A 57,671-nucleotide genomic window follows, 5' to 3' on the forward strand; every position below is an offset into this window, starting at 1 on the left:
GGCCTGATCTCCGCGCCGCTGCTCGGCACCACCTCGATCAACACGCGTGTTTTCCTGCTCTGGGATGCCCTGGGCGCGACGCTGTGGGCGGCCGCCTGGCTTCTGGGCGGCGCGGCGCTCAATGCCCAGATCGCGCATTTCGTGACGTTCGTGCGCTCCAACGGCGGCACGATTTTCGACGTGCTGGCCGTGGCGTTCGTGCTGTTTCTCGCCTGGCGCTGGCTGCGCCGCTGGCAGTTCCGCCGCTGGCTGGCCACGCATCGCATCACGCCGGACCAGCTCGACGACATGCTGAAGTCGCACACGCCGCCGCTCGTGCTGGATGCGCGCCCGCAGAGCGTGCGCGAGAAGGAGGCGTACCGGATTCCCGGGGCGCGGCCGCTGAACCTGGACTCGAACGAGGCGATCGCGCCCGAACTGCTCGAACGCCCGATTGTCGTGTACTGCGTGTGTCCGAACGAGGCGACGGCCAAGCGCATCGTCAACCAGTTGCGCAGCAAGCACATCTATCACGCGCACGCGCTCAAGGGCGGGCTCGACGCGTGGGAGCGCCACGGTTATCCGGTCGAGCCGCTTTCGGCGGAATTCCATGGCGCGCACGTGCACGTGCGTGACAGCGAGCCGCCCGGGCCGGCCGCCGAGGAAGCGTTCACGGTGCGCGCGAGCCTGTCGAAGTAGTGCGCCGCGCATCTCGCGTGCGCACTATTTGCGCGCGCAACGATCGGCAAGCTCAGGCGCGCTGGCGCCGCGAACCGCCGCCTACGTTCCGCCCCGCATCGCGCGCGAGCTGCGCGTACCCCCAGATCGAGGCCAGTGTCAGCAGGCCCGCCGCCAGAAAGGCGAGGCGGAAGTCGTCGAGCGTGAATGCATGGCCGCTCGTCTCGCCGTGGCAGGCGGCCGCCGCGCGCAGCGCGACCGCGCCGAAGGCAATCCCCAGGCCGTTCGTCATTTGCGACGCCGCGCTCCAGAGCGTGCTGGCGGCGCTCATCTGCGGCTGCGCGACGTCCGCGTAGGCGAGCGTGGCCAGCGTCGAGAACTGCATCGAACGCGTGACGCCGTAGATGAACACGACGATCAGCACCACAGCGAGCGGAATTTCGGGTGTGAGCAGCCCGCATGCGATCGTCGCGAAGCCGGCGATGGCAACGTCGACGATTGCAACGCGCCGGAAGCCCCAGTGTTCGAGGATGCGGGTGGTCAGCGCTTTCATGCCGAGGTTGCCGACCGCGCTTGCGAGCAGCAGCAGGCCGGACTTGAAAGCCGAGAGGCCGAAGCCGATCTGGAACAGGAGCGGCATCAGGTAGGGCACGGCGCCAATGCCGATGCGCGTGAACGAACCGGTGACGACCGTCACCGAGAACGTCGGGATTCTCAAAGTGGAAACATCGATCAACGGATGCGGATGGCGCTTCGCATGCGCCACGGCGATCACGCCGAATGCGAGGCCCGCCGCGACGATCGCGGCCGCTATCCAGGGGTCTTTGCCGGGCTGGCTGGCCAGTTCGGCGCCGTAGAGAATCGCCGTGAGCGTGGCGCCGCTCAACGCGAGGCCGACGAGATCGAGCGGCCGCTTTTTCTCGCCGCGCAGATTGGGCACGAGCGCGACGACGGCGGCGAGCACGGCGAGGCCGAACGGCACGTTCAGCAGGAAGATCCAGCGCCACGACGCATAGGTGGTGATGAAGCCGCCCACGGGCGGCCCGACCACGGGCGCGGCGATCGCGGGCCACGTAATGGTGGAGATGGCCTGCATGAGGCGGCTCTTCTCGGTGCTGCGCACGACGATCATGCGCCCGACCGGCACCATCATCGCGCCGCCCATGCCTTGCAGCACCCGCGCGGCGACGAACTCGCCGACGCTCTGCGACAGCCCGCACAGCACCGAAGCCACGGTGAACGTCACGACGGCGCCGAAGAACACCGTGCGCGACCCGCAGCGGTCGGCTACCCACCCGCTCGCGGGGATGAAGATGGCGAGCGCGAGCATGTAGGCGGTGACGCCGAGGCTCAGGCTATTCGGGCCAATGCCGAAGGAATGGGCCATCTGCGGCAGCGCCGTGGCAATGACGGTGGTGTCGAGATACTCCATGAAGAAGGTTGCGGCCACAACGTAGGGCAGCCAGCCGACGGCTGGAGCGCGTGCGGACGTGCGGGTCATGGGATCTCCGTATGCGACGCCCCGGGCATTTCGCATGCGCGCCGGGGCTGAAAGGCGAAAGTTTTCCGAGAGTTTCCAAGAGTTTCCAATACGCACGCGCATCTGTACAGCGCTCGTGCGCCGGCTCGTTTCCGGCAGGCGGAATGCGACGCGCGTACACTGAATCGCTCTCTTCTCAATCCCTCTTTTCGTGGAGGCTACGCAATGGAATACCGCTTTCTGGGCGCATCGGGCTTCAAGGTGCCGGTGCTGAGCTTCGGCACCGGCACGTTCGGCGGCAAGGGCGAGTTCTTCGAGGCCTGGGGCGCGACCGACGTCGCCGAGGCGCGGCGTCTCATCGACATTTGCCTCGACGCGGGTGTTTCGATGTTCGACAGCGCCGACATTTATTCGAACGGCGCGTCGGAATCGGTGCTGGGCGAAGCGCTCAAGGGGCGCCGCGACAAGGCCATCATTTCGACCAAGGCCACCTTTCGTTTCGATGACGGGCCCAACAGCGTGGGCTCGTCGCGCGCGCATCTGAAGCGCGCGGTCGACGCCGCGCTCAAGCGCCTGCAGACCGACTACATCGACCTGTTCCAGCTACACGGCTTCGACGCGAAAACGCCGGCCGAAGAGGTGCTCTCGACGCTCGACGAGCTCGTGCGCGCCGGCAAGATCCTCTATACGGGCGTGTCGAATTTTTCGGGCTGGCATCTGATGAAGTCGCTCGACGTGGCGGATCGCTATGGCTATCCGCGCTACGTCGCGAACCAGACCTATTACTCGCTGATCGGCCGCGACTACGAATGGGAGCTGATGCCGCTCGGACTCGACCAGGGCGTGGGCGCGGTGGTGTGGAGTCCGCTCGGCTGGGGGCGTCTGACCGGCAAGATCCGGCGCGGTCAGCCGCTGCCCGAGAAGAGCCGTCTGCACAAGACGGCGGACATGGGGCCGCCGGTGCCCGACGAATACCTGTACCGCGTGATCGACGCCATCGACGAGGTTGCGCAGGAAACGAGCAAGACGATTCCGCAGATTGCGCTCAACTGGCTGCTGCAACGTCCGACGGTTTCCACCGTGCTGATCGGTGCGCGAGACGAGGCTCAGTTGCGGCAGAATCTCGGCGCCGTGGGCTGGAATCTCACGCCTGAGCAGGTGGCGAAGCTGGACGCGGCCAGTGCGGTCCGACCCGCGTATCCGTACTGGCATCAGGAAGGGTTTGCCGAGCGCAATCCTTCGCCGGTCTGACGCCGTACTACGAAGGACATGCAGGGAAGGGCGCGCGGCTGGCCGCGCGCCGCAGTGCTTAACGCGTGTCCGCGGAGCTCAGGATCTGCGCGGCGCCCAGGTGGATCGCGAGGGCAAAGAAGTCGCGCACGGGCAGATTGGCGGCCTTTGCGATGGCCAGTGCGCGGCGATGATCGTTCGGATGGAGCTGCAGCTTCACTTCGACTTTGGCGGGCGGTTTCGGCAGGTATTGCATCGTCGTTTTCCTCGGTCAACGGGTTCGGTGCCCTCGTGGGGCGAAGAGCCCATTACCGGCCTCCCGCGCAAGATGGCGCGTGCCGCCCGCCGCGCGATGAAGCGCGGTCCGGATCGGCCAGGGACGTGAAGTGGGCCTGATTGGCCCGCCGGCGCCAGAACGTCGACGACGACGGGCTTTACATGCCGCGAGACGGTGTCGCGCGGTCGAACTGGGCACTGCAAAAGAGGTATGGCAAGGTCTTGCGGGTGCTGACACAGCTACGGCAGGACTGCGAACGGCTGAAGCGTTTTCCGTTGCGGCGGGGAGCCGCATCTAGTACGGGGCGCAGTATAGTCGTGTTAGAGCCCAGGGTAAATACCTATTTTGCCAATTCTGCGCGAATTCATTGTTGCAAAAAAGAACGGCCTGCCGGATTTATGCGCGGCGGATATTGCGCCGCGCGCATCAATTAGCGGGCAGTGCGCTTGCGCAACCGGGCGCGTGCTTCGCCCAGGGTCTGGAAGTGCCCAACGCCTTCGTCGAAGACCGTGACCTTGCCGTGGCCGATGTCGTAGACCCAGCCTTGCAGCGCCAGCCGGCCCTGAGCCACGCGCGCCGCGACGGCGGGGTGGGTGCGCAGGTGCGTGAGCTGCAGGCGCACGTTCTCCTCCACGAGCGCCTGCACGATCTCGTCTTCGTTCAGGCCGCGCGTCTGCACCACGCTGCGCGCCGCCTCGGCGTTGCGCAGCCAGGCCTGGACGGTCGGCATCTCCGCCGTGGCGGCGCCGCCGGCGGCGAGGCCCTTCATCGCTCCGCAGTCGGTATGGCCGCACAGGACGATCTGGCGCACGTTGAGCGCAAGCACCGCGAATTCCACCACGGCCGAAACGCCGCCGAGCATTTCGCCGTAGGCCGGCACGATATTGCCGATATTGCGGCAGACGAACAGTTCGCCGGGGCGCGTCTGGGTCACCATCTCGGGCGAGACGCGCGAATCCGCGCACGTGATGAAGAGCGTATGCGGCGCCTGGCTATGGGCGAGGCTGTGAAACAACTCCTTGTTGCCAGGGAATACGTGATGAGTGAACTCGTCCACGCCATTGAGCAGATGAAGCAGGTCGCCGCAGCCGCACGAATCGGAGTGATCGTCGTGCGAGTGGTTATGTTCTGGCATGGAAGTTTCTCTCTTTGTCGTGGATCGGCACAGACGCATTGAACCGGCGCGAGGTTACGCTGGCTTGACAGCGTGAGGTCGGGAAAGCACCGGATTGAGCCCGGGTTTTCCCGTTTTCCGAGCGTCGCTTTTGTTGTGCTTGCGCGCCTGTGTGCATTCGCGGAGCGCATTTTCTCACGCCATTAACGCTTTGCCATAGATGCGCTCAGGCGGGTTTTTGTGCGGCTTGTCGACCAACCGGTCGGACGGCTGACGGCTTCAGCGCGCATCCACAGCCGGAGACGCTGCGCGGCGTGCCGGCATGAAATACCAGATACCGCCGGCAAGCTGCAGCACGATGAGGCCGGCCCACGCGGTCTGATGCGCGACGACGGGGTAATGGCCGTCGACCGCCGTCCAGTGCCCGAGCACCGCGCCAATCGCGATCTGCGTGACGAAGATGCCGACGAAGATGACGAGCGTGAAGGTCGTGTTCACGCGTCCGATCATGCGCGGCGGGAAGTATTCGGCGAGCACCGCGTAAGTGAGGATGCCGGTGCCCCCGAGCGCGCCATAGGCGGCCCACAGCAGCGGCGCGGGCAACGGCACGCGCGCGGCGAGCAGGGCCTGCACGACGACGAAGAGCAGCATCGTCACGCCCGAAAACAATTGCACGCTCACGCCGCGCCGCTCGAACGCACGCGCGAGCGCGCCAAAGCCGATATTGCCCGCGATGAACGCGCCGCCCAGCACCGAGACGAGCGATGCCGCGCGCGCCGCGACGTCGACGGTGCCGGCCGGCACGACATCGCGCAGGAATGCGCCGACCCACAACGACTGCATGGCGTAGAACACGGTCTGGGTGAGCGCGGAGAACGTCGCCGTTTTCCAGAAGGCATGGCTGCGCAGGATATGCGCGGTGCCCTTGAACTGTTCGAAGACGGTTGCCTGATGGTGCGTATCGCGCGTGCGCGGGCCGCCGATCCAGATGATCGCGGCCACGATCGCGGTGAGCGCGGCAAGCCCGAGGCTCACGCCGCGCCACGGCGCCACGGAGAGCAGCCACGACAACGGGGCGCCCACCGCCACGCCGCCGAGCCCGCCGACCGCCATCACGAGGCCGTTCACGAGCGTGAGCTGTTCCACGGGGAAGTGCTGCGCCGTGGCCTTGAAGGCGCCGCCGAGACAGACCGAAACGCCGACGCCGATCAGAAGCCGCCCGACCATCATCATGCCGATGCTGTGCGAGAGGCCGAAGACGAGCGCGCCGGCGGCGGCGACCAGCATGACGCTGGCGGTGACGCGGCGCGGCCCGAAATGGTCGAGCAGGACGCCGCCGGGAATCTGCGCGCCGGCGAAGCCGAGGAAGTAGAGGCTCGTGAGCGTGCCGAGATCGGTGGCCGTCATGCCCAGTTCGCGGGTCAGGAAAGGCGCGAAGCCGAGATTGACGCCCCGGAACAGGTAGGAGACGAAATAACCGAGCGCAAAGATGGCGAAAACGCGCAATCTGAGTGAAGTCATGATGCGGGAGCGACGCGAAAGGGGATTGAATGCCGGGGTGACGATTATTGGCGATTCGCAAGCGGCAGACCAGCGAGAGATTTCGAACGGGATTGTGAGTAAAATTTGACGCCATGTCCCGACCGCTTCCACCCCTCCAGGCCCTGCGTGCGCTAGAAGCCGCGGCGCGGCGGCGCAGCTTCAGCCGTGCGGCCGAAGAACTGCATTTGACGCACAGCGCCGTGAGCCATCATTTGCGGGCGCTCGAAAGCGAACTGGGCGTCGAGCTGTTTCGCCGCGCGGGCAGCCGGATGATTCCCACCGCCGCCGGCGCGCAGCTCGCCGAACGCGTGCGGCGCAGCCTCGGCGAACTGCGCGAGGCGCTCGACGCGACACGCCCCGGCGTGAGCGGCGTCACGCGGCTGGAGCTGAGCGTGATGTCAGATTTTGCATCGGTGTGGCTGATTCCGCGCCTTGGCGACTTCTACGACCGCCATCCGGACGTCGATCTTTCGTTGCGCATGCATGCGGACGTGACGCCGCCCGATCCTTATCCGTTCGATATCGGCATCTGGCATCGCCGCGTGGACGAGCCGGGCTTCCAGATCCGCAAGCTGCTGGACGACTAGGTCGTGGCCGTCTGCAGCCCGGCGCTGCTCGCACGCTATCCGGACTTTCGCGTGGAAGATCTCGCGAAAATGCCGTTGCTGCGTTTTTCGCGCCGCTCGTGGCGCGACTTCTTCGAGGCAGCCGGCGTGGCGGGCGACGAGCCCGAACGCGGCCCGGTGTTCGACGACGCGGGCCTGCTGTTGCAGGCCACCGTCGCCGGGCAGGGGGCCGCGACCGCGCGGCTTCAGTTGGCGCGCGGCTATATCGAGCGAGGCGAGCTGGTGCTGCTGAGCCAGGTGCGTATTCCCGCCTCGCTCGACTATTACTTCACCTGGCGCGAGGGCCATCCGCGCGAGGCCGCGATTCAGCAGTTCTATCGCTGGGTCAAATCCCAGCTCGCGAGCTGACCGCCACGCGCTTTCTTCAGGGTTCGACGTAATGCATCTGCGGCGAGTCGCCCAGCAGCAGCGGCTGGTTCGCCTCGGCGGCGGCCCGCAGGTAGTCCCATAACGACGTGATGCGCCGCAGCTTGCGCAGGTCTTCGCGGCTGCAGAGCCAGAAGCGCCGCGTCACCACGATCTCGTCGGGCAGGATCGCGACGAGACGCGGGTCCGGTTCCGCCATGAAGCACGGCAGGATGGCGAGCGCGCTGCCTTGCAGCGCGGCGTGGTATTGCGCAATCACGCTCGTGCTGCAGAGATTCGCCTTGACGTTCGGCGCCGTGCGCTCGAGATAGAGCAGTTCGTGGCTGAATGCGAGATCGGCGACATAGCTGATGAACGCGTGGTGCCGCAGGTCCGCCGGCGTGCGGATGCGCGGATGCCGCTCCAGATAGTCCGGTGTGCCGTACAGCCTGAGCCGGTAGTCGGTGAGCTTCGTGTAGACATACTGGCCGCGCTCGGGCCGCTCCAGCATGATCGCGAGATCGGCCTCGCGCTTCGAGAGGCTCACGAAGTGCGGCACCGGCAGCAGGTCGATCGACATGTCCGGGTGCTGGCCCGAGAAACGCGCGAGCTGCGGCGCCAGAAAGAAGCACCCGAAGCCTTCCGTCGAACCCACCCGCACGTGTCCCGAGAGCGACTGCGCGCCCAGGGCGAACTGCTCGCTCACGGACTGCACGGTGGTTTCCACCGCGTCGGCATGGGTGAGCAGCCGCTGTCCCTCCGCGGTCAGCACGAAGCCGCCCGAGCGAGACTTGTCGAACAGCACCGTGCCGAGCGCGGTCTCCAGCTCCCGCACGCGGCGCGCGACCGTCGTGTGATCTACGCCCAGCTTCTTCGCCGCGGCGCTCGCCCGCTGCGTGCGGGCCACCGCGAGGAAATAGCGCAGGTCGTCCCAGTTCAGTGTCTCCAGCTTGCTCGTTGTGCTTTTTTGCATATCGGATGGGCTTTTTCGTCTCTATACCGTGGATATTCGAATAAATATACTCGTTTGCAGACCCTTGGACAGAGGCTCCGAAGCGCTCCGAATGCGGTCTGCAAACAACAACGATGGAGACAGACGATGCACATGCAGTCGACCCCGGAAAGGGCCGCCGTGGCCGTTCCGGTTCCGAAGCGCGCGCGCGATTATTTGCTTGCAGGCTGGGCCAGCATGGCCGGCACGACGATCGAGTGGTACGACTTCTTCCTTTACGGCACGGCTGCCGCACTGGTGTTCAACAAGGTTTTCTTCCCGACGCTGGATCCGATCCTCGGCACGCTCGCCGCCTTCGCGACCTATGGCGTCGGGTTCATCGGCCGGCCGATGGGCGGCATTGTGTTCGGCCATTTCGGCGACCGCATCGGCCGCAAGTCCATGCTGCTCGCCACGCTGCTGCTGATGGGCATTCCCAGCATGGCGATCGGGCTGATCCCTTCGTATCAGAGCATCGGCTACGGGGCGGCGGCGCTGCTCGTCGCGATGCGGTTCCTGCAAGGCATGGCCGTGGGCGGCGAGTGGGGCGGCGCGGTGCTGATGGCCGTCGAGCACGCGCCGCGCGGCCGCAAGGGCTTGTTCGGCAGCTTGCCGCAGACGGGCGTGGGCTTCGGGCTGATTCTTTCGTCGCTCGCGATGGCCGCTGTGACGGCGCTGCCGGAAGCCGACCTGCTGGCGTGGGGCTGGCGCATTCCGTTTCTCGCGAGCATTCTGCTCGTGCTGGTGGGTTGGGTGATCCGCGTGCGGGTGCCCGAATCGCCCGACTTCGAACGGGTGAAAAAGACCGGCCGCCCCGTGGAGGCGCCCGTGCTCGAAGTGCTGCGCCGCCAGCCGCGCGAACTCTTGATCATCATCGGCGCGCGCACGGCGGAGAACACCTGGTTTTACCTGGTAGTGGCGTTCGCGCTCGCCTATGCTGCCAATCAGTTGAAGATTCCGAAGGCGCAGATTCTGCACGCCATCACCGCCGGCGCCGTGCTGTCGCTCGTGACGATGCCGTTCTGCGGCTGGCTGAGCGACCGGATCGGCCAGAAGCGCCTGTTTCTCGCCGGCCTCGTGATCATGGGCCTGTTTGTTGCACCGTTTTTCTCGATGCTCGAAACGCTGCAGCCCGCGGCGGTGTGGTGGGCGATGGTGCTGGGGGTCGGCGTGGTGTTCCCGATTCTCTATGCGCCCGAATCGCAACTGTTCGCCGCACAGTTTCCCGCGGAGATCCGCTACAGCGGCATTTCGGTATCCGTACAGCTGGCGGGCGTGCTGGGCGGCGGCGTCGCGCCGATGATCGCGACCGCGCTGCTCGCCTGCGGCGGCGGCAGGCCGCACTACGTGGTCGCCTATATGGTGGCGCTCGGCGTGATCGCGTTGATCTGCACGCTGCTGATGCGCTCGCAGCACGACTGATGTTTTTATCGTATTCCTGACTACCCGGTCCGAACCGGTTTCCTTCAACCCAGGCAAGAGAGTCCAAGATGAACGCAGTCACCCAGGCATCGAATGCCCATGTCCCCACCGTCAAGCTGTTGATCGACGGCGAATTCGTCGAGTCGAAGACGAACGAATGGCGCGACATCGTCAATCCGGCCACGCAGGAAGTGCTCGCGCGCGTGCCGTTCGCCACCGTGGCCGAAGTCGACGCGGCCGTGAAGAGCGCGCAGGCAGCGTTTGCGAAGTGGAAAGACACGCCCCTCGGCGCGCGCCTGCGCATCATGCTGAAATTCCAGGCGCTGATCCGCGAGAACATGGCGCGCATTGCGAAAACGCTCACCGCCGAGCAGGGCAAGACCCTGCCCGACGCCGAAGGCGACATCTTCCGCGGCCTCGAAGTGGTCGAGCACGCGTGCTCGATCGGCACGCTGCAGCAGGGCGGATTCGCCGAGAACGTGGCCGGCGGCGTCGACACCTACACGCTGCAGCAGCCGCTTGGCGTGTGCGCGGGCATCACGCCGTTCAATTTCCCCGCGATGATCCCGCTGTGGATGTTCCCGATGGCCATCGTCTGCGGCAACACCTTCGTGCTGAAGCCTTCGGAGCAGGATCCGCTCTCGACGATGCAGCTCGTCGAACTGGCGCTCGAAGCCGGCATTCCGAAAGGCGTGCTCAACGTCGTGCACGGCGGCAAGGAAGTGGTCGACGCGATCTGCTCGCATCCGCTCATCAAGGCGATCTCGTTCGTCGGCTCGACGGCGGTGGGCACGCATGTCTATCGCCTTGGCAGCGAGCACGGCAAGCGCGTGCAGTCGATGATGGGCGCGAAGAATCACGCGGTCGTTCTGCCCGATGCGAACCGCGAGCAGGCCATCAACGCGCTCGTCGGCGCGTCGTTCGGCGCGGCGGGGCAGCGCTGCATGGCGACTTCGGTGGTCGTGCTGGTGGGGGCGGCGCAGCAGTGGCTGCCCGATCTCGTCGAAAAGGCGAAGACGCTGAAGGTCAACGCGGGCCACGAGCCGGGCACCGACGTCGGTCCGGTGGTCTCGCGCACGGCGAAGGCGCGCATTCTGGGCCTGATCGAATCGGGCGTGAAGCAGGGGGCGACGCTGGCGCTCGACGGCCGCGACGTGACGGTGAAGGGCTATGAGGCGGGCAACTTCGTCGGACCGACGGTGTTCACGAATGTGAAAACCGACATGGACATCTACACGCACGAAATCTTCGGCCCCGTGCTCGTGGTGCTGACCGCGTCGAGCCTCGACGAAGCGATCGCGATCGTCAATGCCAATCCGTTCGGCAACGGCGTGGGCCTCTTCACGCAGAGCGGCGCGGCGGCCCGCAAGTTCCAGAGCGAGATCGACATCGGCCAGGTGGGCATCAACATTCCGATTCCGGTGCCGGTGCCGTACTTCAGCTTCACGGGCTCGCGCGGCTCGAAGCTCGGCGATCTCGGTCCGTACGGCAAGCAGGTCGTGCAGTTCTATACGCAGACAAAGACCGTGACCGCGCGCTGGTTCGACGACGCCACCGTCAACGACGGCGTGAACACCACGATCAGCCTGCGCTGAACCACCGACCGGAGACACGCGAATGAAAATCGGCTTCATCGGACTGGGTCACATGGGCGCGCCGATGGCGCTCAATCTGCTCAAGGCGGGGCACACGCTCAAGGTGTTCGATCTCAGCGAAGCGGCCTTGCAGACGCTTGCCGAGGCGGGTGCGGAACGTGCCGCCTCGCCCAGGGACGCGGCAAGCGGCGCCGAATGGGTCGTGACGATGCTGCCCGCGGCCGCGCATGTGCGCACGGTGCTCACCGCCGCGGACGGCGTGCTGGCAGGCATCGCGAAAGGCGTGACGATCATCGACTCGAGCACGATCGATCCCGCCAGCGCCCGCGAGTTCGCGGCGCTGGCGGCGGCGCGGGGCAACACCTTTGTCGACGCGCCGGTATCGGGCGGCACGGGCGGCGCGGTGGCGGGCACGCTGACCTTCATGGTGGGCGGCACGGCGGCCGTGTACGAGAGCGTGAAACCGGTGCTCTCGGGCATGGGGAAGAACATTGTCCACTGCGGCGATACCGGCACGGGGCAGGTCGCGAAGATCTGCAACAACCTCGTGCTCGGCGTCACGATGGCGGGCGTCGCGGAAGCGATGGCGCTGGGCGAGTCGCTCGGCATCGACCCGAAGGTCCTGGGCGGCATCATGAACACCTCGACGGGCCGCTGCTGGAGCTCGGACACGTACAACCCGTACCCCGGCGTGATCGAGACGGCGCCTTCTTCGCGCGGCTATACGGGCGGCTTCGGCACCGATCTGATGCTCAAGGACCTCGGCCTCGCAACCGATGCCGCAAAGGGCGTGCGCCAGCCGGCGTTCATGGGCGCGCTCGCGCAGCAGCTCTACCAGGCCATGAGCAGCCGCGGCGACGGCAAGCTCGACTTTTCCGCCGTGATCAAGCTGTATCGCGGCGAGAAGGGATAGAGGGGATAGCGGCAGGCACGGCTCGCGGCGCGCTGCGAGCCGCTTACACTTTGATGCGCGCTTCCACGCGCGCGAAGAGTCTCCTGAACCACCGTTCGAGCAGGGCATCGGAGGGCGCGAGCAGCGTCGAACCGGCGAGGATGCGGTAGACGTCGTTGCGCGTCACCTTGGACGTCTTCGCCGGATCGAGCCATTGTTCGTTCGCGACGAGCCGTTCGAGCGTTTCGAGTCCGATGAGGATCGGCCAGAGGCAGGCGAGGCGCAGCCGCAGCGCGCGGCGCGGCAGCGCGAACGTATAGTCGATCGCGGCGCGGAAGTGATCGAGCGCAATACGCACGAGTTCGTGCAAGAGGCCGCGCGCCTGCGCGGACGACTCGGGCCGCAGCAGGTCCTCCGCGGCCAGTCCCGCCTGCGCGAGCATCGAAGCCGGCAGATAGCAGCGGCCGATGCGCAGGTCGCGGCCGCAGTCGCGCAGCACGTTCACCATCTGCAGCGCCTTGCCGAAGCGCACGCCGCGCCGGTACATCGTTTCGCGCAACGCGGGATCGAGCGCGCCGGGAATATGCCGGTAGGTCATCTTCGTCCAGAATTCGCCCACGCAGCCGGCTACCAGACAGGTGTAGCGGTCGAGTTCGTCCCAACTGACCAGCGCGGCGATCTGGCCCGAGCGTTCGTCGGGGAAGGTGCGCAGGTCGAATTCCATGCCTTGCGTGAGCGTCGTCACGATTTCGCGCACGTCTGCGCGATCGGCTTCGTCCAGTTGCGCGAGGACTTCCAGTGCGCCGCCCAGCGATTCGAGCAGCTGCTTTTCGTCCGATTGGGTCTGCTGGCCCGCGACCTCGTCGGCGATGCGGCGCAAGCCTGCGTCGTCGTTCGTGGCGCCGTTGATGCGCTCGCGCAGCGAGAGCAGCAGCGCGAGGCGCTGCTCAGGCGGGATCAGCGACGTGTCGGCGATCGTGTCCGCCGCACGCGCCAGCAGATAGGCCACGCCCACCGGATCGCGCATGCCCGCGGGCAGCACGCGCAGCGTGAGATAGAACGAGCGGGAAACGCCCTTGAGCAACGGGCCCAGCAGGAAGGCCCGGTTGGAGTTCTGCATGTCGGGGAGGCGGCGGCAAGGGACGGATCGAACGAGAGCCGCATTGTAGCGTGGATGGAGAGGGGCGATGCCGACCCCCATGCAAGAGCTGCGAGGGGGACGGCGTGCTCCCGGGCTTGCGGATGGATTGATCCAGCGCTATATCTGAGCGAAAACAATTGGGGATCTATCAAAAAATGCCCAGGAAGCCCCTTTGAATATTTTTGAAAGGGCGAGCTGCGCTAGAATCTACGCTGCTTGTCGAAGGCAGGCTTTGTCGCAGCCGGAATCGTTCTGTTAGAATGTTTGCGAAGGTAATGGTCGCGTTACAGGATAATCTGCGCGGCTTCGTGCGCAGACAGCGCACAGGACCGAAGTGCTCTCGCTCGCGACGGGGCTCGCGGCGATTCATTGTCCGGGCAGTATGAGCATGCAGTAAAATCCGGGCGGCGTGAACATGCAGTAAGACGCAGTGGACGCGCGACGCGCCGCGTCGTTCCGGCCGCGAACGGGTTCGCGGTTTTCTTGTTGGCCTTAAATACAAATTCCCGCATGACGGCTTCAACTACCACGGCGCGCTATACCCGCGCGCTGACCTTCGCCGGCCTCGGCCTCGTTGCCACCGCCGCGAACGCCACCGAGCCTTTCGTGGTCCAGGACATCCGTATCGACGGGCTTTCGCGCATCGAGCCCGGTACGGTGTTCGCCTATCTGCCTATCAAGCAGGGCGATACCTTCACGGACGACAAGGCATCGGACGCCATCCGCGCACTCTATGCGACGGGCTTCTTCAGCGATGTGCGGATCTCCACCGAAGGCGGCGTGGTCGTCGTGCAGGTGCAGGAGCGGCCGGCCATCGGCACGATCGACTTCGCCGGCATCCACGAATTCGACAAGGACGCGCTCACCAAGGCGCTCAAGTCGGTGGGCCTTTCGCCGGGCCGCAGCTACGACAAGGCGCTCGTGGACCGCGCGGAGCAGGAGCTCAAGCGCCAGTACCTCACGCGCGGCTACTACGCAGCCGAGGTCACGACCACCGTCACGCCGATCGACCGCAACCGCGTCGGCCTGCTGTTTTCGGTGATCGAAGGGCCGAGCGCGAAGATCCGCCAGGTCAACTTCATCGGCAATCACGCGTTCAGCGAAGGCACGCTGCGCGACGAGATGCAGCTTTCCACGCCGAACTGGTTCTCGTGGTACACGAAGAACGACCTGTACTCGAAGGACAAGCTCACGGGCGACCTCGAGAACATCCGCACGTACTACCTGGATCGCGGCTACCTCGAGTTCAACATCGACTCGACCCAGGTGTCGCTCTCGCCCGACAAGAAGGACATGTATCTCACGATCGGGATCCATGAGGGCGAGCCGTACACGATTTCGGGCGTCTCGCTCGCGGGCAACCTGCTCAACCGCGAGGCGGAGCTCAAGAAGCTCATCACGATCAAGCCGGGCCAGCGTTTTTCGGCGGCCAAGCTCAAGGACACGACCAAGGCGCTCGTCGACAAGCTCGGCGAATACGGCTACGCCTTCGCGACCGTCAACGCCGAGCCGCAGATCGATCAGGCGAACCACAAGGTCGCGCTCACGCTGCAGGTCGATCCGGGTCGCCGCGTCTATGTGCGCCATGTGAACATTGCCGGCAATACGCGCACGCGCGACGAAGTGATCCGCCGCGAAATGCGCCAGCTCGAAAGCTCGTGGTTCGACTCGAGCCGGCTTGCGCTTTCGAAGGACCGGATCAACCGTCTTGGCTACTTTACCGACGTGGACGTGACCACGGTGCCGGTGGAAGGCACGCCGGACCAGGTGGACGTCGACGTGAAAGTGACCGAGAAGCCCACGGGCACGCTGTCTCTCGGCGTGGGCTACGGCTCGGGCGAAGGCCCGATCCTTTCGGCGGGCATTTCGCAGGACAACGTGTTCGGCTCGGGCAACAGCCTTTCGCTGAACGTGAACACGGCGACGACGTTCCGCACGCTGTCGGTGACCGAAGTCGATCCGTACTTCACGATCGACGGCATCAAGCGCATCACGGACGCTTACTACCGCACCACCGAACCGCTGTACTACTCGAGCACGACGGACACGAGCTTCCGCATCATTTCGTACGGCGCGGACACGAAGTTCGGCATTCCGTTCTCCGAAACCGACATGGTGTACTTCGGTCTCGGCATCGAGCAGGACCGTCTCGACATCGACTCCACCACGCCGCAGAGCTACATCGACTATGTGAACGATTTCGGCCGCGTGTCGAACATCGTGCCGCTGACGGTTGGCTGGTCGCGCGACAACCGCGACAGCGCGCTCGTGCCGAGCAAGGGTTACTTCCTGCAGGCCAACGCCGAGTACGGCACGCCGATCACGGGCGTTTCGTACTACAAGGCCGACATGCAGTCGCAGTACTACTACTCGTTCGCGCGCGGCTTCGTGCTGGGCCTGAACTTCCAGGGCGGCTACGGCAACGGCCTCGAAGGCAAGCCGTACCCGATCTTCAAGAACTACTATGCGGGCGGTATCGGCTCGGTGCGTGGCTATGAACCGGGCTCCCTCGGTCCGCGCGACGTGAGCACGGGCGACCCGATCGGCGGTTCGAAGATGCTGGTGGGCAGCATTGAACTCACGTTCCCGCTGCCGGGCACGGGCTACGACCGCACGCTGCGCGTCTTCACCTTCGTGGACGGCGGCAACGTCTGGGGTGACGAAGGCACGAGTATCGGCGCCAACGGCCTGCGTTACAGCTATGGTATGGGTCTCGAGTGGATTTCGCCGATCGGCCCGCTCAAGCTCGACCTCGGCTTCCCGATCGTCAAGCACACGGGCGACCAGTACCAGAAGTTCCAGTTCCAGATCGGTACGTCGTTCTAAACGCCATAGCTCCGGGGCCTGTTACTCGTGTGAGCAGGTCCCGGTTCTGCATTCCCTCCTGTTTTGCGGCGTTCGCTGCCGCGCCGCCGGTTTCTCTTCCGGGCGGTTTTCCTCGTCAATTCCTGGATCAAAAGCTCGAGCGAGTGATAGAGCCGTCGGCGCTCGGGATCGCGCGACGCCTCGCCCGAACGGATCACCTCTTTCAGGCAGTCGAGGAAGCATTCCGCGGCAGCCGGAAGCGGCACGCCGCGCCGGGCCACCACGCTGACCACGGTGCGGTCCACTTCCTCGCGCAGCACGAGCGCCCGCAGGTTCTCGCGCGCGAAGCGCGTTTCCACGAGCGGCCAGGGAAAGATGCTCACCATGTCGGTGTTCATGATGAGCCCCATCGCGACGATGAACGAGTGCGCCAGATGGACCGTTTGCGGCAACGGCAGACCGTGGCGACGGAAGACGTCGTCGGTGATCATGTCCTTGCTGCCCGGGTCCCAGTTGAGTAGCCATTCGCAGTCCTGCAGTTCGGCCAGAGAATGCGCGTGTGCGAGCGGATGATCCTTGCGGACCACCACGGCGGATTCGGTCGCAAAAATCGGCGTCTGCACGAACTCCGCGTGCAGCGATGCCGGTCCTGGCTTGCCTGGCGAGAAGTCCAGCGATCCGTCGCGCAGGCGCGGCATCACAATATTCAGGAAACCTTCGTAAAACTCGAGCTGCATTCCGGGCATGCGCTTGCGAAAGAGCGTGACGGCGTCGGGCACGAAGGAGAGCGCAAGCCACGGTGTCACGCCGATCGACAGCTTGCCGCCGGCGCGCCCGCGCCGCGCATCGAGCTCGTCCTGGGCACGCGCCATCGTGCCGCGCTTGTGGCCGGCATCGTCAAGGCGCCGTCTCGCTGCTCTCGTTGCTGCTTATTCGCGAGCCGGCGAGACGTCCGCTCGATTGAGCGCCGCGCGCTACGCGATTTTGGCGCCCGCACGGCGAGTCTTTATGGGTTCTTTGCACGCGGCTTCGTAGAATCGGCAACATGTTCAACAGCACGCGCGCCGCCCGCACGGCAGCGCGCACGCAGACGATGCAAACCCTGCCCATACGTCAGGCCGTCAAGGCCGTTTCGAAGTCCGCCCTTCCATCTGTTGCTTCTTCCCTCGCGAAAGCGCCCGCACGTGCGAGCCGGCATGCCGCAGCCGCTCGCGCCAGCGTGCAGATGGTCGTGCGTGTGGCGCCGCGCGATGCCGAGACGGCGCGCCGCGCGTTGCACCGTATGCTGGGTAGCGCGTTAGGTGTCCATACCATCGACATCGACCGCCGCCGCGATCTGGCCTGCCTGCACGTCGAGCTCGAACGCACGCGTGTGGGCGAAGCGATGGCCGTTCTGATCCGCACTGTGACCCGCGCCGAGTTCGGCACCATTCGTCTGCTGGAAAGAAGCTAGCAGGCCGCCCGGCAGCCTTGCCGCGCATCCGCTGTTCTCCACGCCGCCGCTAATCGGCCGTTTCGCAAATTAAAACGATGCAGCCCATTGTTTTGATGGGCTGTAAATAGTTGCCCGAAACGCGCGCACAGGTTGGCAAACACGCTCTGCGTCGCCCGGAAAAACAGTAGTATCTGAGCGAGCGCCAAGGAGGCGGTTTACCTTCGGGTCATCCCGGAGGCTGCCTTGGTTCGTCGGTCCAGCGTAGATCGTCGGCTACGGAGAACAGCATGACATGCGGAATTCGGGTTGTCCGGTTGTGCCTGTCGTTGGGGTTGCTGGCTGCAGTCGTTGCTTGCCATGACAATAAGCCTGTCGCGTCGGCGCCGCCGCCCGCGAACGTGGACGTAATCGACGTTGCCTTGCGCGACGTGCCTGTGGTTTTCGATTACGTCGGCCAGACCGAGAGTTCGCAGCAGGTCGAGATCCGGGCCCGTGTGAACGGCTTCCTCGAGAAGCGCGTCTATCAGGAAGGTTCGCTCGTCCATGAAGGCGACGTCATGTTCGTCATGGACAAGAAGCCGTTCCAGGCCGCGCTCGACGCCGCGCAGGCCGAATACGCGCAACAGAAGGCGCGGCTCGACACGGCGCAGGCGAATCTGAACCGTGTACGCCCGCTCGCGGCGAAGAGCGCGCTGAGCCAGAAAGACCTCGACGATTCGATCGGCCAGCAACAGGCCGCAGCCGCCGGGGTCGATCAGGCGCGCGCGAACGTGCTGGCCGCGAGCCTGAACCTCGGCTATACCACCATCACCGCACCCGTAACGGGGCTTTCGAGCTTCGCGAAGAAGCAGGACGGCACGTATATCGACGCCGCCAACAGCCTGCTGACTTACGTGGCGAAGCTCGACCCCATGTGGATCAACTTCTCGCTCTCCGAGAACGAGTTGCTCGATCTGCGCACGCAGACCGGCAACGGCACACTCAGGATGCCGGAGCGCGGCAAGCTCGAAGCGGTCATCGTGCTTGCCGACGGCAGCATCTACCCGCAGCGCGGCCATATCGCGTTCACCGACGCCGCGCTCAGCACGGAAACCGGCACCTACCTGATCCGCGCGGCCGTGTCGAACCCGGACGGCTCGTTGCGCCCCGGCCAGTTCGTGCGGATCAAGCTCGTGGGCGCGGTCCGTCCGAACGCGATTGCCGTGCCGCAGGACGCAGTGCAGCAGGGCGCGCGCGGCGAATTCGTCTGGACCGTGGATGCGCAGGGCAAGGCCCAGCAGCGCGCGGTCGAAACCGGCGAGTGGAACGGCAACGACTGGATCATCAAAGCGGGTCTGCATCCGGGCGACAAGGTCATTCTCGACAACACGCTGCGCCTCATGCCGGGTGCGCCTCTCAATGTGCATCTCGTACCGGCGCCCGCGCCGAGCGTCAACGTGGCGGCGCAGGGTACGGCGCCGGATAGCACCGCAGGCGGGAATGCCGCGGCGGCGCCAGGGGCCGCAAGCGGGACTGCGAGCGGGACTGCGAGCGGGGCGGGCGCGCAAGGCGCGGCGGCCGGCGCCGATGCCGGCTCCAGCGGCAACGGCAGTGCTAACGCCAATGCGGCAAGTAGTACTAACGCTGCGGATAGCACAAACGGCACGAGCGCTTCGAACAGCGCAAATCCCTCCGCCGCGCCGGCTGCCGGCGAGCTCACCTCGCTCTACTTCGCGCTCGGCAGTGCCAGTCTCGACGCGCGGTCGGCCGAGGCGCTCGCGGCGGTGGCAAAGCGGCTCGCCGCCTCGCCCGGTGCGCGTGTCGCGGTCTCCGGCTACACCGACCCGAGCGGCTCGCTCGCCGAAAACGAGCGCCTCGCCAAGGCACGCGCGGCGACGGTGCGCGCCGCGCTGATCGTCGCGGGCGTGGAGAATGCCCGCATCGAGATGCGCAAACCCGCGCAGATCGTGGCCAACGATGCCCCCGACAAATCTCGCCGCGTCGACGTGACGCTCACTCAAGCGGCGGGAGGCTGATCGATGAAGTTCTCCCACTTCTTTATTGACCGGCCGATTTTCGCGTCGGTCATATCGATCATCCTCATCGTCGCGGGTCTCGTGTCGATGTTCAATCTGCCGATCGCGCAGTTTCCGGACATCGCGCCGCCGCAGATCACCGTGAGCGCAACGTATCCGGGCGCGAGCGCCGAGGTCGTCGCGCAGAACGTGGCCGCGCCGATCGAGCAGCAGGTGAACGGTGCCGACAACATGATGTACATGAACTCGTCGAGCTCCTCGACGGGCAACATGACGCTCACGGTGTACTTCAACATCGGCACCGACCCGTCGCTCGCGCAGGTGGACGTGCAGAACCGCGTGAACCTCGCATTGCCCACGCTGCCCGATGCGGTGACGGCGCAGGGCGTTTCGGTGCAGAAGCGTTCGTCGGCGTTCATGATGGTGATCGCGATCTATTCGCCCGATAACACCTACGATCAGGCCTACGTAGCGAACTACGCGAATGTGTATGTGCTCGACGCGCTCAAGCGCATTCCGGGCGCGAACCAGGCCTCGATCTTCGGTTCTGCAGACTATGCCATGCGTATCTGGCTCAAGCCCGACCGCATGGCCAAGCTCGGCATTACCGTTTCCGACGTGCAGAACGCGATCAGCGCGCAGAACCAGCAGTTCTCGGCGGGACGTCTTGGGCAGGCGCCGACCAATGGTCCGGTGCAGCAGACCTTCCCGGTGGCGACCAAAGGACGCCTCACCGAACCCGCGGACTTCGACAACATCATCCTGCGCGCAAGCTCCGACAATGCGGCGATCGTGCGCATCAAGGACATCGGCCATGCCGAGCTGGGCGCCAAGGACTACTCGCTGCGCGGGCGCTACAACGGCAGGACGGCCACGCTCATCGCCGTCTATCAGCAGCCGGGCGCGAACGCGCTGCAGGTGGCCAAGCAGGTTCGACAGACGCTCGAGCAGTTGAAGAAGAGCTTCCCGCCGGGGCTCAAGTACGAGGTCGCGCTCGACACCACCGAATTCGTGAGCGAGTCGATCGGCGAGGTCGTGCATACCCTGCGCGACGCCGTGATTCTCGTGATCGTCGTGGTGTTCCTCTTCCTGCAGAGTTTTCGCGCGACGCTCGTGCCGATTCTCGCCGTGCCGGTGTCGATCATCGGCGCGTTCATCGGCATGGAGGCCTTTGGCTTCTCGATCAACATGCTCACCCTGTTCGGCATGGTGCTGGCAATCGGCATCGTGGTGGACGACGCGATCGTGGTGATCGAGAACGTCGAACGCAACATGACCGAGTTCAAGCTGCCGCCGAAGGAGGCTGCCAAGCGCGCCATGGACGAGGTGAGCGGGCCGGTGGTGGCGATCGTGCTCGTGCTGCTGGCGGTGTTCATTCCGGTGGCGTTTCTCTCGGGCATTACCGGCCAGCTCTACAAGCAGTTCGCGGTGACGATCGCGGTTTCGGTGGTGCTCTCCGGTATCTGCGCGCTCACGCTTTCGCCGGCGCTTGCCGCGATCCTGCTCAAGCCGGGCGAGCACAAAAAGAACCGCTTCTTCACCTGGTTCAACGAAAAGTTCGAAGCGCTTACCGCCGGCTACGGCAGGGGGGTTCAGAGCGCGATCCGGCGCGTGGCGCTCTCCCTCGGCTTGATCGTGGTGATGGTGCTTGCGACGGGTGGCCTGTTCAAGCATATTCCTTCGTCGTTCGTGCCGGTGGAGGACCAGGGCTATCTGCTCGGCGCGGTCGTGCTGCCCGACGCGGCGAGTCTGGACCGCACGGGCGATCTCTCGAAGAAGGCGGAAGACTGGTTCGCGAAGCAGCCGGCGGTGAAATCGGTGGCGGCCCCGATCGGCTACAGCCTGATCGACTCGCAGTACAAGTCGAACGCGGGCACGCTCTTCATCACGCTCAAGGGCTTCGGCGACCGCGGCAAGAACGGCACCGCGCAGGATCTCATTCGCGACGCGAGCAAGGCGTTCGCGAGTTTCAAGGACGGCGTGATCGTGCCGCTCAATCCGCCTTCGATTCCGGGCCTCGGCACGACGGGCGGTTTCGAGTTCTGGCTGCAGAGCACCGGCGACGGCTCGTATCAGCAGCTGGAAGGCAAGGTGCGCGAGATGATCGCGAAGGCACGCCAGAATCCGGCGCTGCGCGGCGTGAATTCCACCATCAATACGCGTTCGCGCCAGTTGCTCGTGGAGGTCGACCGCGAGCGTTCCGAGTCGCTCGGCGTGCCGGTGCAAGACGTCTACACCGCACTGCAGACGATGTTCGGGTCGTCGTACGTGAGCCAGTTCCCGAAGGGCAGCCGCCTCTTCCAGGTGATCGTGCAGGCGGAGCCGCAATATCGCACGCAGCCCGACGACATCCAGCAACTCTACGTGCGCAACACGAGCGGCCAGATGGTGCCGATCAAGGCCGTGACGACGTTCCGCTTCGTGCCGGGCTCGGATATCGTGAATCGCTTCAACAACTTCCCGGCCGCCAAGATCACGGGCGATGCCGCCCCGGGGCATAGCTCGGGCGAGGCGATCGCCGCGATGGAGGCAATCGCGCGCGAGACGCTGGGCGAGGGCTACAGCTACGAGTGGAGCGGTCAGGCCTACGAAGAGAAGAAGGCCGGCTCGACGGCGGCAATGGTGTTCGCATTCGCGCTGCTGATGGTGTTCCTGATTCTCGCGGCGCAGTACGAAAAATGGTCGCTGCCGATCGGCGTGCTGCTCGCCGTCCCGTTCGCGATTTTCGGCGCGCTGGTGGGCATCCTCATACGCGGCATGGAAGACGACGTGTACTTCCAGATCGGCTTGACCGTGCTGATCGCGCTGGCGGCGAAGAATGCGATCCTGATCTTCGAGTTCGCCGTGGAGATGCGCGAAAAGGAGAACATGACGCCCTACGACGCCGCGCTGGCCGCCGCGAAGCTGCGGTTGCGTCCGATCATCATGACCTCGCTCGCGTTTATCCTGGGCTGCGTGCCGCTTGCCATCGCGAGCGGGGCGTCTGCGGCGAGCCGCCGCTCGCTGGGTACGGGCGTGATTTTCGGCATGCTCGGCGCCACGCTGATCGCGCTCTTCTTCATTCCGATGTTCTTCTGGGGGCTGGAGACGCTATCCTCGCGCAGCAAGGCGAAGGCCGGGCCCACGGCTTCGCCCCCCGCGGCGCTGCCGCCCGCCGCACCTCCTTCGCAGGAGGGCTGAGCGATGAAGCCCGCCATTACCCGAAGCGTCGGTCCGCTCGTCCTGGCCGCTTGCTGCGCGTGGCTCGCAGCCTGCACCGTGGGGCCCGACTATCATCGCCCGAGCGTCGATACGCCGTCCACGTTCCGGTTTGCCGCGGCGAATGCCGAAGTCGTGGACACGTCGCTCGACTGGTGGAAGCAGTTCAACGACCCCGTGCTCGACGATCTCATCGTGAAGGCGCTCGCGCAGAATCAGAATCTGGGCATTGCGGCGGCGCGTGTCGAGGAGTACTACGGAAGCTATGTCGTCACGCGCGCCGGGCTCTTCCCGCAGGTGGGCGCGAACTTCGGGGCCTCGCGCAGCCGCGGCGTGCCGACGCCCGGTTATCCGCCTGTGGTCGGCAATCAGGTGCAACTGGAGGGCACGGTGTCGTGGGAGCTCGACCTGTTCGGGCGCCTCAGGCGCTTGACCGAAGCGGCCCGCGCCAACTACCTGGGCACTCAGGCGGCGCAGGAGGCGACGCGCATCGCGCTGATCGCGAATGTCGCCACGGCCTACCTGCAGTTGCGTGACTACGACAATCAGCTCGTCATCGCGCAGGAGACGCTCAAGAGCCGCGACGATGCCGTGCATCTCTTCGAGGAACGCTTCGGCGGCGGCGTGGTGTCGAAGCTGCAGCTGAGCCAGGCGCGTTCGGAGTACGAATCGGCGCTGGCTTCGGTCCATTCGATCCAGCAGCAGATTTCGCAGCAGGAAGACGCGATCTCGCTCCTGCTCGGGCAGAACCCGGCCCCGATTCCGCGCGGCAAGCCGATCACCGAGCTCACGGCGCCCGCGATTCCGGCGGGGCTGCCTTCGTCGCTGCTCGAGCGGCGGCCCGACGTTTTGCAGGCCGAACAGACGCTCATTGCAGCGAATGCGTCGATAGGCGCGGCGCGCGCGCAGTACTTCCCGGATATTTCGCTCACGGGTCTCTTCGGTGCGGCCAGCACGGCGCTCACGGGACTGTGGACGGGACCGGCGCGGGTGTGGTCGTTCGCGGGCTCGATTACGCAGCCGATCTTCGAGGGCGGCGCGATCTGGGGTTCGGTGCATGAGGCCGAAGCCGTGCGGCAGGAGGCGCTGCTCAGCTATCAGCAGACCATCCAGCAGGCGTTTGCCGATGCCGAAAATGCGCTGGTGGGCATTGCCCAGACACGCGAACAGCTGCAGGCGACGACGCGCGAGGTGGCCGCACTATCGGACTACACCTCGCTGTCGCGCGATCTTTTCGAGGGCGGCTATACCAGCTATCTGGAAGTGCTCGATGCCGAGCGCAGTCTCTTTACCGCACAGCTTCAGCAGTCTGCGCTGCAGGATCAGGAACTCGCGCAGATCGTTGCCCTGTACAAGGCGCTGGGCTACGGCTGGACACCGGCCGCCGACGCGAAGGCCAATACTGCTCAGCCGGAGCCGGCGGCTCCGGTGGCCGCAAGCGCGGCGCAGTCATAGCAGGAGCGATAAGGGACGAACCGGAGGCAAACCCGGCTGGACTGTTTTCCCAGCCGGTTGTCGTCTGGCCTGCGTGACCGGAACCGAAGAACCGTTTAACGGAACACAGTAGCCGCTTAATCCGCGGGGCGCCGGTCGGCCAGCGCGCGTTCGCAGTCGGCGAGTACCTGAAGGACGAGCTTGGCCTGGTAGTTCAGGTCGTCGGTATCGAGAATTTCTTCGACGGCGTCGCGCGCCCAGACAGCATCGACAAACCACGCATGTTGCTGCGCAATGTCCTGAGCAAGCGCGGTGAGCTTCGCGATTGCGAGCCAGTCGGCCTCGCGGCTGTGGCGGTCCAGCCACTTGTGCGCAGCCTGGACGTGGAAAGCCGCATTCGGCCAGGCTTCGTTGAGGTAGTACGCTCCGAGGCTCCCGCAGGTGAGCCAGCAGAGCAGTTCCACGCGGTCGCGCGGACTCAGGTATTGGCGTACATCACTCATGGCGACGCTCGCGAAAGTAACAGCGGTCGATGGACGGGCAAGCCAGAACGTTCGACTCCTACGATTGAACGATACCACGTCGCGCGCAAAAATTCCGCCCCCTGAATGGCGGCGCAAACGCGGATCGCAGGAATAGCGTCGCCTGGCTCGCGTGTGCGCGCCAATCAGGGCTGACACCAGGAGGGGCGCGCCGCGGGGCCCGTGCCGCGCGCGGCGATTGCCAGGGATGCCGAATGACCGGGGGGAGCGGCGGGAAGCAGCGGGTCGGCTGTGGTTGCGCCGCAGCACGAACCTGGCTTCGGGGCTCGATCAGGGCACGAGCCAGAGCGCGACCGCGTAGATCACGAGCGACACGGCAAACGTGACGGCCGTGTAGCCCATCACGCGCTGGATGCGAATGCCCGCGATGGCGACGATAGGCACGGCCCAGAACGGCTGCAGCATGTTCGAGACATTCTCGGCCATCGCGACGGCCATCGCCGTGCGCGGCACCGAGGCGTGCAGACTCAGCGCGGCCGGCAGCACGAACGGTCCCTGCACGGCCCAGTGGCCGCCCGCGCTCGGCACGAGCAGCGTGATGATGAGCGAGCTCAGATAGCTCCACAGCGGCAGCGAGAGCGGCGTGGCGATGGTGACGAACGCCTTCGCGATCATCGAGGCGAGCCCCGTGCCCTTCATGATGCCCATGATGCCGCCATAGACCGGGTACTGCAGCAGCATCGATCCGGTCTGCCGCGCGGCGCCGCGAATGGCGTTCGCGTAGGCGATCGGTGTGCGCTGCAGCGCGAGACCGATCAGCAGGAAGATCAGGATCGTCGTGTTGATGTCGAGATCGAAGCCTTTTTCGCTCCACTCCATCACGAGATAGCCCACGCCAAGCACGAGCAGAACGAGCGTGCCGAGCATCGACTGCTCGAGGCGCGTCGCGAGCGACGGCGTGCTGCCGCTTTTCGCATGCGGGTCGTCGTTGCCCGCGTCGCTTTCGGCTTCGGCCGTCTGCTGGAACGAGACGACCTGGTCCTCCTTCGGATGCATGCGGATGAAGATGAACGTCATCACGACCACGACGAGCACGGTGGGAATGAACACGAACGGTGCGAAGATCGTGGCGGAAAGCGGCACGACCTGCCCCGTCGCCTTTTCGACGAGATTGAGCGCATTGCCATGCGAGGCCTGGGAAAGCGCGATCGAGCTGGAGAGGCCGCTGTTGCAGATCGACCAGGCCGAGTAGCTGCCGGCGACGAGCCACGCGAAATCCACGTGCACGCGCCGCGCGATCTCGCGCGAGAGCAGCGCGCCCACGATCAGGCCGAGCCCCCAGTTGAGCCATGCCGCCACGGCGACCACCGGAAACACCAGCAGCGCGGCGCGCGCGGGCGTCTGGGCCCGGGACGCGAGCGCGCGCAGGCCGCGCTGCACGACGGGCGCGTTGGCGATCGCGTAGCCTGTGGCGAGGATCAGGATCATCTGCAGTGCGAAACCGAGGATGCCGAAGGTGCCGGTGTACCAAGCGTCGAGCAGCGTCGGCACGTTGCCGTGCGGTGCGATGGCGAGCGCCAGCACCGCGACGAGCAGCGTGAGGCCGACCGATAGCACGAACGGGTCGGGCATGACCCGTTCGAAGAGGTAGACGAGGGCGGCGACAATGCCGCGGCCGTCGGCGGACGGCGCGTTGGGAGTGGAATGGCTGTCTCGTTTCATGCTTGCGTGTTGGTCACATGCGGGGCACATACGGGTCGCGTGCGGCGCAGCGGGTTCATGTCGTGCCTTCACAGAGAGAAGGCGGCCTGCCCGTTCTTTTTTATCTGATGTTCGAAATTAGAACATCGTTTCGTTAATCGAACCGCGCAATGTTCGCTGCATGCCAGGTGGATGTCAAGATCGTAACGCAATGAGACGGAAGGTTGACCCTGGTTTCGCGGGTGCGATGGAGATAGAAAGTAATTTGAAAGAAATTTGGTGAATGTCCCCTGGAGTAAGCTTGCATCGCGTTTCGATCGGGAGGTCGAATTCATGCAGACGGATGACGGAGCAGCGTTGGCAGCACCCGGCGTGGCCGGATTCGATCAGGACGGCGACGAATTCGCGTTCGGCAACGCCGCCGTGGCGTTGACCTGGCGAGTTGCGAACGGACGCGCCGGCACGTTCGCGCTGATCGATCGCGCCCACGGGCGCACGGTGCCGCTCGTCGCGGCATTCCAGTTGACGTTTGCCGACGGTGCAACGGTCGGCTTCACCGATCTCGATCTGCTCGATGGCTTTCACGCGGCGCCGCTGGCGGCAGATGCGCATGCCACGCGGCAGGAAGCGCGCAAACCGGGCCTGCGCGTGAGCGCAACGCTCGCCGATGCCGCGCGCCGCGTGCAGATTGAATGGCATGCGGAGCAGCGCGACGGCGAAGCGTGGCTGCGCATGAGCCTCGAAATCATGGCGCTCTCGAGCGACGAGTCGTTAGCAATGCTGACGATGCTGCACGCCGAAGCGCCGCATGCGCGTGCGTGCGGTGTCCATGCGGGCGTGCCGGTTGTCGCGGACGATCTCTATCTGGGCGTCGAAAGCCCGCTTGCGCAGGCAGAGACGGCCGGCGCGGGCACGCGCTTCACGCTGAGGCGCGCATTGCCGCTGTTGCGGGGCAAGCGCATCGCGCTTTCCGCTGTCGTGGGCGTGGCGCGCGCGGGGCAGTTGCGGCGCGATTTCGCGCGCTACCTCGAAACCACGCGCGCCCGGCCGTATGAACCTTTCCTGCACTACAACTCCTGGTACGACATCGGCTATCTGACGCCCTACACGCAGGTCGAGGCGCTCGATCGCATCGCGGCCGTGGGTCGCGAACTCCATGAACGTCGTGGCGTGCGGATCGATTCGTTTCTCTTCGACGACGGCTGGGACGATCTTGGCGGCGCCTGGCGCTTCAGCGCCGCATTTCCGGAGGGTTTCGTGCCGCTGCGCGACGCGGCCGCCGGTTTCGGCGCGGCGCCGGGCGTCTGGCTCTCGCCGTGGGGCGGTTATTGCGAGCCGCGCGAGACGCGCGTCGCGCACGGCCGCGCGCTCGGCTACGAAACGGTCGGGGATGGTTTCGCGCTTTCCGGTCCGCGCTATTACGCGCGCTTTCGCGAAGTCGTCATGGACTTGCTGGAGAGGCAGGGCGTGAACCACTTCAAGCTCGACGGCACGGGCAACGCCGATTGTGTCGTACCGGGCAGCGCCTTCGACAGCGACTGGGACGCGGCGATTCACCTGATCCAAGCGATTCGCGCGGCGCGGCCCGCCACGTTCGTCAATCTTTCGACGGGCACCGTGCCGTCGCCGTTCTGGCTGCGCCATGTCGATTCGGTCTGGCGCGGTGGTGCCGACAACGGCGAAGCCGGCGTAGGCAACGCGCGCGAACGCTGGATCACCTATCGCGATGCCCAGACCTGGCACAACGTCGTGCGCGCCAGTCCGCTCTTCCCGCTGAATTCGCTGATGCTGCACGGCGTGATCTTCGCGCAGCGGAATGCGCGCCTGAACCGGCGCGAGGGCGAAGCCTTCCGCCATGAAGTGCGCTCGTATTTCGCGAGCGGGACGCAATTGCAGGAGCTCTATATCACCCCCGCATTGCTCGATGCGGACGACTGGGACGCGCTCGCCGCCGCGGCGCGCTGGTCGCGCTCGCAGGCGCAGGTTCTGCGCGACAGTCAATGGGTGGGCGGCGTGCCCGATGCGCTCGAAGTCTATGGCTGGGCCGCATGGGCGGCGCCGGTCGCCATCGTCGCGCTGCGCAATCCGCACGAGCGCGCTCAGACCTTCGTTCTCGATCTGCGGCGCGAGCTGGCGTTGCCGGCCGGGGCGTCGAGCCGATTTGCGGTGCGTGATCCGTGGGGTTCTCACGTGGGCGACCTGCCTGCGCAGCTTGACGCAGACCGTCCGCAGGTTATGCGGCTTGCGCCGTTCGAGGTGCGGGTGCTGGAGCTTCAGGCACTGCCCCACACGGGCTGAAGCAATGTTCAGGTCAACGTACGTTCGAGCGCGACCGGCATCGGTTCGAGCTGGTGCAGATCGAAGATCGTGATGGTGTTCTCGCCCGCCGCGAGCCACGGGGCCGGGCAAAAGAGGCGCTGCTGCGGGCCGATGCGCCAGTAGCGCCCGAGTGCGTGCCCGTTGACCCAGACGAGCCCTTTGGTCCAGTGCTGCATGTCGAGGTAGGTGTCGGCGGGCGCGTCCGCGTCCAGATGCAGTGTTGCTCGATAGAACCGTCCGGGCTTTGCGGCGTTCCGTTGCGTCGTGGCGGCAGGCCGCAACTGTGTGACGTAATCGCGATCCATCGGCAGCAGCGTGACGTCCCAGCCGGTGAGAACGTGGCGCATGCCCGCGCGATCGCGCAGCGCGACTTCGCCGATCAGGCCTTTGCGGTCCGCCAGTTCCGGGCCGTAGTTCACGCGGCCCATGCCTTCCACGAGGATTTCGAGCAGCACGCTGCCGTTCGTATCGGGTTCAGGGGGCGGTAAGGCGAGCGTTGTGCCGTGAACCAGTCCGAGCTCCTGCGCGAACGCCTCCTGCACGCGAGTACGCGAGAGTGCGCCCGCATAGCTGCCGCCTGCGAAGACCGTTGCATAGTCGTGGACTGCATCGATCGACAGCACGCCGCCGTCGTAACGATCGAGCCGCTTCCGGTAGAGCGCGAAACCATATGCAAGACCGTAGCGCTCGAACGGCAGCGCAACGTTGCCGGGTTCGAGCGCGAGCGGTGCGGGCAGGCTGTCCCACAACGAGGCCCAGGGCGCGGGGCGCAGGGCATCGGCGCCGCTGCGCGAGAGGGTGGGGAGCGGCGCGGGAACGGCGGGCAGCGGCGACGTGGGCGGCAGGTAAGAGGCGATGATGTGCCGGTATGCGTGGAATTTCGCGGTTGCCACGCCTTGCTCGCTGATCGGTGCCGCGTAATCGTAGCTCGTGATGTCGGGCTGGTAGTCGAGCGTTTGCGGATCCACGTTCGCGCCGGCATGGAACCCGAAACTCGTGCCGCCGTGAATGACGTAGAGATTGAATGAGAGCCGCTCCCGCATGAAGGCATGCAGCGTCGCGCAGAGATCGACGGCCGTTCCCTGCAGCGCCGGCTCGCCCCAGTGCGTGAGCCAGCCCGGGTAAACCTCGCCGGCCATGACGGGCACGCCGGCATATGCCTCGCGTGCATGCGCGATCTGGTCCGCGTTGCCGTTGCTGAGCGCAATCGCGCCGTTGGGTACGTTCGAGCGGTTCTGCTGCAGTTGCATGAGGCCGTCTTCGGTGTAGAACGGGCCGTCGATACCGTTTTGCCGCCACAGCGCGCACAGCGCTTCGAGATACGCCGGGTTGTGCGCATACGAGCCGAACTCGTTCTCGATCTGGATCATCAGGATCGGGCCGCCATTGGCGATCAATAGCGGCATGACGCGCGGCGCGAGTTCGGCGATGTAACGCGATACGGCCTGCAGGTAACGCGGATCCTCCGAGCGCAGCCGGATGTCCGGGATGGCCAGCAGCCACGGCGGCAGGCCGCCCAGATCCCATTCGGCGCATACATAAGGCCCCGGACGCAGCAGCACCCACAGTCCTTCCCGCTGGCACAGGCGAATGAACGCTTCGATGTCGCGATTCTCGCTCGCGAAGTCGAAGACACCGGGCTGGGTCTCGTGGTAATTCCACATCACGTACAAGGCGATGGTGTTCATGCCCATCGCCCTGGCCATACGAATGCGGTGCCCCCAATAGGCACGTGGAATGCGCGCGGGATGCAGTTCGCCGCTGCGAATCTGGAACGGCTCGCCGTGCAGCAGAAAATCGCGGCCGTCGGCGCTGAAGCGGAAGTCCGGAGAGGGGGCGCGAAGCGGCGCGGGGCCCGCGCGTTTTCCCGCTATCCCGAGTCGTTTCGCAGAACGATGTTTCATAACGTTTCCAGCCCCCAACGCGATGCCCGAGACAAACGATAGCAGGGCGGCTCACTGTCCGTAACGCGCCGGTAAAGGCCTGTCACCCCGCGTCGCGATGTCTACAATGCAACAGCAAGGCCCGCTCGCGCGAGGTGGCCTCGCATCCTCAATGCCCAAATGGAGGCTTGATATGACGATTCGTCTAGGTGAAGACGCACCCGATTTCACGGCGGAAACGACCGAAGGCACGATCCGTTTTCACGAATGGATTGGCGATCACTGGGCCATTCTGTTTTCCCATCCTAAGGACTTCACGCCCGTTTGCACCACGGAGCTGGGCTACATGGCGCACCTGAAACCCGAATTCGACCGCCGCAACACGCGCATCATCGGCCTGAGCATCGATCCGGTGAGCGACCACCGCAACTGGGTCAAAGATATCGAGGAAACGCAGGGCGCGGCCATCAACTATCCGCTCATCGGCGACGCCGATCTTACGGTTGCGAAGCTCTACGACATGATTCACCCGAGCGCGAGCGGCGGCGGTTCGCGCACCGCTGCCGACAACGCGACCGTGCGCTCGGTGTTCATCGTCGGACCCGACAAGAAGGTCAAGGCCATGCTCGTCTATCCGATGAGCGCGGGGCGCAATTTCGACGAGGTGCTGCGTTTGCTCGACGCGCTGCAAATGAATGCGCAGCACACGGTCGCGACGCCGGTGAACTGGAAGCCGGGCGACGAAGTGATCATCCCCACCTCGGTTTCGGACGAAGCCGCGAAAGCGAAGTATCCGCAAGGGTTCCGAACGCTGAAGCCCTACCTGCGCTACGTGGCGCAGCCGAAGTGAGCCGGGGCGGGCCATTCGGGACGGCACGGGGAGGCAGGGCCGCGCGACGACGGTAAAATGAGGGCCGGCTGGATCCGGTCGGCCGCTCATCGACTTCCGTCGGCCCTCATTTGCCCTTGCCCAGAACGAACCCATGCAAAACAAACTGGCCCGCAGCACCGCATTGCCCGCCTACGAACAGATCAAGCGTTACGTCCTCGAGCAGATCGAAAAGGGCGCCTGGCGTCCGGGGGATGTCGTGCCCTCCGAAACGGAGATGGTCAAGGAATTCGGCGTGGCGCGCATGACGGTCTCGCGGGCGCTGCGCGAGCTGATGGCCGAGGGGGTGCTGAACCGGGTGCGCGGATCGGGGACCTACGTGGCGCCGCGGCAGTACGAATCGACCGTGCTGCAGATCCGCAATATTGCCGACGAGATCGCGGCGCGCGGTCATCACCATACGGCGCGCATCCTCTCGCTGGAGGAGAGCGACGATCCGCAGGCGCTCGCCGCCCTCGAAGTCGAATCGGGGCCGGTATTTCATTCGCGCATCGTGCACAGCGAAGAAGGCGAGCCGATCCAGTACGAGGACCGCTACGTGAATCCGGCGGTGTTTCCGCAGTATCTGCAGCAGGACTTCATGCAGGAGACGCCGACGCACTACATGGTGCGCGTCGCGCCCGTGCAGCGCGCCGAATTCCGCATCTACGCGCAGAAGCCCGAGGCGCGCGTGCGCCAGTACCTCGAGATGGAGATCGGCGAGCCGTGCCTGCTGCTGATCCGGCGCACCTGGGTGGGCCCGCATGTGGCGACCTCGGTGCGGCTATGGCATCCGTCGTCGCGCTTTCATCTTGCCGGGACCGTCTGAGTCCTCCGATCCCGCTTTGCTCCTTCTCGCCTGGCGTGCCGCGCCGGCCTGAGGAGGCACACGTCGCCGTTTTCCGTTCAGTTGCGCGAGATGCCGCGCCGGTTCCACTCGATGAGTTCACCCATGACTATGTTGACTAGTCAACGTAGTCATGGGTACATACGTGCATCCTCCCGGCAGGCACGCATTTTTCCGGGAAATTATTCAGGGTAATCCCCTACGAGAATTTTTTCTAAACGAGTTGTATATACAACTTGGCGGCGTTAGACTTGATTCACGTTGCAACGCCAGACATGCGGCCCTGTGGTCCCGCGTCGGCGTTGCCCTCAGCACCGACTCAACTCGTACGCACCGACGCCATGAACAACCCGAAATTTGCCGATCCCCGCCTCGATCCCACCCGCACGATCCGCGCGCCGCGCGGCAGCGAGAAGGTCTGCAAGACCTGGCTGGCCGAGGCGGCCTACCGGATGATCCAGAACAATCTGGACCCGGAAGTCGCCGAACATCCGCACGCTTTGGTCGTGTACGGCGGCATTGGCCGCGCCGCGCGCAACTGGGAATGCTTCGACCAGATTCTCGCGTCGCTTAAGGACCTGAACGAGGACGAAACGCTGCTGATCCAGTCGGGCAAGCCGGTGGGCGTGTTCCGCACCCACGCGGACGCGCCGCGCGTGCTGCTCGCGAACTCGAACCTCGTGCCGCACTGGGCCACCTGGGAACACTTCCACGAACTCGACCGCAAGGGCCTCATGATGTACGGCCAGATGACGGCGGGCAGCTGGATCTACATCGGCTCGCAGGGCATCGTTCAGGGCACCTACGAAACGTTCTATTCGGTGGCGAACCAGCACTTCAACGGCAACCCGAAGGGCCGCTGGATTCTCACCGGGGGCCTGGGCGGCATGGGCGGCGCGCAGCCGCTCGCGGCGACCATGGCGGGCTTTTCGATGATCGCGGTGGAATGCGACGAGACGCGCATCGACTTCCGCCTGAAGACGCGCTACGTGGACCGCAAGGCGAAGACACTGGATGAGGCGCTCGCGATCGTCGAGGAAGCGAAGCAGACCGGCAAGCCGGTCTCGGTAGGTCTGCTCGGCAACGCGGCGGACGTGTTCGCGGAGATCGTCAAGCGCGGCATCACGCCGGACTGCGTGACGGACCAGACGAGCGCGCACGATCCGATCAACGGCTACCTGCCGCAGGGCTGGATGGTGGAGCAGTGGCGCGAGGCGCAGAAGGTCGCGCCGGAGAGCATCGTGAAGGCGGCGAAGGAATCGATGGCCCACCAGGTGCGCGCGATGCTCACGCTGCAGGAGCGCGGCGCGGCCACGCTGGACTACGGCAACAACATCCGCCAGATGGCGCTGGAAATGGGCGTGGAGAACGCGTTCGACTTCCCGGGCTTCGTGCCGGCCTATATCCGCCCGCTGTTCTGCGAGGGCAAGGGGCCGTTCCGCTGGGTGGCGCTTTCGGGCGATCCTGAGGACATCTACAAGACTGACGCGAAGGTGAAGGAGTTGATCCCGGACGATCCGCACCTGCACAACTGGCTGGACATGGCGCGCGAGCGCATCGCGTTCCAGGGCCTGCCGGCGCGGATCTGCTGGGTGGGCGTGAAGGATCGCTACCGTCTGGGCCAGGCGTTCAACGAGATGGTGAAGAACGGCGAGCTGAAGGCGCCGATCGTGATCGGGCGCGATCACCTGGATACGGGCTCGGTGGCGAGCCCGAACCGCGAGACGGAAGCGATGAAGGACGGCTCGGACGCGGTGAGCGACTGGCCGCTGCTGAACGCGCTGCTGAACACGGCGGGCGGGGCGTCGTGGGTGTCGCTGCACCACGGCGGCGGGGTGGGCATGGGCTTTTCGCAGCACTCGGGCGTGGTGATCGTGGCGGACGGCACGGCGGCGGCGCACGAGCGTCTGGGTCGGGTGCTGCACAACGACCCGGCGACGGGGGTGATGCGGCACGCGGACGCCGGCTACGAGCTGGCGCAGCAGAGCGCGCGCGAAGCGGGCCTGAAGCTGCCGATGCTCGGCCGATGAGCGGCGCGCACGCATTGCAGGGCAGCACGCGCGTCACGCTCCTGCGTGGCGCCGACCTTGTGGCGTCGCCGTGGAAGAACGGCGGCGGCGTCACGCGCGAGATCGCGGCGGCGCCTGCCGCCGCGGTGGTGGTCGGTTCGGCGCCCGCGGGCGGGGCGGGTGCCGGGCTCGACGCCTTCGCGTGGCGCGTGAGCGTGGCCGATGTTGCGCAAGCCGGCCCGTTCTCGCGCTTCGACGGCGTGGACCGCACGCTGGTCCTGCTGGAAGGCGCGGGCATGCTGCTCGACGAGGCTGGGCCGGCCGCGCGCACGCATGCGCTCACGCAACCGCTGGACGTTGCGCGCTTCGCGGGCGAAGCGGCAATCGAGGCACGGCTCGTGGACGGACCCACGCGCGACTTCAATCTGATGGTGCGCCGTGGCGCGGCGCGCGGCACGCTGGAAGTATGGCGCGCAGCGACGGCGCAACGCTTCGTCGTGCAAACCGTGTTGCTGCATTGCGCGCGCGGCCACGTTCAGGTGCGCGTGAACGACGCCGAACCGGTTACGCTCACAGCCGGCGATACGCTGCGCGCCGATGCGGCGCAACCGGCACAATCCATCGACATCGAAACGCAGGGCGACGGCGCGGTGCTGGCCATCGCACTCGATACACAACGAAGCACCCCATGAAACAGACTCTCTGGCACAACCTCAAGCTGTGCGCGCAGGGCGACCCGCGCGAGACGCTCGACGATGCGGCCATTGCCGTCGAGGACGGCAGGATCGCCTGGCTCGGCGCCGCTGCGCAGGTGCCCGCGCACTACGCCGCGTGGCCGCGCGAGGACCTCGGCGGCGCGTGGGTCACGCCGGGCCTCGTCGATTGTCACACCCATCTCGTCTACGGCGGCCAGCGCGCCGACGAATTCGCGCAGCGGCTCGCGGGCGTGAGCTACGAAGAGATCGCGCGCCAGGGCGGCGGCATCGTTTCGACGGTGCGCGCGACGCGTGCCGCGAGCGAGGACGAGCTGTTCGCGCAGTCGGCCGCGCGCCTCGAACCGCTGCTGGCGGAAGGCGTGACCGCCGTGGAGATCAAGTCGGGCTACGGCCTGGAACTCGCGGCCGAGCGCAAGATGCTGCGCGTGGCGCGGCGCCTCTCCGAACGTTATCCCGTGACCGTGCGCACGACCTTTCTCGGCGCGCATGCGCTGCCGCCGGAGTTCGCCGGGCGCGCGGACGACTATATCGACGAAGTGTGCGAGCGCATGCTCCCCGCGCTTGCCGGCGAGGGGCTCGTGGACGCCGTCGACGTGTTCTGCGAGCGCATCGGCTTTTCGCTCGCGCAGAGCGAGCGCGTGTTCGAGGCCGCGGCACGGCGCAACCTGCCCGTCAAGATGCACGCGGAGCAGCTTTCGAACAGCGGCGGCACGGCGCTGGCGGCCCGCTACCGCGCCTTGTCCGCCGATCACCTCGAGTTTCTGGACGAAGCGGGTGTGGCCGCCATGAAGACCGCTGGCACCGTGGCCGTGCTGCTGCCGGGCGCCTACTACTTCATCCGCGAAACGCAGTTGCCTCCGCTCGACCTCCTGCGACGCCATGAGGTGCCCATTGCGATCTCGACCGACAGCAATCCGGGCACGTCGCCCACGACCTCGCTGCTGCTCATGATGAACATGGCGACCACGCTGTTCCGCATGACCGTGCCCGAAGTGCTGCTGGGCGTGACGCAGCACGCGGCGCGCGCATTCGGCGACAGCGAACGGCACGGCACGCTGGCAGCCGGCCGTCCCGCAGACTTCGCGGTCTGGCGCGTGCAATCGCTGGCGGAGCTGGCCTACTGGATCGGACGCCCGCTGTGCGAGCGGGTGGTGCGTGCCGGCGAGACCGTCTTCGAGCGCCGTTTGGCCGCATGAACTTCACCATGACCATGAATCCGACTTCACGCACGCTTTTTGCGGCGCACGCATATCTGCCGGGCGGCTGGCGCCGCAATGTCCTGCTCGAATGGGACGAAACGGGCACCTTGCGCGCCGTCACGCCCGATCTGGCGCAGGCGCCCGAGGGCGTGCCGCATGCAGCGGGTCCGCTTCTGCCTGGCATGCCTAATCTTCATTCGCATGCGTTCCAGCGCGCCATGGCGGGCTTGACCGAATACCGGGCGAATCCCACCGACAGCTTCTGGAGCTGGCGCGACCTGATGTACCGCTTCGCAGCCCGCATCACGCCCGACGACCTCGGGGCGATCGCGCGCTGGCTTTATGCGGAGATGCTGAAAGCGGGCTACACGTCCGTCTGCGAATTCCATTACGTGCATCACGCCGAAGACGGCCGCCGTTACGGCAACCCCGCAGAGCTTGCGCAACGCGTGGTGGATGCGGCGGGCGAGACCGGCATCGGCATGACGATGCTGCCCGTGCTCTATCAGTACAGCGGCTTCGGCGCGCAAGCGCCGCGCGACGATCAGCGGCGTTTCATCAATACTCCCGAGCAACTGCTCGCCCTTATCGACACGCTGCGAACCGCGCGGCCCGAGCACGGCGCGCTGCGCTACGGCGTGGCGCCGCATTCGCTGCGGGCCGTTTCGCACGCATCGCTGCGCGCGCTGCTGGAAGGGCTCGACGCCATGCTGCCCGGCGCGCCGGTGCATATCCACATTGCAGAGCAGACGGCCGAAGTGGAGGCTTGCCTCGCGACCGAGCGTGCCCGCCCCGTAGCGTGGCTGCTGGAGCGCTTCGACGTGAACGCGCGCTGGTGCCTCGTGCATGCCACGCACGTCGATACGGCCGAGACCCGTGGGCTCGCGAAGAGCGGGGCGGTTGCGGGCCTGTGCCTCACGACCGAGGCCAATCTGGGCGATGGCATTTTCCCCGCGCACGACTATCTCGACGCGGGCGGCGCGTTCGGCATAGGCTCCGATAGCCATATCGGCGTGGACTGGCGCGCCGAGCTGCGCCTGCTCGAATACGGGCAGCGGCTCGTGCGGCGCCAGCGCAACGTGCTCGCGTCGCCGCAGACGGCGCAGGTTGCCGACCGCCTGTTCGAAGGCGCGCTCGCGGGCGGCGCTCGCGCCACGGGACGCGCCACGGGTGCGCTAGTCGAGGGCGCGCGCGCGGACTGGATCGTGCTCGATCCGCAGCACCCGAACCTCGCGGAGCAGACCGCCGGCAGCTGGCTTTCGTCGGCCGTATTCTGCGAGCATGGCGAGACGCCCGTGCTGGACGTATACACGGGCGGCGAGCGCGTGGTGGCGCAGCGCCGCCACCGCGACGAAGAGCGCCTGTACGCGGACTACCGCAAGGCGCTCGCGCGTTTGTTGTCCAACGCCTGAGCCGATCAGCCCTTCCGACTTCGACGAACCATGACCGACCTCTATACGCTCGAGCGCGGCGCCGCGCCGCTGCTGATTTCGATTCCCCACCTCGGCACGTATATTCCCGACGCGTTGCATGATCAGTACACCGATATTGCCCTGACCGTCGCGGATACCGACTGGCATCTCGACCGCCTCTACGCATTCGCGAAGGAACTGGGCGCGACGATACTCGGTGCGCGTGTGTCGCGCTACGTGATCGACCTGAACCGCCCGCCGAACGACGAGAGCCTCTATCCGGGGCAGACGACGACTTCGCTGTGCCCGACCGAAACCTTCCGCGGCGAACCCGTCTATCGCGAGGGTTATGCGCCCGATGCGGCGGAGCGCGAACGCCGTGTGGCGACGTACTGGCAGCCGTATCACGACACCTTGCGCGCGGAACTGCAACGCCTGCGCGCGCAGCATGCGAACGTGCTGCTGTGGGAAGCGCATTCGATTGCGAGCGTGTTGCCGCGGCTCTTCGAAAACAAGCTGCCGGACCTGAACCTCGGCACGCAGGACGGGCGCACGGCGGCTGCGGCCGTGCAGGCTGCGGCTGTCGACGCTGCGGCGGCGAGTGCGTATACGTGGGTGGCGAACGGGCGCTTCAAGGGCGGCTACATCACGCGCCGCTTCGGCGCGCCGCGGGACGGCGTGCATGCCATCCAGCTCGAAATGTGCCAGTCGGCCTATATGAACGAGACGGCGCCGTTCGACTATGTGCCGGCGCTGGCGGACAAGGTTCAGCCCGTGCTGCGCAAGATGGTGGGTGGCGCGCTGAACGCCGTACAGGCGCTCAACGCCGCGAAATAGATGCCGGCACGCACGCTGCCCGGACAGCGTGCGCTTCAGCTGCCGGTTGCCTCGGCATAAATGATTTCGATGCCGAGGCGTTGCAGCCAGGCGGCGTATTCCGTGCCCAATCCCCGGTCGGTCACGAGGAAGTCGATCCGGTCCATCGCGCCGAAGGTCGCAAACTCCCGCTTGCCGAACTTCGTCGAATCGGCCAGCAAATAGACGGTTTTTGCCGCGTCGATCATCGCGCGCTTGACGTGCAGGTCGATGAAGTCCGGATAGGAAATGCCGGACTCGATCGAAACGCCGCCCGTCGCCAGAAATAGCTTGTCGACGAACATCCCTTCGAAGAAGGTCGAAGCCTTTTCGCCGGAGACTGCAATCGTTTCCGGTTTGAAGATCCCCCCCGTGAGCATGACCCGATTGGTCGGCTCCGCGCCCAGCAGAATCGCAATGTTCAACGCGTTGGTCACGATGCGCAGGTTCTGCCGCTCCAGCAGGTTCTTCGCGAGTTCCGTGGTGGTCGCGCCGCAGTCGAGAATGACCGAGTCGCCGTTCTCGATGAGGCCGGCCGCCAGGCGTCCGATCTGCGCCTTTTCCTCGCTGGTTGGAAGAATGTTGGCGTCGTAGGGGCGACGGGCCGCTGGGGCCGGCTCGGACTTCAGGCGCACATTGCCGTGCACGCGCTCGACCCGGCCGAGGCGCTGCAGTTCGTCGATGTCCTTCCGGATGGTCGGCATGGATACGCCAAATTCGCTCGAAAGCTCGGAGAGCTTGACGAGCCTGGCGGCCTGCACCCTTTCGAGAATCTTTTCTGTTCTGGTCCTTTGATCCATTCCCGTTTCCCCGCAAACCGCCAAGGTTGGCGGGCATTAGACATTGCAGGCCATATTTTGCCCGATTCGGACGCCTGGCGGCACTTCCTGGTGTTTTCCCTGTTTCCTTTGATTTCTCTTTGACTTTCTAAAGAAACAAAAAGAAACTGCGCATCAAGCAAACAGGAAGTCCGGGAGCAGGGAATGGAAAATCCCTTCAAGCAGTCCGGCGAGGCGCTTCACCGGCGCGCGCAGGAGATCCGCAAGAAGATCTGTGTCATGAACTCGGCGGCGAAGAGCGGCCACACGGGCGGCGACATGTCCGAGGCGGACATTCTGGCTGCGCTGTATTTCCACGTGCTGCGCTATGAAGTCAACGCCGACCAGAGCGGCAACCAGAATGGCAACCCCAGCGTCAACTGGCACGACGAATTCATCCTCAGCAAGGGCCACGGCGTGGGCGGCCTCTACTCGTGTTTCGCGGAACTGGGCTGGCTGGAGGAGCGCGAGCTGCTGTCCTACCTGCGGGACGATTCGCGGCTGCCGGGCCATCCGGTGCGCCAGAAGCTGCCTGGCTGGGTGACGGTCAACACCGGCGGTCTCGGCCACGGCCTGCCCATCGCGGCGGGTCTCGCGATGGCGAAGCAGCGCCACGCGGCGCGCACCGAAGGCGCGCCGGGCCGGGTCTTCGTGCTGACGGGCGACGGCGAGCTCGAAGAGGGTTCCAACTGGGAAGCCGCCATGTCGGCGGCGCACTTCGAAGTCTCGAATCTCGTCGCCATCGTCGACCGCAATCGCCTGCAACTGGCGGACTTCACGCACAACATCATGGACCTCGATCCGCTCGACGAGAAGTTCCGCGCTTTCGGCTTCGAAGTTCACGACGTCAATGGAAATGATTCAGACGCTATTTGGAAACTAATAGAAAGTCTCGATTACAAAAACAGAAAGCCCAAGGTGGTGATCGCCCATACGGTCAAGGGACGCGGCGTCTCGTTCATGGAGAACGTTCCCGCCTGGCACCACAAGTTTCCGGACGAAGAACAACTGAAGCAGGCATTGAAGGAGCTGGACCATGCGTAACTTCGCGGATCTGCGCGACGGTGTGGTGAGCGCGTTGAGCCGTCTGACCGACGCGGGGCAGGACATCGTCGTGATGGTGGCCGATTCCACTTCGACCGCGAAGATCGCGCCGTTCCTCGACCGCTACCCCGAGCGCGTGATCAATGTTGGCATTGCCGAGCAAAACATGGTCGGCATGGCCGCCGGCCTCGCGCTGGGCGGCCATATCGTTTTCACGGCGAATGCCGCGCCGTTTCTCGTGGGGCGCGCCAACGAGCAGGTCAAGAACGACATTTGCTACAGCGCCACCAATGTGAAGATGCTCGGCCTCAACGCGGGCGTGGCCTATGGGCCGCTTGCCTCCACTCACCACGCGATCGACGACATTTCGATCATGAGCGGTTTTGGCAACGTGCAGATCTTCGCGCCGTGCGACGAGGTGGAAGTCGTGCAGATGATCGACTACGCAGCGGCGATGGAGGGGCCGGTCTACATCCGCCTCGATAACGCGAAGTTTCCCGTCGTGCACGACAGCACGTACCGGTTCGAGCCCGGCCGTCCCGACGTGCTGATCCATGGCAATGGCGTGGCGGTGATCGCGCTCGGTTCGGTGGTGGGCGAGGCACTGGATGCCTGCGAGCAGCTGCAGCAGGACGATATCCATCCGACGCTCGTGAATCTTTCGTCGCTGCGCCCACTTGATCAGGATGCCCTGGCGTCGATCGTCGAGGGCCACGACGCCGTCGTGACCGTGGAGGAGCACTCGCTGCACGGCGGCGTGGGCGCAACGGTTGCGCTCCTGATGGCGCGGCGCCAGATCCATCGCCGCCTGACCACGCTGGGCGTGACCGAAGGCGAGTTCGCACGCTACGGCACGCGCAAGGGGATTCGCCGCCACTACGGCATCGACGCAGAGGGCATCGTAGCGGCCGTGCGCGCCCAGCTCGCGCGCTGAAAGCGCGGCAGCCGGCGCACAAGGTCCTCACAAGGTCCTATTACGGAGACAGACAGGATGAGCATTCAGTACGACATGACGCTGCGTCACGGCGTGGACTTCGACTTTCGGCTGGACGGCAAGGTGGCGGTCGTCACCGGCGGCCTGGGCGGCATTGCCATGGCCACGAACGCCGCGCTGATCGCGAAGGGCGCGCGCGTCGCCATCTTCTACCCGAGCTTCGAGGCGCCGCGCGTGCAGGCCGCGATCGAAGCACTGGGGACGCAGAACGCGAAAGCGTTCGCCTGCGACGTTGCCAGCGAGGCCGACGTCGAACGCGCCATGCAGGCGGCCGTTGCCCACTTCGGCGACCTGCATCTGCTCGTCAACGCGGCGGGCTGCATCACGCTGACGCCGGCCGAGGAGATCGGCTTCGACGAGTGGCAAAAGCAGATTGACGTCAATCTCACCGGCCCGTTTCTCTGTTCGAAGCATTTCGCCCGTCACGTGCTCGCGAGCGGGCACGGCGGCAAGATCGTCAATATCGCTTCGCAGGCTGCGACCGTCGCCATCGACCAGCATTGCGCCTACACGTCGGCCAAGGCCGGATTGATCGGGATGACGAAGGTTCTCGCGAAGGAATGGGCCGGCCGCGGCATCACCGTCAATACCGTCTCGCCCACCGTCGTGCTGACGCCCATGGGCGCGGCAGCCTGGGAAGGCGAGAAAGGCGAGACCATGAAGAATCTGATTCCGGTGGGCCGCTTCGCCTATACCGACGAGATCGCGGCCGCCATTCTGTTTCTGCTCTCGAACGGCGCGGACATGATCACCGGCGCCGACATCATGATCGACGGCGGTTACACCATTTGCTGAGTTCGTTGTGCTCGTGCGGCTTGCGCGGAGGCGGAGGCCGTTTGTTTCATCTCATCGAAGAAATAGAAAGTGAACCCGGAGACAAACATGTGGAAGAAGCTTGCAGTCACGGCAGCGGTTGCCGCGTCTTTCGTGATGGCCCTGCAGCCGGCCGATGCGCTGGCGGCCGGTAAAGGCACGATCGCGATTCTCGTGAACGCGCTAGACAACCCGTACTACGCGGCGGAAGCGAAGGGGGCGGACACGGAAGCGAAGAAGCTCGGCTATGACACGATCGTGCTGTCGCATGGCGAGGACGTCAACAAGCAGAACGAACTGGTCAATCTCGTGATCGGCAAGGGCGTGAAGGGCATCATTCTCGACAACGCGGATTCGAACAGCAGCGTGGCCACCGTGCGCACCGCGCAGGAAAAGCACGTGCCGGTGGTGCTGATCAACCGCGAGATCCCGAAAGACGGCATTGCGATCGCGCAGCTCAGCCACAACAATCTGCAGGCGGGCACCGAGGTTGCGCAGCGCTTCGTCGACACGATCGGCGAGAAGGGCGAATACGTGGAGCTGACCTGCAACCTCGCGGACAAGAATTGCGTGACGCGCTCGCAGGCCTTCCATCAGGTGCTGGACCAGTATCCCGACCTGAAGATGGTGGCGCGCCAGGACGCGAAGGGCGCGCTGCTGCCGGGCAAGCAGGCGATGGATTCGATTCTGCAGGAGCACCCGCATATCAAGGGCGTGATCTGCGGCAACGGTCCCGTCGCGCTCGGCGCGATTGCCTCGCTGGATTCGGCGGGCCGCAGCGACGTGGTCGTGATGGGGATCGACGGCAGCAACGACGAGCGCGACTCGGTTCTGGCGGGCAAGCTCAAGGCAACCGTCATGCTGCAGGCGCAGACCATCGCCATTCATGGCGTTGACCTGCTCGACCGCTATATTCGCACCGGCAAGACCGGAGAGCCCGAGCGCCAGTTGTTCCGCGGCATCCTGATCACGAAGGACAATGCCTCGAAGGTGAACGACTTCTACTACACCAGGTAACGGTCTTTGGGTGTGCTACGGGCGCGGTCAACGCCGCGCCCGTGGAAGTCTTCAAGTGAGGTCGTCATGGTTTCATCCCTTAGCGCTTTGCGCTCCTCTGCTCTCACGGCGGCGATCGGCGCGCTGGCGCTGCTGGAAATCGTCTCGGTCGGCGGCTGCCACGTCGTGACCGACCAGCAGCTGGCCGCGATTCGCAGCCAGGGCCAGCATCACGGTCCGGATCCGGCGAAGATCTTCAGCGAACAGGTGATCCCTTATGCGGAAAAGAATGCGAAGCCGGCGGCGCAGGTTATCGGCGCGCTCAGCCAGAATTTCGACGACGCGTGCAAGCAGTATGGTTTTCGCCAGAGCGCCGCGTTTCCGTGCAACTTCTGGATACGCGTGCAGGGCAAGGTCACGCGCATCGACACCGCCTCGCGCGTGGGCAAGGCCTATGTGGACGTGAGCCCGCCGGGCGGCGGCGACGCCATACACGTGGCGCTGGAAACGGGGCCGGTGGTGATCGGCACGGGCGTGCGCGACGGCTTCCCCGGCGTCAAATACAGCGACTTCGACGACCAGACGCGCTTTGCCGCCTTCGGCCAGGCGCTCAACAAGCTCGTGGTGGCCCATGCGGAGCAGTCGCTCAAGCTCCAGGTGGGCGAGACCGTGGACGTGGCGGCCGTCTATAGCGGCTGGAGCGAGCCTTCCGGCGAAATTCGCGCGATACCGGTGGCCTGGAAATGAACGCATCGCCAACGATGAACGCCGCGAACGTCATCGAGACGCGCGGGCTTTCGAAAATCTACCCCGGCACCGCGGCGCTCGTGGAGGTGGACTACAAGGTGCGCCGCGGCAAGGTCAACGTGCTGATCGGCGAGAACGGCGCCGGCAAATCCACCTTGATGAAGCTGCTGGCCGGCGCCGAGACGGCGACCTCAGGCGAGATCCGCATCGACGGCGCGGTGGCGCAGATCAGCGACGTGCGCAGCGCCGAAGCGCATGGCGTGGGCATCATCTTCCAGGAACTGAATCTCTTTCCCGACATGAGCGTGGCGGAGAACATCTTCGCCGGCAACGAGCCGACGCGCGCGGGCGTGATACGCGGCAAGGACGAGAACCAGCAGGCCAGGGCGCTGCTCGATCGTCTGCAGATTCCGATCAATCCGCGCACCCGCCTGGGCGACCTCTACGTGGGCCAGCAGCAGCTCGTGGAGATCGCGAAGGCGCTCTCGAAGCACATCAAGGTGCTCATCATGGATGAGCCCACCTCGGCGCTTTCGCGCAACGAGGTCGAAATCCTCTTCAAGATCATTCGCCAGCTCAAGGACGAGGGCGTGACGGTGATCTATATCTCGCACCGGCTCGAAGAGATCATGGCGATCGGCGACTGCATCACGGTGCTGCGCAATGGGCGGCTCGTGGCGGAAGACGACATCGCCAACATCGACATTCCGTGGATCATCGAAGCGATGGTCGGCTCGTCGAAGAAGCGCTTCGCCTTCGAGCAGCACCAGATCGGCGCCGACGTGCTGAAGGTGACGGACCTCGCGCTCAAGCGGCCGAACGGCATCTATGCGGTCGATCATGTGTCGTTCTCCGTGCGCGCCGGCGAGGTGATCGGCATCTATGGGCTGATGGGCGCGGGGCGCACCGAGCTGCTCGAATCGCTGCTGGGTGCGCAGCCGCTCGCGCTCGGCGAGATCGAACTGGCCGGCAAAGCCATTGAAAATCTGCCGATTCCCAGGCGCATCGAAGCCGGCATCGCGCTCGTGCCCGAGGACCGGCAGAAGCAGGGCATGGTGCAGCTCATGTCGATACTCGAAAACATGACCCTCTCGAGTCTCGGCAAATTCGCAAGCCGCCTTGCGCTGGGCGCGCTCAGGCGCGAGCGGCAGGTGGAGGCCGCCAGCGATATCGTCAAACGCCTCGCGATCAAGGCCGCCTCCGTCGATGCTCCCATCACGTCGCTATCGGGCGGCAACATGCAGAAGGTGGTGATCGGCAAGGCGCTGCTTACTTCACCGAAAGTACTCCTGATGGATGAGCCTACGCGCGGCATCGACGTCGGCGCGAAAGAAGACGTCTACAAGACCATCAGCCTGCTCGCGCAATCGGGCATTGCCGTCATCTACGCCACTTCCGAGCTGGACGAGGCAATGGCCGTTTCCAATCGTGTCTTCGTGATGGCCAGCGGGAAGCTCACGGCCGTCCTGGAACGCTCCCAGTTCGACAGCGAGCGCATCGTGCGCGCGTCGACACCCGCCACTGCCGTGGTTTGAGGCAACCGAGGTCAACACCATGAATACTCCCAACAGCAGCAATCCATCGCTGCACCCGGCTCACGCGAAGCACAACCGGCAAGGCGCGTACCGGGCCTCGCGCATCGCGGTGAACCTGCTCAAGCTGCGCATTTTCATCGCGCTCTTCGCGATCATCATCGTGTTTTCGATTACCGCCGACAATTTCCTCTCGACGAGCAACCTGCTGATCATGGCCAAGCATGTGACGATCGTCGCGATTCTCTCCATCGGCATGACGCTCGTGATCCTCACGGGCGGAATCGATCTCTCGGTGGGCTCCATTGTCGGCATCAGCGGCATGGCCGCCGGCTATCTCTTGCTGGAGGGTGTTCACGTCGGCCATTACGTCGTGTTCTTCAATCCGTGGGGTGTCGCCTTGCTTGCTTGCGTGCTGGGCGCGCTGATCGGCGCGGTGAACGGCTATCTGATCACGGCGCTCAACGTGGCGCCGTTCATCGCGACGCTCGGCATGCTCTACGTGGTGCGCGGCGCCGCGCTGCTCGTCAACAACGGCAGCACCTATGCCGATCTGGAGGGCAATGCGGCGCTCGGCAACACGGGCTTCGAATTCATCGGCAATGGTACGATTCTGGGGCTTTCCACGCCGGTGTGGATCATGCTGCTGCTGGCGGCGGTGACCATCTTCATCGCCCGCAAGACGCCGCTCGGCCGGCGCATTTACGCCATTGGCGGCAACGAGCAGGCCGCGCGTTTTTCGGGCATCCGCACCCATCGCGTGAAGCTGTTCGTTTATATGTTTTCGGGCTTCTGCGCCGCGATTGTCGGGCTCGTCATTACCGCGCAGCTGCAGACCGCTCATCCGCTGACCGGCGAGACCTTCGAACTCAATGCGATTGCCGCCGTCGTGCTGGGCGGTACCGCGCTCATGGGCGGCCGCGGCACAGTGTTCGGCTCGGTCGTGGGCGCCTGCGTCATCAGCATTCTCGGCGACGGCATGGTGATGTGCGGCATCAGCGACTTCTGGCAGATGGTGATCAAGGGTCTCGTGATCATCTTCGCCGTCGTCATCGACCAGTTGCAGCAGCGCCTGCAGTCGCGCATGGTTTCGTTGACCGCGTGAGCCGTCGCGTCGTCCTCCTCAGTGGAATGTCACATGCAATACGTTCTGGCCATCGATCAGGGAACCAGCGGCACGAAGGCGCTCGTCTTCGACGCTGACGGGCAGGTTCACGCGCGCGGGTTTGCCGCCGTGCCTTGCTCCTATCCGCACACGGGTTTTGTCGAGCAGGATCCCGACGCACTCTATGAGTCGGTGCTGAAGTCCGTCGCGATGTGCCTTGCCGAATTTGCGGGCGAGCCGCGCGACATCGCGGGCATCGGCATCTCGAACCAGCGCGAGACGGCGGTGCTGTGGGACGCGGAGGGCAGGCCCATCGTGCCGGCCGTGTCGTGGCAGTGTCAACGTTCGCTCGCGATCTGCGAGCGTCTGAAACGCGACGGTCTGGTGGAGACGATCGCCGCAAAGACCGGACTCCTGATCGATCCGTATTTCTCGGGCACCAAGCTTATCTGGCTCAGCGAAAACGACGAGCGCGTGCGCGCGCAACTGGCGGCCGGCAACGCACGTTTCGGGACGGTCGATAGCTGGCTGCTCTATCGTTTGACGAAGGGCGCCTCGTACTGTACCGACTATACGAATGCTTCGCGCACGATGCTGTTCAACCTCGCCGCTCGCGAATGGGACCACGAGCTGATCGCGATGTTCGGCTTGCAAGGGCTGTGCCTGCCCGAACTCAAGCCGTCCGCGTCGTTTTTCGGCGCCACCGATTTCGAGGGCTTGCTGGCGCGGCCTGTCCCGATCGTTTCGATGATCGGCGATTCACATGCGGCCGCCGTGGGCGAAGGATGCCTGATGCCGGGCGTCGCGAAAGCCACCATGGGCACGGGTTCGTCGATCATGATGAACGTGGGCAGCCAACCGCAAAGCGCAACGCAGGGTCTCGTCTCGACCTTGTGCTTTGCCGCGGCGGCGCGCGTGGACTATGCGCTGGAGGGCATCATCATCAGCGCGGGGTCCACGCCTGCTTTCCTGAAGGAGAAGCTGCGCCTGTTCGATGATTTCTCCGAGGCCGAAGCTGCGTTCGCCGAATGCGACAACGGCGGCGTGTTCGTGATCCCGGCGTTTTCCGGCATCGGCTGCCCGCACTGGAAGTATCCGGGCGGCGCCCAGATCGTCGGGCTCAGCTTCTCGTCATCGTGGCGGAACGTGGCGCGCGCCGCCTACGAATCCATCGTCTATCAGATCAAGGACGTGATCACGGTGATGGAGCAGGCCTCGAACATTGCGCTGCGCGAACTGCATCTGGACGGCGGGCTCGTACAGCGGCCCTTCCTGCTGCAGTACCTTGCGGATACCTTGAATCGTCCGGTCAGCACGCTGGCGCTGAGCGAGATTTCGGCCGCGGGCGCGGCTGCGCTGGCGTCGCTCGAAGCCGGACTGGTCGCTTCGCTCGATGCCTGGGCGGCAAAACGGGTGGTTGCGCGGCGCGTGGAGCCCGGCCATGGCGTGGAGGCCGCGGCGCAGAATCACGCGCAATGGCTGCAGTGGATTGGACGTCTTTAAATCGATGGTGACAGGAGAGTGCAACGTGGCTTACGAAGCAAAGCGGTTCGTCAACAAGGTCGTGGTCGTGACAGGCGGCAGCCGGGGCATTGGGCTCGGTATCGCGGAGCGCTTTGCGCAGGAAGGCGCGAAGGTGTGCGTATCGGCCAACGAGAAGAGCGTGCACGACGCGGCGACCCGCCTGCGCGACGCGGGCTTCGATGCGATCGCCGTCGAAGCGGACGTGACGCAGAAGGCGGAGGTGGTTGCGCTCTATGACGAGGTGGCCGCGAAGCTCGGCGAGGTCGATATCTCCGTGCAGAACGCCGGCGTGATCACCATCGCGAAGCTGCAGGATCTGAGCGAAGCGGAATGGGACAAGGTGCTGGCCGTCAACACGAAGGGCGTGTTCCTGTGCTGCCAGGAAGCGGCGACGCGCATGCTGCGCGCGGGCAAGGGCGGCCGGCTCATCAATACGGCATCGGGGCAGGCGCGCCAGGGTTTCGTCTATACGCCGCACTACGCGGCCAGCAAGTTCGGCGTGGTGGGCATCACGCAGAGCCTCGCCAAGGAACTGGCGCCCACGGGCATCACGGTGAACGCGTTCTGCCCGGGCATCATCAGCACGGACATGTGGGCCTACAACGACGAAGCGTGGGGCAAGCTGCTCGGCGACTACCAGCCGGGCGAACTCATGGCCGAATGGGTCGAGAACATTCCGATGAAGCGCGCGGGGACCGGCAAGGACGTGGCCGGGCTCGTGTCGTTTCTTGCCTCCGACGACGCCGCGTATATCACCGGGCAGACCATCAACGTGGACGGCGGCATGTTCATGTCGTGACGATACGACGGAGCGTACCGCGCGTACGCTCCGGGGCCGACCGTTGGCTGCGCAACGAACGTAGTCAACAGTCGGCAGGACTGCTTGAGAAACACGCGTGGCTTAGCGCGCCTGAACCGGCAGCGTGGCCAGCTTGCTCACCGTGTCCGCGCACGCGTGCGCGGCTTCGGCGCCCTTCACGAGGAAGTGCTCGCGGAAAAAGCCCGTATGTTCGTCGCCATGGTGGAAATGATGCGGCGTGAGCACGGCCGAGAAAACGGGCACGCCGGTCTCGAGCTGCACCTGCATCAGGCCGTTGATCACGGCCTGAGCGACGAATTCATGGCGGTAGATGCCGCCGTCGACCACCAGGCCCGCAGCCACGACTGCGGCGAAACGGCCGCTTTGCGCCAGCCGTTTCGCGTGCAGCGGAATTTCGAAGGCGCCGGGCACCTCGAACAGGTCGATGTCTTCGGCGACATAGCCGTACTTCTGGATGGCCTGCAGGAAGGACGTTTTGCACTGGTCGACGATATCGCGGTGCCAGCAGGCCTGGACGAAAGCGATGCGAAGACGGTTGCCGGCGGAGGAGGCGACAGCTTGAGTTTCGATGGAGGTAGAGGTGTTCATGGACTTCAGCCTGTTTGTGTGAACAGGGCGTAGGACGACCAGCGTCCTCGCACGCAGCGAAAGACGCAAGCCGACCTGTTCTCTTTCATCCGGACTATACCGTCGGCCCCGGAATCCAACCGGGTCTGCTGACCTCCGCCATCGCGCGAAGCAGGTTGCGATGGCAGAGCGCTCGCGGGCTACGCCGTATTAAGAGCGATTACCGCCGGTGGGGAATTGCACCCCGCCCCGAGAACGTGTTCTTGACGAACGCATGAACGGTATCACGAATCCCGAAATTGTGCATAGCCGCATACGGAAAGACCGCAGTATCGAAGCGGGAATCGAAGATCAGTCGTCTTGGACTCCTTCGGGTTACTGCAGCGTGCCCTCGCGCTGTGGGATGGCGGGGGAAACGACGAGCGCGATGCTGGCGCCGTCCATGGACTCCTGCTCCATCACGTCGCAATCGATCGTATCGACCTCGATCCGCCCGTTCTCCACCGCGATGGCGACCCTGCCGTGAGGTTCGAAGATCATGTTGGTGATGAAACGCTCCGCCGTGACGGTGCGGCTGACTTTCAGGAGCGCAAGCGCGTTGACGAAGACCATGCCAATCGGCTTCGGGGTTTCGGTTCGCTCGTTGCTGCGGTTTGACTGCTGTCCTTCCATTCGATTACTCCCTGTTTGCCCGGAGAGGCCGGTTGCCGGCGCCCATCGTAAGACGGGGGCGGGGCAGCGGGAGTCGGACAATTACGGAATTGCCGGGTGAGGCAAGGCGTTACCGCTTCGGCCTCACGCTGCGGCCTGTGATCAGCGGCTTTCGGCCGGCAGGATCAGCCGGTCAGGGATCGATTGCGGCGAGCGGCGCTGGGCGATGTAGTACACCACGGCCGGCACGATGAGGCCGAGGATCCACGAAATGTCGGTGCCGCCCAGCGCGTCGACGAAACCCCCCGTATAGAAGCTGCTCGAAATGAAGGGCATCTGCACCAGCACGCCGAGCACGTAGATGGCAATGGCCCGCGTGTTCCAGCGGCCGTAGCGCCCGTTCGGATCGGAGAGCGCGGGCACGTCGTAGCGCGATTGCGTGAAGCAGTAGTAGTCCACAAGATTGATCGCGCTCCACGGCGTGAAGAACGCCAGCAGGAACAGGATGAATGCGGTGAATTCCTTGAGGAACGAGTGACGGCCCGCGAGTGCGACGGCAGTCGAGATGCCCACCATCGCGACGATATAAACGAAGCGGTGCCGGGTGGAAATCGCGCGCTTCGCGCGGAACGCGCTCACCACGGTCGCCATCGACATGAAGCTGCCATAGGCATTGAGCGTGGTGACCGTGAGCTTGCCGAAGGCGATGCTGAAGTAGAGCATGGCCGCCACGGCGCCGCTCGCGCCGAGTCCGACGATATACGCGACTTCGTGATGCGCGAACGCATGCCCGGCGAGCGCGGCCGCGAACACGCCGAACACCATCGCGGCCTGCGCGCCGATCACCGATCCCAATCCCACGGCGAGAAACGTGCGCGCGGGCGAGGTCGAGCGCGGCAGATAGCGCGAATAGTCGGCCACATAAGGACCGAATGCGATCTGCCACGAAGCCGAGAGCGACATGGACAGCAGGAAGCTCGGCAGCGTGAAGTGACGATTGGCGAGCAGCGCGCCGATGTCATGGTGTGCGAACAGTTGCGCGAACATGAACACGAAGGCGGCCACGCCGATCACGCTCGCAATGCGCCCGACGAAGTGAATCGAACGGTAGCCGAGCAGCGTGAGCACGACGATGAGCGCGGCGAAGAGGCAGATGCCGGTGGTGTCGGACACGTTGAACAACTGCGCGGTGGCCTGGCCCGCGAGCACGGTGCCGCTCGCCGAAAAGCCGACGTACATGATGCACACCAGCGCGATGGGAATGGCCGCGCCGTAGACGCCGAACTGCACGCGGCTCGAGATCATCTGCGGCAGACCCAGTTGCGGGCCCTGCGCACCGTGCAGCGCCATTACCGCGCCGCCCACGAGTTGTCCAATCAACAGCGCGACGAGCGACCAGAACACGTCGCCGCCCAGCACCACGGCGAGCGCGCCGGTGATGATCGCGGTGACCTGCAGGTTGGCAGAAAGCCAGAGCGTGAACTGGCTGAACAGGCTGCCGTGGCGTTCCGTGTCGGGAATATAGTCGATGGAGCGCGTTTCGAGCAGCTTGCGGCTCTCGGGCGCGAGTCGGGCGAGGGATTCGGGTTGGGCCACGATGGACTCCGGAAAGGGGCGGGTCGGCAAAAACGTCCGCACGCGCAACGGCGGGCTTTCCGGATGATGTTGTATAGACAACTCGGGCGGAATAGGGAATAACCCCGGTCGCGTTCCTTGTTGCGTCGGTCTCCTGACGAAAATATTACAAAAACCATTCGATCGGCAGGACCGGGAAGAATCACACGCCAGGACGTGCGCTCCATGTCGTATTGGGCTCGGTGTCGTAGCGCGTGCCTGTTCCCCCGGCACGAAGTAGGGCGAGACGAGATCGAGCTCGTGTTGCGGGTCGCCGGGTATGGCGTGCAGTTGCGCGATCACGAGGGAGTCGTGCGCGGCCTTGCCTTGCGCTTTCGCGGGACGTGGCGATTCAGGATTCGGGGAGATAGCCGGTCTTGCGCAGATTTTCCGCCATGTAGAGCCGGAACTCATTGCCCTCGGCAGGCGCCGCTTCGTCCACCACGCCACAGGCATGAAGCAGGTGTTGCAACGCGGAGATCGCCTGTCCGTCGGGGTCCTGATCGATGGCGAGAGCCATGGTGCCGTCCTTGATGTAGCGTCGATGTTCGTCGGAGATCTCGTGCCCGACCCAGACGATCTTTCCGGCCACGAATTACGGACATCATGTTGTCGCTCAGGTTTCGATGTATATACCACCTACGTCGTTCCACGTCGCATCGTGGGTATAGATATTAAAGTCGTTCCCGCTCCAGTTACACGTAGTCACGCGCTCTCCTTTGAGGCGTACCCCGCCTCCAATGTTGTTAACAGCACGTGCCACCTGGGGATCGGAAGCGTATCTACAATCTGGTGTTTAATACTACGAACGTCATGGGAACTTTTCAATCATGGGTGTCATCCTGACTTGATGAGTCAGGTGGAGACTCAATCCCCGCTGACTTTGGTCATGTACGTAATTCGCTATTCTTTCCATGAGACCGTCAACACGTCCGAGCGCCCATGACACGCTTCAACTGGCAAAACCCCTATCCGACCGTGCGCCAGCCGGTATTCGCGCGCAACATCGTGTCGACTTCGCATCCGCTTGCGGCGCAGGCCGGTCTGCGCATGCTCTGGAAGGGCGGTAACGCCGTCGACGCGGCTATCGCGGCGGCAGCGGCCATCACCGTGGTCGAGCCTGTTTCGTGCGGCCTGGGCGGCGACGCCTTTGCGCTCGTGTGGGACGGCACGCGCCTCCATGGCCTCAATGCCTCCGGCACGGCGCCCGCGGCGTGGAACGTCGGGTACTTTCAGAGCCGCTATGGCGAGGAAGGCGGCCGCGCGAAGCGGCCCGTACGCGGCTGGGACACCGTGACGGTGCCAGGCGTCGTCGCGGGCTGGGAAGCCTTGCATGCGAAGTTCGGCTCGCTGCCGTTTGCCGACCTCATGGCGCCCGCCATCGAGATTGCCGAGCGCGGCCATGCCGTGGCCAGCATCGTCGCACACAAGTGGCAGGCCGCGGTGCCGGAGCTGCATAGTCAGCCGGGCTTTGCGCAAACCTTCATGCCGCACGGCCGCGCCCCCGAGGTGAGCGAGCGCGTGTGTTTCCCCGGCCATGCGGCTACGTTGCGCCGGCTTGCGCAAGAGGGGCCGCGCGCGTACTACGAAGGCGAGATCGCGGAGCGCATCGCGGCATTCTCGCGCGAGTGCGGCGGGGCGATGGCGCTGGACGATCTGCGCGGCTATTGCGCCGAATGGGTCGAGCCGATCGGCAAGGCCTACCGCGGCTACACCGTGCACGAGATTCCGCCGAACGGGCAGGGCATTGCGGCGCTTGTCGCGCTCGGCATCCTCGAGCAGTTCGATATGGCCTCGCTCCCGCTCGACAGCGTGGAAGCCCAGCATGTGCAGATCGAAGCGATGAAGCTCGCCTTCGCCGACGTCTATCGCTACGTGGCCGATCCGCGCACGATGGAGGTCACGCCCGCGCAGATGCTGGACGATGCGTACCTCAAGTCGCGCGCGAAGCTGATCGACCCGAAGCGCGCGACGCATTTCGGCTTCGGCATGCCCAGGGCGGGCGGCACGATCTATATGTCGGCGGTGGACGAGCGCGGCATGATGGTGAGTTTCATCCAGTCGAACTACATGGGCTTTGGTTCGGGCGTGGTCGTGCCGGGCACGGGTATCGCGCTGCAGAACCGCGGCTGCGGCTTTTCGATGGATCCGGCCTCGCCTAACGCGGTGGCGGGCGGCAAGCGGCCGTTCCATACGATCATTCCGGCGTTCCTCACGCAGCAGGCGGACGGCCGTCAGGAGGCCGTAATGACTTTTGGCGTGATGGGCGGCGACATGCAGCCGCAAGGCCATCTGCAGACGGCGGTGCGCATGCTCGATTACGGCCAGCAGCCCCAGGCCGCCTGCGATGCGCCGCGCTGGAAGCTCAACCGCGATTTCACGCTCAACGTGGAATCGACCTTCGACCCCGATACCGTGCAAGCGCTGCAGGACCGCGGCCACCGCATCAAGCGCATTGACGACCCCTACATGGACTTCGGCTCGGGCCAATTCATCTGGAAACTCGACCGTGGCGACCCGGAACGCGGCTATGTGGCCGCGAGCGATTCGCGGCGCGACGGGCTGGCTGCGGGCTTTTGAGCGAGTGTTGCCTAAATCCTTGCCTAAGCCCTTGAATCAACGGGCCAAATCGCGCGTCCAATCGTGCCGGATAGCGCCTCGCGCGCGAGTGCGCGCACGGCTGAGCGCCATGCGCAGCAGTGCTATATTCTCTCTTTCGCTGCGCAAGCGGCAATGGACTTACTGTTTGTAAGGTATTGGAGAGAAAATGGCAGTCGAGTACCGTGGTTTTCGAGTCGCTGTCGATGCGAAGGCAGACGCAACAGACACGCAATGGCTGTGCAGCGCAAAGATCGAGGGGATTGCGGGAGAGGCGCAGAACGTCACGCTGCCTCCCGTCGAACTGACGATCCCCAAGCTGAAGATCGACGTGCTGATGGCGCTTTCTGCCGTCGAGCACCGCGCGAAGGATACCGTGGACGAGTGGCACACGGCGCATCCTTCGGTGGCCTGATTCGCGAGGCCGCTATCAGACGGCTACCCAGTGCCCCGGAATCCACTGCCAGTGATTGCCGTCCCAGCGGTAATGCCCCTTGACCCAGTGGTAGCCGGGCGCCGGCGGGGCCGGGACGACTTCCACGCGCGGCGCGGGCTCCGGCGGCCGCGCCGGTTCGACCACACACGCTGAAAGCAGCGCGGTGCACGTGAGCAGCGTGGCCGAGAGTTTCGCATTCTTCTTCATACTTCGTACTCCTTGGAGTTATAAGACGGTGTATGGCTCATGCACGACGGTGTGCGTGTTCAGGTTCGGACCAGGCCGGTCATCGCGCCCGGCGCGCCCGCTTCGGCGAAGAGTGCGGTCGCGGTGCGGTGCGGGTCGAGTCCCAGGCTTTCGCTGGCCGCGCCTGCGATAAGCGCGTCGAGCGAGGCCGTGGGCTTGAGATCGCGTCCTTCGTAGAGATCGGTGCTGCGCAGGCCGGGCCAGTCGGCCACTACGCGTCCGCCCTTCACGGCGCCGCCCACGAGCATCGCCACCGAAGCCTGGCCGTGGTCCGTCCCGCCCGTGCCGTTGGCCGCCGCCGTGCGGCCGAACTCGGTGGCGACGAGCACCGTCGTCTTGCTCCAGTCCGCGCCCAGGCCCTCGCGCAGCGAGGCGAGCATCGTGTCGAGCGCCTTGAGCTGGTTGGAGAGGCGCGCGTTCTGCGCGCTATGGGTGTCCCAGCCGCCCGTTTCGATCATCGCAATGCGCGGCCCGTCGGGGCGCGAGAGAAACTGTGCCGCGAGCTTGCCGAGGCTCGCCGGGTCCTGGCGCGGGCCGACGTCGCCGGCCAGTCCGCGCGCGCTCATCGCCGACGCCCACAGCGGCGCCAGTTGCGCATCGGCCTCGTAGAGCGCCGAAACGCGCATCATCAGATCGTCGGGCGCGGTCGGCAGGGCGGAAGGCGCGTACGACGTCACGCGCGCCGGCCCGCGCAGCGCGGCCGGCACGGTCGGCGCGAGCGCGATCGCGTTTTCGCGCGTTGCGGGCATCAGGCCGACGAGCCGGTTGAGCCAACCGTCCTTCACCTGGTACGCCGCGCGTCCGCCGGTCTCCAGCACGTTCTGGCCGTCGAAATGCGAGCGGTCGCGGTACGGCGAAGCGATGGCGTGGTAGAAAAGCGCTTCGCCCGACTGGTACATCTGTGCCATCCGCGCGAGCGACGGGTGCAGCGCGAAAGTGCCGTCGAGCTTCGTTGCGCTCGCCGCGTCGATGGCGAGCGGCCCACGCAGCGTCGCATACGCGGGCTCGGCGTAGGGGACGACGATATTGAGTCCGTCCGCCGCGCCGCGCTGGATCACGAAGACGAAGCGGCGGTCCGTGGCCACGTTCGCGAAAACCATTTGCGGCGCGACGAGCATCGCACCCGCGCCGGCTGCGGCAACGCGCAGGAAACGGCGGCGCGAGAAAGCCCCGCTGCAAGCGCCGACGTTGGAATCGATACGGGAGACCATGGCGATCACCTCCTCAGAAAGTCGGGCGAGACGAGCAGCAGCGCCAGCGCCGTCGGGGCGCTCTCGGCGTGCGCGACCGCCGTGGCCGTGGGCGTGCTGAGCGAGCCGGCCATCAGCGTCTGGCCCAGCGTGCGCGGGTCGATCTGGTCGCCCACGCGTGCCGCGAAGCGCTGCGCCACCTCCACGCGGCGCACGAGGGCGTCGGGCGCGGCCCAGCTCGCGGCGATGTCGTCGTAGCCGGCCGGCGAGCCGGGGCGCCAGACCGGCTGGCCAAGTTGCGTGAGCAACGGGGCGGCGTTGAGTTCGCCAGGATCGCGCCAGCCGAGGGCGCGCATCGACGAGACGGTCCATTCCCAGGGAGTCTTGAACTTCGCGTTGACCGGCGCCCATGCCTCCGGCGATTCGACGAGCGTGCGATACACCGTCGGCAGATCGCCGCCGCTCTGCCGGAAAGCCTCGGCAAGACGGTTGGCGAGCGCGGGCGGCGGATTGTCGGCAACGAAGTGGCGCGCGAGTTGCAGGGCGATGTGGCGGCTCGTGGCGTCGGCGTGAGCAAGATCGTGCAGGATCGCGAGCGCCTGCTCGACGCCCGGCTGAGCGTAGCTGCGCCCCATCACGGTCCGCTCGCCGGGCTCGTGCAGCGCGGGGCGGAACACAAACGCGCCGGGCGTCGCGCCTTGCGGCTGCGGGCCGCGCAAGCCCGCCACGCTCCAGCCCGTGAGGGCGCGCGCGAATTCGGTCACGTCGTCCTGCGTGTAACCGCTACGCACACCTAAGGTATGCAGCTCCATGATCTCGCGCGCGAGGTTTTCGTTGAGCCCGCGCTTCTGGGCCGGGTCGCGTGCGTCGGCGCGCAGGGCCGCCTTGCTGTCGGGGCCCACCGAGCGCGTCTGGTCCAGAAAGACCTGCATCGCCGGATGCTGCTCCACCGCGACGAGCATGTCCTCGAAGCGCCCCAGCACATGCGGCCGGATCGCCTCCATTTCGAACGCGCCCGCGAGGCCGGCCACCTGGCCTTTGTCGACGGAGACGGCGAAATGATTGGACCAGAAGTACACGAGACGGTCGACGAAGGGCGTGTCGCTCGCCAGCGCGCTCGCGAGGCGCGCGTTCACGGCGCTGCGATAGATCTCGGCGCTCTCGCGGCGGATATCGCGGTTCGCCGCCTGGCGCGCCGCCTGCTGCGACGGCGGCGATGCCGGCGACTGCGGTTGCTGCTGCTGCGGCTGCTGCGATTGTGAGGATAGCCGGGCAGGCTTCGCGGGATCGCTGGCCGCCATGCCGGTCATGGCCTGCTCGCGCTCGGCGCCAAAGCGCTGCGCGATCGCGGCCGCGCCCGGCTGCTGGCTCCATGCGGCGGGCAGCGGCTCGTATTGGGCGAATTGCGCGAGGAGCCAGCCGCGAGGGTCGGCGGGCGGCGTTTCGTCGGCGCGCGCGCCGAGCCCGAAACGGTTCATCGCGATCG

General features: G+C 65.4%; 47 protein-coding genes, 1 pseudogene and 1 riboswitch (2 of these 49 only partly in view). Of the genes and pseudogenes, 30 read left to right on the plus strand and 18 right to left on the minus strand.

What is annotated here, in order from left to right; all coding sequences use genetic code 11:
* Positions 1–678 carry the 3' portion of a VTT domain-containing protein gene (locus tag BAC01S_RS06490; protein ID WP_027794023.1) on the plus strand. The gene continues 354 nt to the left of window position 1, outside the view, so the window shows 678 of its 1,032 coding nt (coding positions 355–1,032); the start codon falls outside the window, past its left edge; the stop codon is at positions 676–678.
* A 52-nt stretch (positions 679–730) separates the two neighbouring features.
* Here the strand turns inward: BAC01S_RS06490 and BAC01S_RS06495 are convergent, their stop codons facing one another.
* Complete coding sequence (locus tag BAC01S_RS06495) at positions 731–2,158, minus strand: MFS transporter (protein ID WP_027794024.1); 1,428 nt, start codon at positions 2,156–2,158, stop codon at positions 731–733.
* Between the two features lie 204 nt (positions 2,159–2,362).
* Here BAC01S_RS06495 and BAC01S_RS06500 point away from each other — a divergent pair, with 204 nt between their 5' ends.
* Positions 2,363–3,388, plus strand: coding sequence for an aldo/keto reductase (locus BAC01S_RS06500; RefSeq protein ID WP_027794025.1), 1,026 nt, complete (start codon positions 2,363–2,365; stop codon positions 3,386–3,388).
* Positions 3,389–3,446: 58 nt separating this feature from the next.
* On the opposite strand, the gene BAC01S_RS34455 is transcribed toward BAC01S_RS06500, so the two are convergent.
* From BAC01S_RS34455 to BAC01S_RS06515, 3 genes are all read right to left on the minus strand, one after another.
* Positions 3,447–3,623, minus strand: coding sequence for a hypothetical protein (locus tag BAC01S_RS34455; protein WP_156954336.1), 177 nt, complete (start codon positions 3,621–3,623; stop codon positions 3,447–3,449).
* Positions 3,624–4,074: 451 nt separating this feature from the next.
* On the minus strand, positions 4,075–4,779 hold the full coding sequence (locus BAC01S_RS30535) for a carbonic anhydrase (RefSeq protein WP_043201375.1): 705 nt from the start codon (positions 4,777–4,779) through the stop codon (positions 4,075–4,077).
* Between the two features lie 258 nt (positions 4,780–5,037).
* Positions 5,038–6,279, minus strand: coding sequence for an MFS transporter (locus BAC01S_RS06515; protein ID WP_027794026.1), 1,242 nt, complete (start codon positions 6,277–6,279; stop codon positions 5,038–5,040).
* A gap of 113 nt (positions 6,280–6,392) precedes the next feature.
* Between BAC01S_RS06515 and BAC01S_RS30540 the strand changes: the two are divergent.
* Positions 6,393–7,274: pseudogene (locus tag BAC01S_RS30540) on the plus strand (LysR substrate-binding domain-containing protein).
* A gap of 16 nt (positions 7,275–7,290) precedes the next feature.
* Here BAC01S_RS30540 and BAC01S_RS06525 read toward each other — a convergent pair.
* Positions 7,291–8,244, minus strand: a complete 954-nt coding sequence (locus tag BAC01S_RS06525) for a LysR family transcriptional regulator (RefSeq protein ID WP_027794027.1) — start codon at positions 8,242–8,244, stop codon at positions 7,291–7,293.
* A gap of 126 nt (positions 8,245–8,370) precedes the next feature.
* On the opposite strand from BAC01S_RS06525, the gene BAC01S_RS06530 reads away from it, so the two are divergent.
* The 3 genes from BAC01S_RS06530 (at position 8,371) to mmsB (ending at position 12,192) form a co-directional block, all read left to right on the plus strand.
* Positions 8,371–9,684, plus strand: coding sequence for an MFS transporter (locus BAC01S_RS06530; RefSeq protein WP_027794028.1), 1,314 nt, complete (start codon positions 8,371–8,373; stop codon positions 9,682–9,684).
* Positions 9,685–9,752: 68 nt separating this feature from the next.
* Positions 9,753–11,279, plus strand: coding sequence for a CoA-acylating methylmalonate-semialdehyde dehydrogenase (locus BAC01S_RS06535; protein ID WP_027794029.1), 1,527 nt, complete (start codon positions 9,753–9,755; stop codon positions 11,277–11,279).
* A gap of 22 nt (positions 11,280–11,301) precedes the next feature.
* Positions 11,302–12,192, plus strand: a complete 891-nt coding sequence (gene mmsB, locus BAC01S_RS06540; protein ID WP_027794030.1) for a 3-hydroxyisobutyrate dehydrogenase — start codon at positions 11,302–11,304, stop codon at positions 12,190–12,192.
* Positions 12,193–12,235: 43 nt separating this feature from the next.
* On the opposite strand, the gene BAC01S_RS06545 is transcribed toward mmsB, so the two are convergent.
* Positions 12,236–13,291 carry a phytoene/squalene synthase family protein gene (locus tag BAC01S_RS06545; RefSeq protein ID WP_027794031.1) on the minus strand — a complete coding sequence of 352 codons (1,056 nt, stop codon included), beginning with the start codon at positions 13,289–13,291 and terminating at the stop codon, positions 12,236–12,238.
* Positions 13,292–13,822: 531 nt separating this feature from the next.
* Between BAC01S_RS06545 and bamA the strand changes: the two genes are divergently transcribed.
* Positions 13,823–16,138, plus strand: a complete 2,316-nt coding sequence (bamA, locus tag BAC01S_RS06550) for an outer membrane protein assembly factor BamA (protein WP_084168273.1) — start codon at positions 13,823–13,825, stop codon at positions 16,136–16,138.
* Here bamA and BAC01S_RS30545 read toward each other — a convergent pair.
* Positions 16,135–16,989 (minus strand): LysR substrate-binding domain-containing protein, encoded by an 855-nt coding sequence (locus BAC01S_RS30545; RefSeq protein ID WP_084168275.1) that lies wholly within the window; start codon positions 16,987–16,989, stop codon positions 16,135–16,137. The genes bamA and BAC01S_RS30545 overlap by 4 nt on opposite strands.
* A gap of 173 nt (positions 16,990–17,162) precedes the next feature.
* Here BAC01S_RS30545 and BAC01S_RS33670 point away from each other — a divergent pair, with 173 nt between their 5' ends.
* From BAC01S_RS33670 to BAC01S_RS30555, 4 genes are all read left to right on the plus strand, one after another.
* Positions 17,163–17,570: a hypothetical protein gene (locus BAC01S_RS33670; protein ID WP_084168277.1), complete on the plus strand. Its 408-nt coding sequence runs from the start codon at positions 17,163–17,165 to the stop codon at positions 17,568–17,570.
* 380 nt (positions 17,571–17,950) lie between these two features.
* Positions 17,951–19,567: an efflux RND transporter periplasmic adaptor subunit gene (locus tag BAC01S_RS35855; RefSeq protein ID WP_322786885.1), complete on the plus strand. Its 1,617-nt coding sequence runs from the start codon at positions 17,951–17,953 to the stop codon at positions 19,565–19,567.
* Positions 19,568–19,570: 3 nt separating this feature from the next.
* Positions 19,571–22,747, plus strand: coding sequence for an efflux RND transporter permease subunit (locus BAC01S_RS06570; protein WP_027794034.1), 3,177 nt, complete (start codon positions 19,571–19,573; stop codon positions 22,745–22,747).
* Positions 22,748–22,750: 3 nt separating this feature from the next.
* Positions 22,751–24,220 (plus strand): efflux transporter outer membrane subunit, encoded by a 1,470-nt coding sequence (locus tag BAC01S_RS30555; protein WP_043201378.1) that lies wholly within the window; start codon positions 22,751–22,753, stop codon positions 24,218–24,220.
* A gap of 116 nt (positions 24,221–24,336) precedes the next feature.
* Here the strand turns inward: BAC01S_RS30555 and BAC01S_RS06580 are convergent, their stop codons facing one another.
* Positions 24,337–24,702: a hypothetical protein gene (locus tag BAC01S_RS06580; RefSeq protein WP_027794035.1), complete on the minus strand. Its 366-nt coding sequence runs from the start codon at positions 24,700–24,702 to the stop codon at positions 24,337–24,339.
* Between the two features lie 309 nt (positions 24,703–25,011).
* On the minus strand, positions 25,012–26,403 hold the full coding sequence (locus tag BAC01S_RS06585) for a TIGR00366 family protein (RefSeq protein WP_027794036.1): 1,392 nt from the start codon (positions 26,401–26,403) through the stop codon (positions 25,012–25,014).
* Between the two features lie 312 nt (positions 26,404–26,715).
* Between BAC01S_RS06585 and BAC01S_RS06590 the strand changes: the two genes are divergently transcribed.
* Positions 26,716–28,680 carry an enterotoxin gene (locus tag BAC01S_RS06590; RefSeq protein ID WP_245616520.1) on the plus strand — a complete coding sequence of 655 codons (1,965 nt, stop codon included), beginning with the start codon at positions 26,716–26,718 and terminating at the stop codon, positions 28,678–28,680.
* Between the two features lie 8 nt (positions 28,681–28,688).
* On the opposite strand, the gene BAC01S_RS06595 is transcribed toward BAC01S_RS06590, so the two are convergent.
* Positions 28,689–30,605 carry a beta-galactosidase gene (locus BAC01S_RS06595; protein ID WP_084168279.1) on the minus strand — a complete coding sequence of 639 codons (1,917 nt, stop codon included), beginning with the start codon at positions 30,603–30,605 and terminating at the stop codon, positions 28,689–28,691.
* Between the two features lie 172 nt (positions 30,606–30,777).
* Between BAC01S_RS06595 and BAC01S_RS06600 the strand changes: the two genes are divergently transcribed.
* The 7 genes from BAC01S_RS06600 to hutG all read left to right on the plus strand — a co-directional run bounded on the left by BAC01S_RS06600 (position 30,778) and on the right by hutG (position 38,472).
* Positions 30,778–31,434, plus strand: a complete 657-nt coding sequence (locus BAC01S_RS06600) for a peroxiredoxin (protein ID WP_027794039.1) — start codon at positions 30,778–30,780, stop codon at positions 31,432–31,434.
* 133 nt (positions 31,435–31,567) lie between these two features.
* Positions 31,568–32,281 (plus strand): histidine utilization repressor, encoded by a 714-nt coding sequence (gene hutC, locus BAC01S_RS06605; RefSeq protein ID WP_027794040.1) that lies wholly within the window; start codon positions 31,568–31,570, stop codon positions 32,279–32,281.
* A gap of 359 nt (positions 32,282–32,640) precedes the next feature.
* Positions 32,641–34,329 carry a urocanate hydratase gene (gene hutU / locus BAC01S_RS06610; RefSeq protein ID WP_027794041.1) on the plus strand — a complete coding sequence of 563 codons (1,689 nt, stop codon included), beginning with the start codon at positions 32,641–32,643 and terminating at the stop codon, positions 34,327–34,329.
* Positions 34,326–35,000: a HutD/Ves family protein gene (locus BAC01S_RS06615; RefSeq protein ID WP_043201380.1), complete on the plus strand. Its 675-nt coding sequence runs from the start codon at positions 34,326–34,328 to the stop codon at positions 34,998–35,000. Before hutU ends, BAC01S_RS06615 begins: the two co-directional genes overlap by 4 nt.
* Positions 34,997–36,220: an imidazolonepropionase gene (gene hutI / locus BAC01S_RS06620; RefSeq protein ID WP_027794043.1), complete on the plus strand. Its 1,224-nt coding sequence runs from the start codon at positions 34,997–34,999 to the stop codon at positions 36,218–36,220. The genes BAC01S_RS06615 and hutI overlap by 4 nt, the downstream gene beginning before the upstream one ends.
* 14 nt (positions 36,221–36,234) lie before the next feature.
* Positions 36,235–37,635: a formimidoylglutamate deiminase gene (locus tag BAC01S_RS06625; RefSeq protein ID WP_027794044.1), complete on the plus strand. Its 1,401-nt coding sequence runs from the start codon at positions 36,235–36,237 to the stop codon at positions 37,633–37,635.
* A gap of 30 nt (positions 37,636–37,665) precedes the next feature.
* Positions 37,666–38,472, plus strand: coding sequence for an N-formylglutamate deformylase (gene hutG, locus BAC01S_RS06630; protein WP_027794045.1), 807 nt, complete (start codon positions 37,666–37,668; stop codon positions 38,470–38,472).
* Between the two features lie 35 nt (positions 38,473–38,507).
* Here the strand turns inward: hutG and BAC01S_RS06635 are convergent, their stop codons facing one another.
* Positions 38,508–39,290, minus strand: coding sequence for a DeoR/GlpR family DNA-binding transcription regulator (locus tag BAC01S_RS06635; protein ID WP_027794046.1), 783 nt, complete (start codon positions 39,288–39,290; stop codon positions 38,508–38,510).
* Positions 39,291–39,473: 183 nt separating this feature from the next.
* Between BAC01S_RS06635 and BAC01S_RS06640 the strand changes: the two genes are divergently transcribed.
* From BAC01S_RS06640 to BAC01S_RS06680, 9 genes are all read left to right on the plus strand, one after another.
* A complete protein-coding gene (locus BAC01S_RS06640) occupies positions 39,474–40,352 on the plus strand; it encodes a transketolase (protein ID WP_027794047.1) in 879 nt (292 codons plus the stop codon).
* Positions 40,345–41,286: a transketolase family protein gene (locus tag BAC01S_RS06645; RefSeq protein ID WP_027794048.1), complete on the plus strand. Its 942-nt coding sequence runs from the start codon at positions 40,345–40,347 to the stop codon at positions 41,284–41,286. The genes BAC01S_RS06640 and BAC01S_RS06645 overlap by 8 nt, the downstream gene beginning before the upstream one ends.
* 57 nt (positions 41,287–41,343) lie before the next feature.
* Positions 41,344–42,141, plus strand: coding sequence for a GolD/DthD family dehydrogenase (locus BAC01S_RS06650; protein ID WP_027794049.1), 798 nt, complete (start codon positions 41,344–41,346; stop codon positions 42,139–42,141).
* Between the two features lie 87 nt (positions 42,142–42,228).
* The gene (locus tag BAC01S_RS06655; protein WP_084168281.1) at positions 42,229–43,176 is read left to right on the plus strand and encodes a D-ribose ABC transporter substrate-binding protein; all 948 of its coding nucleotides are present in this window, start codon (positions 42,229–42,231) and stop codon (positions 43,174–43,176) included.
* Positions 43,177–43,242: 66 nt separating this feature from the next.
* Positions 43,243–43,902 carry a DUF2291 family protein gene (locus BAC01S_RS06660; protein ID WP_084168283.1) on the plus strand — a complete coding sequence of 220 codons (660 nt, stop codon included), beginning with the start codon at positions 43,243–43,245 and terminating at the stop codon, positions 43,900–43,902.
* Positions 43,899–45,437, plus strand: a complete 1,539-nt coding sequence (locus BAC01S_RS06665; RefSeq protein WP_027794052.1) for a sugar ABC transporter ATP-binding protein — start codon at positions 43,899–43,901, stop codon at positions 45,435–45,437. Before BAC01S_RS06660 ends, BAC01S_RS06665 begins: the two co-directional genes overlap by 4 nt.
* A 19-nt stretch (positions 45,438–45,456) precedes the next feature.
* Entirely contained in the window at positions 45,457–46,539 is a 1,083-nt protein-coding gene (locus tag BAC01S_RS06670) for an ABC transporter permease (RefSeq protein ID WP_027794053.1), read from the plus strand.
* Positions 46,540–46,572: 33 nt separating this feature from the next.
* Positions 46,573–48,042, plus strand: a complete 1,470-nt coding sequence (locus tag BAC01S_RS30560) for an FGGY family carbohydrate kinase (RefSeq protein ID WP_043201383.1) — start codon at positions 46,573–46,575, stop codon at positions 48,040–48,042.
* A gap of 25 nt (positions 48,043–48,067) precedes the next feature.
* Complete coding sequence (locus tag BAC01S_RS06680) at positions 48,068–48,862, plus strand: glucose 1-dehydrogenase (protein WP_027794054.1); 795 nt, start codon at positions 48,068–48,070, stop codon at positions 48,860–48,862.
* 102 nt (positions 48,863–48,964) lie between these two features.
* Here BAC01S_RS06680 and BAC01S_RS06685 read toward each other — a convergent pair whose 3' ends face one another.
* From BAC01S_RS06685 to BAC01S_RS06700, 4 genes are all read right to left on the minus strand, one after another.
* Positions 48,965–49,471, minus strand: coding sequence for a 6,7-dimethyl-8-ribityllumazine synthase (locus tag BAC01S_RS06685; protein ID WP_027794055.1), 507 nt, complete (start codon positions 49,469–49,471; stop codon positions 48,965–48,967).
* 73 nt (positions 49,472–49,544) lie between these two features.
* A riboswitch (FMN riboswitch) is annotated at positions 49,545–49,711 on the minus strand.
* Positions 49,712–49,825: 114 nt separating this feature from the next.
* Positions 49,826–50,122 carry a hypothetical protein gene (locus BAC01S_RS06690; RefSeq protein ID WP_027794056.1) on the minus strand — a complete coding sequence of 99 codons (297 nt, stop codon included), beginning with the start codon at positions 50,120–50,122 and terminating at the stop codon, positions 49,826–49,828.
* A 141-nt stretch (positions 50,123–50,263) separates the two neighbouring features.
* Positions 50,264–51,649 (minus strand): purine-cytosine permease family protein, encoded by a 1,386-nt coding sequence (locus tag BAC01S_RS06695; RefSeq protein ID WP_027794057.1) that lies wholly within the window; start codon positions 51,647–51,649, stop codon positions 50,264–50,266.
* Between the two features lie 418 nt (positions 51,650–52,067).
* Positions 52,068–52,307, minus strand: coding sequence for a type 1 periplasmic-binding domain-containing protein (locus BAC01S_RS06700; RefSeq protein ID WP_027794058.1), 240 nt, complete (start codon positions 52,305–52,307; stop codon positions 52,068–52,070).
* A 350-nt stretch (positions 52,308–52,657) separates the two neighbouring features.
* Here BAC01S_RS06700 and BAC01S_RS06705 point away from each other — a divergent pair, with 350 nt between their 5' ends.
* Entirely contained in the window at positions 52,658–54,295 is a 1,638-nt protein-coding gene (locus BAC01S_RS06705; protein WP_027794059.1) for a gamma-glutamyltransferase family protein, read from the plus strand.
* 187 nt (positions 54,296–54,482) lie between these two features.
* Positions 54,483–54,728: a hypothetical protein gene (locus tag BAC01S_RS06710; protein ID WP_027794060.1), complete on the plus strand. Its 246-nt coding sequence runs from the start codon at positions 54,483–54,485 to the stop codon at positions 54,726–54,728.
* Between the two features lie 15 nt (positions 54,729–54,743).
* Here BAC01S_RS06710 and BAC01S_RS06715 read toward each other — a convergent pair whose 3' ends face one another.
* The 3 genes in view from BAC01S_RS06715 to BAC01S_RS06725 are tightly spaced (at most 59 nt apart) and all read right to left on the minus strand, a layout consistent with a single transcriptional unit that may run on beyond the window.
* Entirely contained in the window at positions 54,744–54,956 is a 213-nt protein-coding gene (locus BAC01S_RS06715) for a YXWGXW repeat-containing protein (protein WP_027794061.1), read from the minus strand.
* Positions 54,957–55,015: 59 nt separating this feature from the next.
* On the minus strand, positions 55,016–56,206 hold the full coding sequence (locus tag BAC01S_RS06720) for a DUF1501 domain-containing protein (RefSeq protein WP_043201387.1): 1,191 nt from the start codon (positions 56,204–56,206) through the stop codon (positions 55,016–55,018).
* Between the two features lie 5 nt (positions 56,207–56,211).
* Positions 56,212–57,671: the 3' portion of a DUF1800 domain-containing protein gene (locus tag BAC01S_RS06725; RefSeq protein WP_027794063.1), read on the minus strand. 31 nt of this gene lie beyond the right edge of the window; the window shows 1,460 of its 1,491 coding nt (coding positions 32–1,491); its start codon lies beyond the right edge, outside the window; the stop codon is at positions 56,212–56,214.

Origin of the sequence: Paraburkholderia acidipaludis NBRC 101816 (assembly GCF_000684975.1) — a bacterium.
GTDB classification, from domain to species: domain Bacteria; phylum Pseudomonadota; class Gammaproteobacteria; order Burkholderiales; family Burkholderiaceae; genus Paraburkholderia; species Paraburkholderia acidipaludis.

Excerpts from the sequence above, each read along its gene's own strand:
- BAC01S_RS06495 (WP_027794024.1), bottom strand. The coding sequence starts at position 2,158 with ATGACCCGCACGTCCGCACGCGCTCCAGCCGTCGGCTGGCTGCCCTAC.
- BAC01S_RS06500 (WP_027794025.1), top strand. The coding sequence starts at position 2,363 with ATGGAATACCGCTTTCTGGGCGCATCGGGCTTCAAGGTGCCGGTGCTG.
- BAC01S_RS34455 (WP_156954336.1), bottom strand. The coding sequence starts at position 3,623 with ATGCAATACCTGCCGAAACCGCCCGCCAAAGTCGAAGTGAAGCTGCAG.
- BAC01S_RS30535 (WP_043201375.1), bottom strand. The coding sequence starts at position 4,779 with ATGCCAGAACATAACCACTCGCACGACGATCACTCCGATTCGTGCGGC.
- BAC01S_RS06515 (WP_027794026.1), bottom strand. The coding sequence starts at position 6,279 with ATGACTTCACTCAGATTGCGCGTTTTCGCCATCTTTGCGCTCGGTTAT.
- BAC01S_RS06525 (WP_027794027.1), bottom strand. The coding sequence starts at position 8,244 with ATGCAAAAAAGCACAACGAGCAAGCTGGAGACACTGAACTGGGACGAC.
- BAC01S_RS06530 (WP_027794028.1), top strand. The coding sequence starts at position 8,371 with ATGCACATGCAGTCGACCCCGGAAAGGGCCGCCGTGGCCGTTCCGGTT.
- BAC01S_RS06535 (WP_027794029.1), top strand. The coding sequence starts at position 9,753 with ATGAACGCAGTCACCCAGGCATCGAATGCCCATGTCCCCACCGTCAAG.
- mmsB (WP_027794030.1), top strand. The coding sequence starts at position 11,302 with ATGAAAATCGGCTTCATCGGACTGGGTCACATGGGCGCGCCGATGGCG.
- BAC01S_RS06545 (WP_027794031.1), bottom strand. The coding sequence starts at position 13,291 with ATGCAGAACTCCAACCGGGCCTTCCTGCTGGGCCCGTTGCTCAAGGGC.
- bamA (WP_084168273.1), top strand. The coding sequence starts at position 13,823 with ATGACGGCTTCAACTACCACGGCGCGCTATACCCGCGCGCTGACCTTC.
- BAC01S_RS30545 (WP_084168275.1), bottom strand. The coding sequence starts at position 16,989 with ATGGCGCGTGCCCAGGACGAGCTCGATGCGCGGCGCGGGCGCGCCGGC.
- BAC01S_RS33670 (WP_084168277.1), top strand. The coding sequence starts at position 17,163 with ATGTTCAACAGCACGCGCGCCGCCCGCACGGCAGCGCGCACGCAGACG.
- BAC01S_RS06570 (WP_027794034.1), top strand. The coding sequence starts at position 19,571 with ATGAAGTTCTCCCACTTCTTTATTGACCGGCCGATTTTCGCGTCGGTC.
- BAC01S_RS30555 (WP_043201378.1), top strand. The coding sequence starts at position 22,751 with ATGAAGCCCGCCATTACCCGAAGCGTCGGTCCGCTCGTCCTGGCCGCT.
- BAC01S_RS06580 (WP_027794035.1), bottom strand. The coding sequence starts at position 24,702 with ATGAGTGATGTACGCCAATACCTGAGTCCGCGCGACCGCGTGGAACTG.
- BAC01S_RS06585 (WP_027794036.1), bottom strand. The coding sequence starts at position 26,403 with ATGAAACGAGACAGCCATTCCACTCCCAACGCGCCGTCCGCCGACGGC.
- BAC01S_RS06590 (WP_245616520.1), top strand. The coding sequence starts at position 26,716 with ATGCAGACGGATGACGGAGCAGCGTTGGCAGCACCCGGCGTGGCCGGA.
- BAC01S_RS06595 (WP_084168279.1), bottom strand. The coding sequence starts at position 30,605 with ATGAAACATCGTTCTGCGAAACGACTCGGGATAGCGGGAAAACGCGCG.
- BAC01S_RS06600 (WP_027794039.1), top strand. The coding sequence starts at position 30,778 with ATGACGATTCGTCTAGGTGAAGACGCACCCGATTTCACGGCGGAAACG.
- hutC (WP_027794040.1), top strand. The coding sequence starts at position 31,568 with ATGCAAAACAAACTGGCCCGCAGCACCGCATTGCCCGCCTACGAACAG.
- hutU (WP_027794041.1), top strand. The coding sequence starts at position 32,641 with ATGAACAACCCGAAATTTGCCGATCCCCGCCTCGATCCCACCCGCACG.
- BAC01S_RS06615 (WP_043201380.1), top strand. The coding sequence starts at position 34,326 with ATGAGCGGCGCGCACGCATTGCAGGGCAGCACGCGCGTCACGCTCCTG.
- hutI (WP_027794043.1), top strand. The coding sequence starts at position 34,997 with ATGAAACAGACTCTCTGGCACAACCTCAAGCTGTGCGCGCAGGGCGAC.
- BAC01S_RS06625 (WP_027794044.1), top strand. The coding sequence starts at position 36,235 with ATGAATCCGACTTCACGCACGCTTTTTGCGGCGCACGCATATCTGCCG.
- hutG (WP_027794045.1), top strand. The coding sequence starts at position 37,666 with ATGACCGACCTCTATACGCTCGAGCGCGGCGCCGCGCCGCTGCTGATT.
- BAC01S_RS06635 (WP_027794046.1), bottom strand. The coding sequence starts at position 39,290 with ATGGATCAAAGGACCAGAACAGAAAAGATTCTCGAAAGGGTGCAGGCC.
- BAC01S_RS06640 (WP_027794047.1), top strand. The coding sequence starts at position 39,474 with ATGGAAAATCCCTTCAAGCAGTCCGGCGAGGCGCTTCACCGGCGCGCG.
- BAC01S_RS06645 (WP_027794048.1), top strand. The coding sequence starts at position 40,345 with ATGCGTAACTTCGCGGATCTGCGCGACGGTGTGGTGAGCGCGTTGAGC.
- BAC01S_RS06650 (WP_027794049.1), top strand. The coding sequence starts at position 41,344 with ATGAGCATTCAGTACGACATGACGCTGCGTCACGGCGTGGACTTCGAC.
- BAC01S_RS06655 (WP_084168281.1), top strand. The coding sequence starts at position 42,229 with ATGTGGAAGAAGCTTGCAGTCACGGCAGCGGTTGCCGCGTCTTTCGTG.
- BAC01S_RS06660 (WP_084168283.1), top strand. The coding sequence starts at position 43,243 with ATGGTTTCATCCCTTAGCGCTTTGCGCTCCTCTGCTCTCACGGCGGCG.
- BAC01S_RS06665 (WP_027794052.1), top strand. The coding sequence starts at position 43,899 with ATGAACGCATCGCCAACGATGAACGCCGCGAACGTCATCGAGACGCGC.
- BAC01S_RS06670 (WP_027794053.1), top strand. The coding sequence starts at position 45,457 with ATGAATACTCCCAACAGCAGCAATCCATCGCTGCACCCGGCTCACGCG.
- BAC01S_RS30560 (WP_043201383.1), top strand. The coding sequence starts at position 46,573 with ATGCAATACGTTCTGGCCATCGATCAGGGAACCAGCGGCACGAAGGCG.
- BAC01S_RS06685 (WP_027794055.1), bottom strand. The coding sequence starts at position 49,471 with ATGAACACCTCTACCTCCATCGAAACTCAAGCTGTCGCCTCCTCCGCC.
- BAC01S_RS06690 (WP_027794056.1), bottom strand. The coding sequence starts at position 50,122 with ATGGAAGGACAGCAGTCAAACCGCAGCAACGAGCGAACCGAAACCCCG.
- BAC01S_RS06705 (WP_027794059.1), top strand. The coding sequence starts at position 52,658 with ATGACACGCTTCAACTGGCAAAACCCCTATCCGACCGTGCGCCAGCCG.
- BAC01S_RS06710 (WP_027794060.1), top strand. The coding sequence starts at position 54,483 with ATGGCAGTCGAGTACCGTGGTTTTCGAGTCGCTGTCGATGCGAAGGCA.
- BAC01S_RS06715 (WP_027794061.1), bottom strand. The coding sequence starts at position 54,956 with ATGAAGAAGAATGCGAAACTCTCGGCCACGCTGCTCACGTGCACCGCG.
- BAC01S_RS06720 (WP_043201387.1), bottom strand. The coding sequence starts at position 56,206 with ATGGTCTCCCGTATCGATTCCAACGTCGGCGCTTGCAGCGGGGCTTTC.